The sequence below is a fragment of the Martinezella paranaensis genome (assembly GCF_014200235.1).
GTDB lineage: Bacteria > Pseudomonadota > Alphaproteobacteria > Rhizobiales > Rhizobiaceae > Rhizobium > Rhizobium paranaense.
The window spans coordinates 57672-114254 of sequence record NZ_JACHBI010000016.1 but is presented as its reverse complement, the minus strand read 5'-3'; the positions used below and the strand labels follow the sequence as shown (position 1 = coordinate 114254).

55 protein-coding genes and 1 pseudogene (1 of these 56 cut by a window edge) are annotated in these 56583 nt (G+C 61.0%); 33 read left to right on the top strand and 23 right to left on the bottom strand.

What is annotated here, in order from left to right:
• Positions 1-355 precede the first annotated feature (355 nt).
• Positions 356-1531 (bottom strand): FAD-dependent oxidoreductase, encoded by a 1176-nt coding sequence (locus GGD50_RS27820; protein WP_107107335.1) that lies wholly within the window; start codon positions 1529-1531, stop codon positions 356-358.
• A gap of 417 nt (positions 1532-1948) precedes the next feature.
• Here GGD50_RS27820 and GGD50_RS27815 point away from each other — a divergent pair, with 417 nt between their 5' ends.
• From GGD50_RS27815 to GGD50_RS27770, 10 genes are all read left to right on the top strand, one after another.
• Positions 1949-3295: an MFS transporter gene (locus GGD50_RS27815; protein WP_210203680.1), complete on the top strand. Its 1347-nt coding sequence runs from the start codon at positions 1949-1951 to the stop codon at positions 3293-3295.
• Positions 3296-3575: 280 nt separating this feature from the next.
• Positions 3576-4325, top strand: a complete 750-nt coding sequence (locus GGD50_RS27810) for an electron transfer flavoprotein subunit beta/FixA family protein (RefSeq protein ID WP_107107342.1) — start codon at positions 3576-3578, stop codon at positions 4323-4325.
• 25 nt (positions 4326-4350) lie between these two features.
• Positions 4351-5283, top strand: a complete 933-nt coding sequence (locus GGD50_RS27805) for an electron transfer flavoprotein subunit alpha/FixB family protein (RefSeq protein ID WP_107107336.1) — start codon at positions 4351-4353, stop codon at positions 5281-5283.
• Positions 5284-5990: 707 nt separating this feature from the next.
• Positions 5991-7655, top strand: a complete 1665-nt coding sequence (locus tag GGD50_RS27800; RefSeq protein WP_107107337.1) for an electron transfer flavoprotein-ubiquinone oxidoreductase — start codon at positions 5991-5993, stop codon at positions 7653-7655.
• A gap of 260 nt (positions 7656-7915) precedes the next feature.
• The gene (locus GGD50_RS27795) at positions 7916-9508 is read left to right on the top strand and encodes a Re/Si-specific NAD(P)(+) transhydrogenase subunit alpha (protein WP_107107338.1); all 1593 of its coding nucleotides are present in this window, start codon (positions 7916-7918) and stop codon (positions 9506-9508) included.
• Between the two features lie 17 nt (positions 9509-9525).
• Entirely contained in the window at positions 9526-10959 is a 1434-nt protein-coding gene (locus tag GGD50_RS27790) for an NAD(P)(+) transhydrogenase (Re/Si-specific) subunit beta (RefSeq protein WP_107107339.1), read from the top strand.
• Positions 10960-11765: 806 nt separating this feature from the next.
• On the top strand, positions 11766-11942 hold the full coding sequence (locus tag GGD50_RS27785) for a hypothetical protein (RefSeq protein WP_183940258.1): 177 nt from the start codon (positions 11766-11768) through the stop codon (positions 11940-11942).
• A gap of 204 nt (positions 11943-12146) precedes the next feature.
• On the top strand, positions 12147-13106 hold the full coding sequence (locus GGD50_RS27780; protein ID WP_183940255.1) for a DUF3991 and toprim domain-containing protein: 960 nt from the start codon (positions 12147-12149) through the stop codon (positions 13104-13106).
• A gap of 126 nt (positions 13107-13232) precedes the next feature.
• Positions 13233-13838 (top strand): DUF1419 domain-containing protein, encoded by a 606-nt coding sequence (locus GGD50_RS27775; RefSeq protein WP_183940253.1) that lies wholly within the window; start codon positions 13233-13235, stop codon positions 13836-13838.
• Between the two features lie 141 nt (positions 13839-13979).
• Complete coding sequence (locus tag GGD50_RS27770; RefSeq protein WP_183940251.1) at positions 13980-19076, top strand: helicase-related protein; 5097 nt, start codon at positions 13980-13982, stop codon at positions 19074-19076.
• A gap of 45 nt (positions 19077-19121) precedes the next feature.
• On the opposite strand, the gene GGD50_RS27765 is transcribed toward GGD50_RS27770, so the two are convergent.
• Both GGD50_RS27765 and GGD50_RS27760 read right to left on the bottom strand, forming a co-directional pair.
• Positions 19122-19418 (bottom strand): type II toxin-antitoxin system RelE/ParE family toxin, encoded by a 297-nt coding sequence (locus GGD50_RS27765; protein ID WP_183940249.1) that lies wholly within the window; start codon positions 19416-19418, stop codon positions 19122-19124.
• A complete protein-coding gene (locus GGD50_RS27760; protein ID WP_062284648.1) occupies positions 19415-19681 on the bottom strand; it encodes a type II toxin-antitoxin system ParD family antitoxin in 267 nt (88 codons plus the stop codon). Before GGD50_RS27760 ends, GGD50_RS27765 begins: the two co-directional genes overlap by 4 nt.
• 371 nt (positions 19682-20052) lie before the next feature.
• Here GGD50_RS27760 and GGD50_RS27755 point away from each other — a divergent pair, with 371 nt between their 5' ends.
• From GGD50_RS27755 to GGD50_RS27725, 7 genes are all read left to right on the top strand, one after another.
• Positions 20053-21804: a ParB N-terminal domain-containing protein gene (locus GGD50_RS27755; RefSeq protein WP_183940247.1), complete on the top strand. Its 1752-nt coding sequence runs from the start codon at positions 20053-20055 to the stop codon at positions 21802-21804.
• Positions 21805-21897: 93 nt separating this feature from the next.
• Positions 21898-22344, top strand: coding sequence for a hypothetical protein (locus GGD50_RS27750; RefSeq protein ID WP_183940245.1), 447 nt, complete (start codon positions 21898-21900; stop codon positions 22342-22344).
• Positions 22341-23216 (top strand): DUF7007 domain-containing protein, encoded by an 876-nt coding sequence (locus GGD50_RS27745; RefSeq protein WP_183940243.1) that lies wholly within the window; start codon positions 22341-22343, stop codon positions 23214-23216. Before GGD50_RS27750 ends, GGD50_RS27745 begins: the two co-directional genes overlap by 4 nt.
• On the top strand, positions 23216-23581 hold the full coding sequence (locus GGD50_RS27740; protein ID WP_183940241.1) for a hypothetical protein: 366 nt from the start codon (positions 23216-23218) through the stop codon (positions 23579-23581). The genes GGD50_RS27745 and GGD50_RS27740 overlap by 1 nt, the downstream gene beginning before the upstream one ends.
• On the top strand, positions 23578-24027 hold the full coding sequence (locus GGD50_RS27735; protein WP_183940239.1) for a hypothetical protein: 450 nt from the start codon (positions 23578-23580) through the stop codon (positions 24025-24027). Before GGD50_RS27740 ends, GGD50_RS27735 begins: the two co-directional genes overlap by 4 nt.
• A 485-nt stretch (positions 24028-24512) precedes the next feature.
• Positions 24513-25100, top strand: a complete 588-nt coding sequence (locus tag GGD50_RS27730; RefSeq protein WP_183940237.1) for a hypothetical protein — start codon at positions 24513-24515, stop codon at positions 25098-25100.
• 288 nt (positions 25101-25388) lie between these two features.
• On the top strand, positions 25389-26315 hold the full coding sequence (locus GGD50_RS27725) for an ArdC family protein (RefSeq protein WP_183940235.1): 927 nt from the start codon (positions 25389-25391) through the stop codon (positions 26313-26315).
• A 3-nt stretch (positions 26316-26318) separates the two neighbouring features.
• Here GGD50_RS27725 and GGD50_RS27720 read toward each other — a convergent pair whose 3' ends face one another.
• Entirely contained in the window at positions 26319-26495 is a 177-nt protein-coding gene (locus tag GGD50_RS27720) for a hypothetical protein (protein WP_183940233.1), read from the bottom strand.
• Positions 26496-26950: 455 nt separating this feature from the next.
• On the opposite strand from GGD50_RS27720, the gene GGD50_RS27715 reads away from it, so the two are divergent.
• From GGD50_RS27715 to GGD50_RS27680, 8 genes are all read left to right on the top strand, one after another.
• Entirely contained in the window at positions 26951-27259 is a 309-nt protein-coding gene (locus GGD50_RS27715; RefSeq protein WP_011427435.1) for a DUF736 domain-containing protein, read from the top strand.
• Positions 27260-27396: 137 nt separating this feature from the next.
• The gene (locus GGD50_RS27710) at positions 27397-28452 is read left to right on the top strand and encodes a Fic family protein (protein ID WP_210318982.1); all 1056 of its coding nucleotides are present in this window, start codon (positions 27397-27399) and stop codon (positions 28450-28452) included.
• Positions 28453-28863: 411 nt separating this feature from the next.
• Positions 28864-30018: an IS110 family RNA-guided transposase gene (locus GGD50_RS27705; RefSeq protein WP_183940231.1), complete on the top strand. Its 1155-nt coding sequence runs from the start codon at positions 28864-28866 to the stop codon at positions 30016-30018.
• 553 nt (positions 30019-30571) lie between these two features.
• Positions 30572-30895: a DUF736 domain-containing protein gene (locus GGD50_RS27700; protein ID WP_077470714.1), complete on the top strand. Its 324-nt coding sequence runs from the start codon at positions 30572-30574 to the stop codon at positions 30893-30895.
• Between the two features lie 136 nt (positions 30896-31031).
• Entirely contained in the window at positions 31032-31340 is a 309-nt protein-coding gene (locus GGD50_RS27695) for a DUF736 domain-containing protein (RefSeq protein WP_183940229.1), read from the top strand.
• 321 nt (positions 31341-31661) lie between these two features.
• Entirely contained in the window at positions 31662-31826 is a 165-nt protein-coding gene (locus GGD50_RS27690; protein WP_183940227.1) for a hypothetical protein, read from the top strand.
• 332 nt (positions 31827-32158) lie between these two features.
• On the top strand, positions 32159-32650 hold the full coding sequence (locus GGD50_RS27685) for a hypothetical protein (RefSeq protein WP_183940226.1): 492 nt from the start codon (positions 32159-32161) through the stop codon (positions 32648-32650).
• Between the two features lie 330 nt (positions 32651-32980).
• The gene (locus GGD50_RS27680) at positions 32981-33154 is read left to right on the top strand and encodes a hypothetical protein (RefSeq protein WP_183940224.1); all 174 of its coding nucleotides are present in this window, start codon (positions 32981-32983) and stop codon (positions 33152-33154) included.
• Between the two features lie 33 nt (positions 33155-33187).
• Here GGD50_RS27680 and GGD50_RS27675 read toward each other — a convergent pair whose 3' ends face one another.
• From GGD50_RS27675 to GGD50_RS27665, 3 genes are all read right to left on the bottom strand, one after another.
• Positions 33188-33445, bottom strand: a complete 258-nt coding sequence (locus GGD50_RS27675) for a WGR domain-containing protein (protein WP_183940222.1) — start codon at positions 33443-33445, stop codon at positions 33188-33190.
• Between the two features lie 202 nt (positions 33446-33647).
• A complete protein-coding gene (locus GGD50_RS27670) occupies positions 33648-34091 on the bottom strand; it encodes a thermonuclease family protein (RefSeq protein WP_343070023.1) in 444 nt (147 codons plus the stop codon).
• Between the two features lie 531 nt (positions 34092-34622).
• Positions 34623-35363, bottom strand: coding sequence for a carbonic anhydrase (locus GGD50_RS27665; RefSeq protein WP_246451557.1), 741 nt, complete (start codon positions 35361-35363; stop codon positions 34623-34625).
• A gap of 378 nt (positions 35364-35741) precedes the next feature.
• Between GGD50_RS27665 and GGD50_RS27660 the strand changes: the two are divergent.
• The 3 genes and pseudogenes from GGD50_RS27660 (at position 35742) to GGD50_RS27650 (ending at position 37727) form a co-directional block, all read left to right on the top strand.
• Positions 35742-36752 (top strand): annotated as a pseudogene (locus GGD50_RS27660) (TerC family protein).
• Positions 36753-36807: 55 nt separating this feature from the next.
• Positions 36808-37116, top strand: a complete 309-nt coding sequence (locus tag GGD50_RS27655; protein ID WP_183940218.1) for a hypothetical protein — start codon at positions 36808-36810, stop codon at positions 37114-37116.
• On the top strand, positions 37113-37727 hold the full coding sequence (locus tag GGD50_RS27650) for an exopolysaccharide biosynthesis protein (RefSeq protein WP_183940216.1): 615 nt from the start codon (positions 37113-37115) through the stop codon (positions 37725-37727). The genes GGD50_RS27655 and GGD50_RS27650 overlap by 4 nt, the downstream gene beginning before the upstream one ends.
• A 110-nt stretch (positions 37728-37837) precedes the next feature.
• Here the strand turns inward: GGD50_RS27650 and traG are convergent, their stop codons facing one another.
• From traG to traC, 3 genes are read right to left on the bottom strand one after another with little or no spacing between them, the layout of a single operon-like run.
• The gene (gene traG, locus GGD50_RS27645) at positions 37838-39757 is read right to left on the bottom strand and encodes a Ti-type conjugative transfer system protein TraG (RefSeq protein WP_183940214.1); all 1920 of its coding nucleotides are present in this window, start codon (positions 39755-39757) and stop codon (positions 37838-37840) included.
• Positions 39750-39965: a type IV conjugative transfer system coupling protein TraD gene (gene traD / locus GGD50_RS27640; RefSeq protein WP_183940212.1), complete on the bottom strand. Its 216-nt coding sequence runs from the start codon at positions 39963-39965 to the stop codon at positions 39750-39752. Before traD ends, traG begins: the two co-directional genes overlap by 8 nt.
• A 4-nt stretch (positions 39966-39969) precedes the next feature.
• A complete protein-coding gene (gene traC, locus GGD50_RS27635; RefSeq protein ID WP_183940211.1) occupies positions 39970-40266 on the bottom strand; it encodes a conjugal transfer protein TraC in 297 nt (98 codons plus the stop codon).
• Between the two features lie 255 nt (positions 40267-40521).
• Between traC and traA the strand changes: the two genes are divergently transcribed.
• The 4 genes from traA to GGD50_RS27615 are packed head-to-tail and all read left to right on the top strand — an operon-like array spanning position 40522 to position 46180.
• Complete coding sequence (gene traA / locus GGD50_RS27630) at positions 40522-43833, top strand: Ti-type conjugative transfer relaxase TraA (RefSeq protein WP_183940209.1); 3312 nt, start codon at positions 40522-40524, stop codon at positions 43831-43833.
• Complete coding sequence (gene traF / locus GGD50_RS27625; protein ID WP_183940207.1) at positions 43830-44396, top strand: conjugative transfer signal peptidase TraF; 567 nt, start codon at positions 43830-43832, stop codon at positions 44394-44396. The genes traA and traF overlap by 4 nt, the downstream gene beginning before the upstream one ends.
• On the top strand, positions 44386-45549 hold the full coding sequence (locus GGD50_RS27620; protein WP_183940205.1) for a conjugal transfer protein TraB: 1164 nt from the start codon (positions 44386-44388) through the stop codon (positions 45547-45549). The genes traF and GGD50_RS27620 overlap by 11 nt, the downstream gene beginning before the upstream one ends.
• A gap of 16 nt (positions 45550-45565) precedes the next feature.
• Positions 45566-46180, top strand: coding sequence for a TraH family protein (locus GGD50_RS27615; protein WP_183940203.1), 615 nt, complete (start codon positions 45566-45568; stop codon positions 46178-46180).
• A 17-nt stretch (positions 46181-46197) separates the two neighbouring features.
• Here the strand turns inward: GGD50_RS27615 and GGD50_RS27610 are convergent, their stop codons facing one another.
• The 3 genes from GGD50_RS27610 to GGD50_RS27600 all read right to left on the bottom strand — a co-directional run bounded on the left by GGD50_RS27610 (position 46198) and on the right by GGD50_RS27600 (position 47566).
• The gene (locus GGD50_RS27610) at positions 46198-46575 is read right to left on the bottom strand and encodes a DUF5615 family PIN-like protein (protein ID WP_097667865.1); all 378 of its coding nucleotides are present in this window, start codon (positions 46573-46575) and stop codon (positions 46198-46200) included.
• The gene (locus tag GGD50_RS27605; RefSeq protein WP_183940201.1) at positions 46572-47204 is read right to left on the bottom strand and encodes a DUF433 domain-containing protein; all 633 of its coding nucleotides are present in this window, start codon (positions 47202-47204) and stop codon (positions 46572-46574) included. The genes GGD50_RS27610 and GGD50_RS27605 overlap by 4 nt, the downstream gene beginning before the upstream one ends.
• Before the next feature lie 149 nt (positions 47205-47353).
• Positions 47354-47566 (bottom strand): helix-turn-helix domain-containing protein, encoded by a 213-nt coding sequence (locus tag GGD50_RS27600; RefSeq protein WP_037094533.1) that lies wholly within the window; start codon positions 47564-47566, stop codon positions 47354-47356.
• Between the two features lie 196 nt (positions 47567-47762).
• Here GGD50_RS27600 and GGD50_RS27595 point away from each other — a divergent pair, with 196 nt between their 5' ends.
• Positions 47763-48080 (top strand): transcriptional repressor TraM, encoded by a 318-nt coding sequence (locus GGD50_RS27595; protein WP_183940199.1) that lies wholly within the window; start codon positions 47763-47765, stop codon positions 48078-48080.
• On the opposite strand, the gene GGD50_RS27590 is transcribed toward GGD50_RS27595, so the two are convergent.
• The 10 genes from GGD50_RS27590 to GGD50_RS27545 form a co-directional block, all read right to left on the bottom strand.
• Positions 48073-48786, bottom strand: a complete 714-nt coding sequence (locus GGD50_RS27590) for an autoinducer binding domain-containing protein (protein WP_183940197.1) — start codon at positions 48784-48786, stop codon at positions 48073-48075. The two genes, GGD50_RS27595 and GGD50_RS27590, sit on opposite strands and share 8 nt — an antisense overlap.
• Positions 48787-49152: 366 nt before the next feature.
• Complete coding sequence (locus GGD50_RS27585; RefSeq protein ID WP_183940195.1) at positions 49153-49374, bottom strand: hypothetical protein; 222 nt, start codon at positions 49372-49374, stop codon at positions 49153-49155.
• 97 nt (positions 49375-49471) lie between these two features.
• Complete coding sequence (gene trbI, locus GGD50_RS27580) at positions 49472-50773, bottom strand: IncP-type conjugal transfer protein TrbI (protein ID WP_183940193.1); 1302 nt, start codon at positions 50771-50773, stop codon at positions 49472-49474.
• A gap of 12 nt (positions 50774-50785) precedes the next feature.
• Positions 50786-51223: a conjugal transfer protein TrbH gene (gene trbH, locus GGD50_RS27575; protein WP_183940191.1), complete on the bottom strand. Its 438-nt coding sequence runs from the start codon at positions 51221-51223 to the stop codon at positions 50786-50788.
• A gap of 3 nt (positions 51224-51226) precedes the next feature.
• Complete coding sequence (gene trbG / locus GGD50_RS27570) at positions 51227-52039, bottom strand: P-type conjugative transfer protein TrbG (RefSeq protein ID WP_183940189.1); 813 nt, start codon at positions 52037-52039, stop codon at positions 51227-51229.
• Positions 52040-52056: 17 nt separating this feature from the next.
• Positions 52057-52719, bottom strand: a complete 663-nt coding sequence (locus GGD50_RS27565; protein ID WP_183940187.1) for a conjugal transfer protein TrbF — start codon at positions 52717-52719, stop codon at positions 52057-52059.
• A gap of 24 nt (positions 52720-52743) precedes the next feature.
• Entirely contained in the window at positions 52744-53919 is a 1176-nt protein-coding gene (gene trbL / locus GGD50_RS27560) for a P-type conjugative transfer protein TrbL (RefSeq protein WP_183940185.1), read from the bottom strand.
• The gene (trbK, locus tag GGD50_RS27555) at positions 53913-54113 is read right to left on the bottom strand and encodes an entry exclusion protein TrbK (protein WP_183940183.1); all 201 of its coding nucleotides are present in this window, start codon (positions 54111-54113) and stop codon (positions 53913-53915) included. The genes trbL and trbK overlap by 7 nt, the downstream gene beginning before the upstream one ends.
• On the bottom strand, positions 54110-54913 hold the full coding sequence (trbJ, locus tag GGD50_RS27550; RefSeq protein ID WP_183940182.1) for a P-type conjugative transfer protein TrbJ: 804 nt from the start codon (positions 54911-54913) through the stop codon (positions 54110-54112). The genes trbK and trbJ overlap by 4 nt, the downstream gene beginning before the upstream one ends.
• Positions 54885-56583 carry the 3' portion of a conjugal transfer protein TrbE gene (locus GGD50_RS27545; protein ID WP_183940180.1) on the bottom strand. It continues 758 nt past the right edge of the window, so 1699 of the gene's 2457 nt are visible here — the last part of the coding sequence; its start codon lies beyond the right edge, outside the window; it ends in the stop codon at positions 54885-54887. The genes trbJ and GGD50_RS27545 overlap by 29 nt, the downstream gene beginning before the upstream one ends.

Below are 56583 nucleotides of genomic sequence, written 5' to 3'. Positions count from 1 at the left end.
ACTTCAAAAAAACGTGGACCCAGTTGCTCGTAACTTGGAGGTAGCGTCGCACTGCCAAGTACACGTCGATCCCAGCGGTTCCGCCCATGTCCTGGCCGGTCAAGCAGGTATACGGGATACCCCGCCCGCAGAAACGCGTGTGCCCAGCCGGGCCGGCCATCCGGAGTGCGCAGAAACTCCGAACTTTGTCCACCGCCGCCATGTACGAATGTTATCGATACGCTTTTCGGTTCGACGGGTACGAACCATTCGACATACGCGGTCGCACCGGGATATGTCTCGCCCGCGTATAGATTACGCGACGTTGTGAGAAATCTCCCTCCGAAGTCTGCGAGGGCCAAGGGTGTAAGGCTGCTCAATATACTGTTCGCATCTGTTCGTGAAATTTCATCATTACGCGCATTTTGTCTCTGTCAGCCGCGATTGCACGCGCCTGTTCGATCCACTGCTCTTTCTGCTGGCCAGGTAGCATGTGATACATGTTGCGTAGGTTTGAAGATGCGCGTGGCGAGACGATCTCAAGAAACTTGTAACGGCGGTCCCTATCGTAGGTTTCCAGTATGTCTTCGCTGCGGTTATCGTGAACAACTTGGGTAAGGGCTTCGACGAGCGCGAATGTGTCAAACATACCTCCCGTCAGCCCCAGACCCCCCGTGGGATTGGTAATATGCGCTGCATCGCCGACTAGCATGATGCGGCCCACTCGCATTCGATCAGCACAGCGTTGATGCATTCGGTAGGGCGAAAATGCCTCCACGTCGAACGGAACGTCGCCGGTGAGCAGGTCCGGCAACACCTTTGCAATTCTTTGCGGAAGGTCTTCGATTGGAAGGGCGGGGTCTTCCATAAATGTGACGCGCCAGAAGTCGCTGGTGTCGATTTTGCAAATGACGGAACCGTAGACATGATCAATCTGCATCGTCGTCTTCGAGTAGCCGCGCCGATCAAGGTCTACGCGCGTATTGGTTGCGACATAACGTTCTGGCCACGTGATACCGAAGAAATTGAGATTCAGAACCTCTCGCCGAACAAAGCTGGCTGCGCCGTCGGCGCCAATCAACCAGTCGGCGTCGATGGTCTCGGTAAGTCCATCTTTTAGAATCGTCGCCCGTACGCCACTGCCGTTCTGTTCGCATGCAGTCAAAGTGGTCGAAAAGTGAATTTCGACATTCGGCAACTTCTGCAGATGGGAAAGAATAATAAGGGACAGTTTATCTTGGCCCAAATGAAGCGCGTAAGGGAATTCGATCTCGCCTTCAAGACACCCGATGTCCCAGCGGATCATTTCACCGGTCTCGTGGATGCGCCAGGCGTGGTCCTGCCGAAGGAAACCGGCCGTCACGCAATCGTCAAGCACGCCCAAATCTCGGAGATGCGGGAGGACAGATGAATGGTAAACAAGCGCGCGAGGACTATTATTCGGCGTCGCCTCCGCCTCCAATACCGTCACATGCATACCGGAACGTGCTAAGCCTAACGTGGTAAGAAGCCCGGTTGGGCCGCCACCGACGACAACGACATGTGCGCTCATGTTAACTCTCACTTCTTCTGAAAATGGTTGTCGCTGACCCAACGGGCATTGAAGTCACCACATTTACTTCGACACTGCCATACCGGCCTAAAAATGGCAGGCTAGCTGCCGCCTCTCTTCGATCGAACGATACTTGCCCGCAGTGAATTAAAAACTTGATTAATTAAAATGCGTGCTGATGTCAAGATACCTGAATCGTGCTCAACGACCTGACGTCGTTCGGCCGGAGAGGCGTTACGGCGGCGTAACATGGGACAAAGAAGCCGGCCGGCTACGAGAAATTTTATTTTCGATACAAATTAATTATTCAATATTGTAATTTATCAACGCTGACGCTATCGTATGCTTCGCCGATTAAGTCGCGCCAAGATTCGAGGTGTGGCGGCATTTAATGGACGGAGCGCAGGGGAGGAAACCATGAGCGTGAAACTCGAGTCATCTAATCTAGGCATGCAAGCCCGAACCGCCGGTCACTCGCACGACCTAGGTAATGTGCTTCGACGGAAATCGTTAATCGCGACTGGCCTCGGCAATACTCTGGAGTGGTACGATTGGACGATCTATGCGGTTTTCGCTCCATATATCGCGAAGGCAATGTTTGACACACAAGACCCAGTCTCGGCTTTGTTGAGTACATTGGCGATTTTTGCGGTCGGCTTCATCTCTCGCCCGCTTGGAGGTATTGTCTTCGGTGCCCTTGCGGACCGCCTGGGGCGTAAAACCGTGTTGTTGATAAGCATGGTTCTTATGGGCTTCGGCAGTCTTTTAATCGCAGTCTCCCCAACATATGCAGCTGTTGGCGGATTTGCGTCTCTCATGGTCTTGGCTGCTAGGCTGTTGCAAGGTTTTGCTCACGGGGGGGAGGCTACCGCTTCCTATGCGTACCTTGCGGAGATCGCGCCAAAAGAACGGCGGGGCCTGTGGTCTAGCAGTATGTTCTTTAGTGTCGGCATCGGTAGCATTGTAGCTACCCTGCTTGGTGTCGTCTTGACCCGGCTAATTGATGTCGCGGACATGGACTTTTGGGGGTGGCGTATTCCGTTTCTCCTCGGCGCCCTGCTCTCCGTGCTCGTGTTGTTCTTACGAAAGAGCATGATGGAAAGCGACGTGCTGACGGATTTCGTAGGCTCGCCGCAGGGTTCTCCCAACCCAGTCGAGGCCCCCGATTGGCCGAAGAGCAAAATCATATCTCGAGCTGTCGGGATTTTCTTTTACCAAGCTGGCGTCGGCCTGCCATATTATCTCTGGACCGCCTACGCCGCCGTGTTCGCTATAACGCAGCGTGGCATGGATCCAAGCGGCGCCTTCACCGCGAGTCTGTTTGCACAAATTCCCTATATCATCGCTGTCCCTATATGGGGTTACGTTTCCGATCGAATCGGTAGGAAGCCCGTAACGATTTTTTATTTTCTGGCAGTAGCGGTGCTAACATTTCCCCTAATCGGCTTCATATCCAATGAACCTTGGACGCTATTTGTCGCGCAAGGCGTGATGCTCTCGGTTACTGGTTGTATTGGTGGAACGCTACCTGCAATCATTGCTGAACGTGTTCCAACACGGTACCGTTCGCGCATCATGGGTATTTCTCTCCCCCTTTCACTTGCTCTGTTCGGCGGCACAGCACCCTATTTGAGCAGCTGGTTCTCAAGCATGAACCTCTCCTGGGTGTTTAACCTGTATGTTGTGGTTGTAGTTCTAATAGCAGCGGGCGTGGTAGCAACGTGGAGAGAAACGAGTGGAATTGACTTGCGAGAAGTCAATTAGCATGCAGGTTCATCGGCGATGATGGCGGGCGGAGTGGTCATTCCCCTCCGTACGTGCGCCGGCTCTGCGCCATCAACCAGCAAGCTGATGTGCTGATGAACGGTTTCTGCAGCTCGTGGAAAAAGGCGCAAGGGCGTGACCGGAGGATTCGCCGGTTTTATCGGAAAGCTATGGGGTTGAGTGGGCATCTCAAGATGATGAAATCTAGTCAATGAGACCATCAGAAACTTTAACCTCGGGAACGTAATAAAGGCTTCCAAACATGCAACTAGATGCCAGCATTAAGATCATTGTCCCAGTCAAACGGGTCGTCGACTACAACGTCAAGATCCGGGTAAAGCCGGATGGCACGGGCGTCGAGCTTGCCAATGTGAAGATGTCGATGAACCCGTTCGACGAGATCTCGGTGGAAGAGGCGCTGCGGCTGAAGGAAGCCGGCAAGTGCGAGGAAGTGATCGTCGTCTCGATCGGTCCGGCCAAGGCCGAGGAGACGCTTCGGACCGCGCTTGCCATGGGTGCCGACCGGGCGATCCTGGTCGAGACCGACGATCAGGTCGAGCCGCTGGCCGTGGCCAAGATCCTCAAGGGCATCGCGGATGCCGAACAGCCCGGCCTGATCATCGTCGGCAAGCAGGCGATCGATGACGACAGTAACCAGACCGGCCAGATGCTGGCGGCGCTGCTGGGTTCGGCCCAGGCGACCTTCGCCTCGAAGATCGAGATCGGTGACGGAAAAGCCCAGGTGACCCGCGAGGTCGATGGCGGCCTGCAGACGATCGAGATCACGCTGCCGGCGGTCATCACCTCGGATCTGCGGCTGAACGAACCGCGTTACGCCTCGCTGCCGAACATCATGAAGGCGAAGAAGAAGCCGCTCGACAAGAAGAGCCCGGCCGATTTCGGTGTGTCCACGACGCCGCGGCTGAAGGTGCTGAAGACCGAGGAGCCGAGTGGCCGCAAGGCCGGCGTCAAGGTCAAGTCGGTCGCTGAGCTGGTCGACAAGCTCAAGAACGAAGCCGGCGTGCTGTAATCGGGCAGGAACAGGAGCAACTATCATGACCATTCTTCTTCTGGCCGACCACGACAACGTCAGCCTCACCGATCAGACCGCCAAGGCGCTGACGGCAGCAACGCAGATCGGCTCCGATATCCATGTGCTGGTTGCCGGCAAGGGCGCCAAGGCTGCGGCCGATGCTGCTGCCAGGCTCTCCGGCGTCTCCAAGGTGCTGCTGGCCGAAAGCGACGAGCATGCCAACAACCTCGCCGAACCGCTTGCCGACCTGATCGTCTCGCTGGCCGGTTCCTATGACACGATCATCTCGGCTGCAACCTCGACCGGCAAGGATGTGTTGCCGCGGGTGGCTGCCCTGCTCGACGTCGCCCAGGTCTCGGAAATCATCGAAGTGATCTCGGCCGATACCTTCAAGCGGCCGATCTATGCCGGCAATGCCATCCAGACGGTGCAGGCAAGCGACGCCAAGAAGGTCATCACCGTGCGCACCGCCTCGTTTTCCCCGGCCTCCCAAGGCCCAGCTGCTGCCGTCGAGGAGATCTCGACGGCAGCTTTTTCTTCGACGCTTTCGCGTTTCGTGAAGGATGCGCTGTCGGCCTCCGACCGTCCGGAACTGACCTCGGCGAAGATCATCCTCTCCGGCGGCCGGGCGCTCGGCTCGGCAGAAAAATTCAAGGAAGTCATCCTGCCGCTTGCCGACAAGCTCGGGGCTGCGGTCGGCGCATCCCGTGCCGCCGTCGATGCCGGATATGCGCCGAACGACTGGCAGGTCGGCCAGACCGGCAAGGTGGTAGCGCCCGATCTCTACATTGCAGCCGGCATCTCCGGGGCCATCCAGCATCTGGCCGGCATGAAGGACAGTAAGGTGATCGTCGCCATCAACAAGGACGAGGAGGCGCCGATCTTCCAGGTCGCCGACTACGGCCTTGTCGCCGATCTGTTCGAGGCCCTGCCGGAATTACAGAGGGCGCTATAAGGGATAGATATCGCCTCCCAAGCGAAAGGATGGCGCGGCCAAGGCTGTGTCATCCTTAAATTTCTTTGGCTCCAGAAGTCCGTTAGATGAAAAGCAATTTCTTGACAGCATCGCACCAATCGACCCTCAGAATCTTAGCTGCGGTCACCAGCTATCTCGCCGAAAGGGGTGTTACACCTCGGATCGTTAGCAGTTCGACGCTCGCACTCATCGCAGTTGTTCTGGCGATGGGCTGGAAACCGCGTATCCTTCTGACACGCCTCGATGAGACACTTGGGTCAGGTGGATGAAGAGGCGAGCCTTCTGTCATAGTCAGATCCAATCTAGTCAGCAAATCTATCTGGGCCCTGCTCGTTGCCTTGAACGAGACGGAGACGACAGCGTGTGCGCGCACGAAGTGGTTCGCGGGCGTTTGCAACTTTGCGGATATCCGGACGCGGCCGTCGGCCGGCCGGAAATGGCAAGGGCAAATTGGATAAAGCTTGGTACCTCGGTCATAGACCTTGGCTCCATCCGCGCTCAGACGACCGACGCGGGGTGCAAGTGCTGCCTCCTCAGCGACGCTACTTTTCAAGGGCTGCGCGACGGTCAGAAGCGAGGCCGCCAGCGGCGGTGTTCGTTCGAAATCATCCCTACGGTTGATCGCGAGCTCCGTGTTCACCACCTGCCGAAAACTCGCGCAGGTGCGCCAAGGTCTGGAGACTGAAATGAGCGGAAAATTTGCAGCCCCCGAACGCGAGAGCATGGAATTCGACGTGGTTATCGTCGGCGCAGGTCCGGCCGGTCTGTCCGCGGCGATCCGGCTGAAGCAGGTCAATCCGGAGCTTTCGGTCGTCGTGCTGGAGAAGGGCTCGGAAGTCGGCGCCCATATTCTCTCGGGCGCCGTCGTCGATCCGATCGGCATCGATCGGCTGCTGCCGGGCTGGCGCCAGGAAGCCGACCATCCCTTCAAGACCGAGGTCAATGCCGACCACTTCCTGCTGCTCGGTCCCGCCGGCTCGATCCGCCTGCCGAATTTTATGATGCCGCCGCTGATGAACAATCACGGCAACTACATCATCTCGCTCGGCCTCGTCTGTCGCTGGCTGGCTGGGAAGGCCGAAGAACTCGGCGTCGAGATCTATCCGGGCTTTGCCGCCACCGAAGTGCTCTACAATGATGAGGGCGCCGTCATTGGCGTTGCCACCGGCGACATGGGCATCGAGAAGAACGGCGAGCCCGGCCCCAACTATACCCGCGGCATGGAACTGCTTGGCAAATATGTGCTGATCGGCGAGGGCGTGCGCGGCTCGCTTGCCAAGCAGCTGATCGCCAAGTTCGACCTGCAGAAGGATCGCGAGCCGCAAAAGTTCGGCATCGGCATCAAGGAGCTCTGGCAGGTCAAGCCGGAGAACCACAAACAGGGTCTCGTCCAGCACTCCTTCGGCTGGCCGCTCGGCATGAAGACCGGCGGCGGCTCGTTCCTGTATCATCTGGAAGACAACCTCGTGGCCGTCGGCTTCGTGGTGCACCTGAACTACAAGAACCCCTATCTCTATCCCTTCGAGGAATTCCAGCGCTTCAAGACGCATCCGGCAATCCGCACCACCTTCGAGGGCGGCAAGCGTCTGTCCTATGGCGCGCGCGCCATCACCGAAGGCGGCTACCAGTCGGTGCCGAAGTTGACCTTCCCAGGTGGCGCCCTGATCGGCTGCTCCGCCGGCTTCGTCAACGTCCCCCGCATCAAGGGCAGCCACAACGCGGTACTGTCGGGCATGCTGGCGGCTGACAGGATCGCCGACGCGATCGCCGCAGGCCGCGCCAATGACGAGGTCACCGAGATCGAGAACGAATGGCGCAAGGGCGACATCGGCAAGGATCTGAAGCGAGTGCGCAACGTCAAGCCGCTCTGGTCGAGGTTCGGAACGGCTGCCGGCGTCGCGCTCGGCGGCCTCGACATGTGGACCAACACGCTGTTCGGCTTTTCCGTCTTCGGCACGCTGAAACACGGCAAGACCGACGCGCAGTCGCTAGAGCCGGCCGCGCAGCACAAGCCGATCGCCTATCCGAAACCGGATGGCGTCCTGACCTTCGACCGGCTGTCGTCGGTGTTTTTATCGAACACCAACCACGAGGAAGACCAGCCGGTGCATCTGCAGGTCAAGGACATCGGCCTGCAGAAGCGATCCGAACACGACATCTACGCCGGCCCGTCGACGCGCTACTGTCCGGCCGGGGTCTATGAATGGGTGGAGAAGGACGGGGAGGAGACCTTCGTCATCAACGCCCAGAACTGCGTCCACTGCAAGACCTGCGACATCAAGGATCCGAACCAGAACATCAACTGGGTTCCCCCGCAGGGCGGCGAGGGGCCGGTCTATCCGAATATGTGAAACAGCAGCTGGGCCGTATTGCACGGCATGGATGCTGCGCCTCATGCAGGATCGCACACTTCCCTCCGACAGACCGCAAGCGGCGGTGCGCAAGCTGGTCGTCTGAAAGTATCTGAAATTCGTGGCGTCGAAATTCATCTCACGCGTCATGTGTGAAATTTCCCAACGCCGACAACATTGTGGCTTGAATGGACTGCTAAATTTAACAAAGCGAATTCTTGCCACGCGATAACACGGTCACTTCAGCAGGAACAGTAATCATGTCAAACAAGGTTGGGGTACCCCGAGAAATCACTGCAGGCGAGTCACGTGTTGGGTTGACGCCAGAGAGTGCGTTGCAGTTGGTGAAGCTTGGGCATGACTGCCTGGTTGAGACGGGTGCGGGGCTTTCGGCGGGGTTTTCGGACGAGGCGTACCGGGCGGCGGGTGTGAGGGTGGTCGCGACGCGCGAGGCGGTCTATGCGGAAGGCGACGTGATCGCCAAGGTGCGGCCGCCGCAGGCCGATGAGGTGGCGCTTTTGTCTGCCGGCAAGACGCTGATCTCGTTTTTCTATCCGGCGCAGAACAAGGATCTGCTGGAGCAGGCGCGCGAGACGGGTGCGAGCGTGATCGCCATGGACATGGTGCCGCGCATTTCCCGCGCCCAGAAGATGGACGCACTGTCGTCGATGGCCAACGTTGCCGGTTACCGGGCGGTGATCGAGGCGGGCAGCAATTTCGGGCGGTTCTTCACGGGCCAGGTGACGGCGGCAGGCAAGGTGCCGCCGGCCAAGGTGCTGGTGATCGGCGCCGGCGTCGCCGGCCTGGCCGCGATCGGCACGGCGACGTCGCTCGGCGCGATCACCTATGCGTTCGACGTGCGGCCTGAGGTGGCCGAGCAGATCGAGAGCATGGGGGCTGAGTTCGTCTATCTCGATTTTGCCCACAGTCAGGGTGGCGGTCAGCAGGATGGTGCTGCGACCGGCGGTTATGCCGCCCCGTCCTCGCCGGAATTCCGCGAGAAGCAGTTGGCGAAGTTCCGTGAACTGGCGCCTGAGATCGACATCGTCATCACCACGGCGCTGATCCCCGGCCGCGATGCGCCCAAACTGTGGCTCGAAGACATGGTCGCGGCGATGAAGCCGGGCTCCGTCGTCGTCGACCTTGCGGCCGAACGCGGCGGCAATTGCGACCTGACGGTGCCCGACCAAAAGATCGTCTCGCCGAATGGTGTGACCATTGTCGGCTATACCGACTTCCCGAGCCGCATGGCCGCCCAGGCCTCGACGCTCTACGCCACCAATGTCCGTCACATGCTGAGCGACCTGACGCCGGGGAAGGACGGTGTCCTCGTCCACAACATGGACGACGACGTCATCCGGGGAGCGACGGTGACGAAGGCCGGCGAAATAACATTCCCCCCGCCGCCGCCGAAGATCCAGGCGATCGCCGCGCAAAAGCCGAAGGAAAAGGTCAGGGAACTGACGCTTGAGGAGAAGCGTGCTGCCGAGGTCAAGGCCTTCAAGGCGCAGACGAAGAGCCAAGGCATCCTGCTGTTCGTAGCGACCGCTCTGCTTCTGGTGGTCGGCGCCGTCGCGCCAGCCAGCTTCATGAGCCATTTCGTCGTCTTTGTACTTTCCTGTTTCGTCGGCTTCCAGGTGATCTGGAATGTCAGCCATTCCCTCCACACGCCGCTGATGGCAGTGACGAATGCGGTCTCCGGTATCGTCATCCTTGGCGCGCTTCTTCAGGTCGGCTCAAGCCATTGGCTTGTCGTGGCGCTGGCAGCGCTTTCGGTGCTGGTCGCCACGATCAACATTGTCGGCGGCTTCCTCGTAACACGCCGCATGCTCGCCATGTTCCAGAAGTCCTGAGTTAGAGGCTTTAATCCATGACCATCGGTATCGTTTCGGCTGCCTATATCTCCGCGGCTGTCCTCTTCATTCTGTCGCTCGGCGGGCTCTCCGGCCAGGAAAGCGCCAAGCGCGCCGTCTGGTACGGCATTGTCGGCATGGCGCTCGCCGTCGTCGCCACCGTCTTCGGACCCGGCGTCGGCAACTGGTTCATCATCCTCTTCATGATCGCTGGCGGCGCGGTGCTGGGATATTATGTCGCCTCGCGCGTCCAGATGACCGAGATGCCGCAGCTTGTCGCGGCCCTTCATTCCTTTGTCGGTCTTGCCGCCGTCTTCATTGGCTTCAACGCCCATATCGAGGCGGACAACATTGCCGGCATGGACGAGGCGGCGCGCTCGGCTCTGTCGGGCTTTGCCGGCATCCTCGCCCACAAGAGCCCGGTCGAGCTTGCCATCATGAAGGTCGAGGTCTTCCTCGGCGTGTTCATCGGCGCCGTAACCTTCACCGGTTCGGTCGTCGCCTTCGGAAAGCTCGCCGGCAAGGTCGACGGCAAGGCGAAGAAGCTGCCCGGCGGCCATTTCCTCAATGCCGCCGCCGCCATCCTGTCGCTGCTGCTGCTCTTGATGTATGCCAATGGCGCCGGCGCATGGACGCTGATCGCCATGACGCTTCTCGCCTTCTTTATCGGTTATCACCTGATCATGGGCATCGGCGGCGCCGACATGCCGGTGGTCGTGTCGATGCTGAACAGCTATTCCGGCTGGGCGGCCGCGGCGATCGGGTTTACGCTTGGCAACGACCTTCTGATCGTCACCGGCGCGCTGGTCGGCTCCTCGGGTGCGATCCTGTCCTACATCATGTGCAAGGCGATGAACCGCTCTTTCATCTCGGTCATCCTCGGCGGCTTCGGCGGTACGACCGGTCCGGCCATGGAGATCTCCGGCGAACAGATCGCCATCGACGCAGACGGTGTCGCCTCGGCGCTCAACGATGCCGACAGCGTCATCATCGTGCCGGGCTACGGCATGGCGGTGGCGCAGGCCCAGCAGTCTGTCTCGGAACTGACCCGCAAGCTCAGGGCCGCCGGCAAGACCGTGCGCTTTGCCATCCATCCCGTCGCCGGCCGTCTGCCGGGCCACATGAACGTGCTGCTCGCCGAAGCCAGGGTGCCCTATGATATCGTGCTGGAGATGGACGAGATCAACGAGGACTTCCCCTCGACTGACGTCGTCATCGTCATCGGCTCCAACGACATCGTCAACCCGGCCGCCCAGGAGGATCCGAACTCCCCGATCGCCGGCATGCCGGTGCTCGAGGTGTGGAAGGCCAAGCAGGTGTTCGTCTCCAAACGCGGCCAAGGCACCGGCTATTCCGGCATCGAGAACCCTTTGTTCTACAAGGACAACACCCGCATGTTCTACGGCGACGCAAAGAAAAGCATCGACCAGTTGCTGCCGGCGCTGGCTTGAGGCGGAAAAATCGCAATGGTGAGCGTAGGTTTTTTGAGAGGTTGGAGTTCGAATACGACTGCGTCGCGGTCGGGAAAGACCCGCGCAAAATTCTACATGCGCTGTGCCAGGGAGTACCTCCGACGATCGCTCCCGCCACCTCTCCCATCGATCCGAAGCCGCCGACCACAGCGGGGTCGAGTAAAGACAATAAGTGGAGTTGAGATGTTTCTAAGCAACCAACGATAGTTCCATAAACCTGATTATGCGATATGTTATAAAATAACACGGATTGTCCATGAAGACGAGAATGCTTTCGCCCTTGGAAAAGTCGTGCCTTCGGTGGGTGTCTCGGGGCAAAACTCACGCCGAAATCGCCGTGTTGGAAGGGAAAAGCGTCACTGAGATCGAACTTTGCCTGGAACGTGCGCTAATCTTGCTCGACGCGAAGTCGGTCGAGGAGGCCATTGTGAAGGCCGAGCGGTCTCACTCCGATTGACGTTGAGCGACCCGCTAAACGTCATCAGCAGGCAGTCGCCAACCCGTCCTGCAAATTCGAGACACCGAGCAATCGAACGCTGGCAAGGCGAGGACCGGGCAGCACGAACAATCGGGCGGCTAACGGTGGCTCAAACGGAAGCAAGCCAATCCCGCTCTCTTTTGATGGCGTCCTGGCCCGGATCCGGATCTTCCACGATCAACCCGCGAGGGGTCCGCTAGCAAGCTGCGGCCGCCGCCGCTTCGCGTCGCGGTGATCGCGCCCGGACCCCGTGCCTTTTGAGGAGCCATCGAGCGGGAATTGGCCCGCTCCCGTAGGAGCCTCTCAGATGTCGCACGATCTGTCTCTCGCCCAGTCCCACGCCTTCCAGCTCTCCCGTGACCTGATGGTCCCGGTCACCCTCTTCGAGGTCGACGGCGAATACGGCGTCCTTCCGTCCGACGAGATCGACGCCGACGACGACCTGGCGGTCGTGCATGAGTACATGCCCTGGCCGGCCCATTGAGCCGGCATTGCGCCCTTGGCGTGCCGCTTGCGAGCGGCAGGCCGCGAGGGAAGCTGCGCCGCGGCCAATTCAGCTTGCATGATCCGACAATTGCGCGTCCGCGCCCTTGCGGTCTTTGCTCTTCGCAGCCTGCCGAAAGGCGTCCGGGAACGGACGGGTAGGCAAGGATTATGGAGGCCGATCGCTGGGCGATCGGAAGAGAAAATGAAGAGAAGAGAGATTGAAGCGCTGCGCGAGCAGGTCAGTTGTGCCGCAGTGCTGGAGCATGCCGGGTTTGCAATCGACGCGAAGGAAAGCACGCGGCGGGCGGTCAAGTTCCGGCGCGGCGGCGAGATCATCATCGTCACTTACGAAGGGCGCGGATGGTTCGATCCTCTGTCCGAAGCGAAAGGCGATGTGTTTCGGCTCGTCGAACACCTCGATCGTGTCGGTTTTCTCGAAGGCGCCGAACGGGTCGCGGATCTCGTCGGGTTTCAGATCACAGAGCCGGAGTGGCAGCCCGCAAGGAATAGCGAGAGCGACCTCTCCTTTCCCGATCGTTGGCAGGCTCGCCGCAGTCCCTGGCTAGGTTCCGCGACATGGCGATACCTCAATGGCGAGCGCCGCCTGCCTTCCTTCTTGCTCAAGACGGCGATCCAAGGCGACCTGCTGCGGGAAGGCCCGCAAGGCAGCATGTGGGCGGCGCACAGAGACCAAGCCGGGGTTTTGACCGGCTGGGAGGCGCGCGGCCCGCAGTACCGGGGTTTTGCTTCCGGAGGAACGAAGGTTCTTTTCCGTCTCGGTCCGGATAGTGCGATGCGCCTGGCTGTCACGGAAGCCGCGATCGACGCCATGAGCCTCGCGGCGATCGAAGGTTTGCGGAAGGGCACGGTTTATCTCAGCACGGGTGGCGGCTGGTCGCCGACCACGGAGGCGGCGATGCGGGCGTTGGCTGCGAGATCTGGCGTCCAAGTGGTTGCGGCGACCGACGCCAATCCCCAGGGCGACATGTTTGCAGAACGATTGCGGGCGCTCGCCGACAATGCAGGCTGCGACTGGACGCGGCTTCGGCCGACCGAGGAGGATTGGAACGAAACCCTGAAAATCAGGGAGAGGGAAAAGAAGGATGGAGAAGGCGTGCCGCATGCGCGCCGCCCGCGTCAAGGGAGGCTTCGCCCGGCTTAAGCCGGCCCTTGACCCCGGCAGCTGCGATGCCGGCGGCCCGGAAGGGGTCATGAAGGACTGAAGAGGAAGGCAAGGTCGTAGGGACCGCGCCGCGCTTCGGTCCAGAACCTCTGAATGGAGCCGCAGATGAACCCCTCTCCCGCAATCCGAAAAGTCTTCCAGGGCATCGCAAATCGATCGCAAATGTTCCGCATGTTCGACCGTCATCTCCAACGACCCGACCGCTGGGACGGCGACGCGACGCCTCTCCACGCCGGCGAATGGTTCGAGATTGGCGAGGCCGAGCACGACTATATGTTCGAGATCCTGCCGCCGCTCTGGATCCGCGGTTCGATGTTCGCGATGCGCGAGTTCCTCACCGGCTCGGTCACGAGTGTCTTCTTGGCGCTCCGGATCGATGAGAAGATCCGGTATTTCCACGGCTACTGCGATCTATCCGACAAGGCGTCGGCCGAAACCATGCGTGTCGCCATCATCGAACGCGAAAGCCGGCCGGTGCGAGCCATGACGCGCGAGGAACGCCTCGAACATATCTGGAGCAGCACGGCCGACCAATACCGCGGCTATGCCGATGACAGCGCCGCGAAAGCTGCTCGGGGCAAGCGCACGATCGCCTTCTTCGGCGGTCAGGCCGGCAGCACGGTGAGGCTTCTGGAGGATCTCGCCGACCACGAGATCGCCGCCAAGCTGCCAGTGCATCTCCGCCACCTCCCCGCTCAAGCCGCCGCCTAATCTCGGCGCTGGACGCAAGCGCGCTCGGCTAATCGCGGTCGGTCCACGTGCCTGCAGGACAGACCCCCCCCGATCCTTCGCGCCCGCGAACTGCCTCGATCGGCAGGGCGATGACGTGTGCCTTCTCACAAGGAGTTTTCGATGAGCAATGATCCCTTCACCCTCGATATCTTCGGCAGCAGCGCGCTTTCCTCCGGGCTCGGGTTGGGCGTCACGGCGTTTGGCGCTTTCGCAGCCAATGACGACGAGCCGGATCCCACCCCGCCCTCTCCCGCGCCTGCGCGGGTTTCGCCGGCGGCCAACCGGCCGCTCCCGCGAAAGCAGGGTCAGCGCACCAACTTCTATCTCGACGACGGGGATCGCGAGCTCGCCGCGACCTGGAAGGAACGGGCGCGCATCAACGTTGCTGCGATCCTCACGGCACACGAACTCGAGAAGCTGGACTTGCCCGCAACTCCGGAAGCGCAAGCGAGGCTGATCCGGTTCACCGGCTTCGGCGCCGGTGAACTGGCAAACGGCATGTTCCGGCGACCGGGCGAAATCGACTTCCGTGACGGTTGGGACGACCTCGGCAGCTCGCTGGAATCCGCCGTCAACGATGCCGAATACGCGTCGCTCGCCCGTTGCACGCAATATGCCCACTTCACCCCCGAATTTGTCATTCGGGCGATTTGGATGGGCTTGCAGCGGCTCGGCTGGCGCGGCGGCCGTGTCCTGGAGCCGGGGATCGGCACGGGCCTGTTCCCGGCGCTTATGCCGAAACAGTACCGCGACATCAGCTATGTCACCGGCATCGAGCTCGATCCCGTCACCGCGCGGATCGCGAAACTGCTGCAGCCGAAGGCGCGCATCATCAACGCCGACTTCGCGCGCACCGACCTCAACGCGATCTACGATCTTGCCATCGGCAACCCGCCCTTCTCCGATCGGACGGTTCGCTCCGACCGGCAATATCGTTCGCTCGGCCTACGCCTGCACGACTACTTCATCGCCCGGTCGATCGATCTCCTAAAACCGGGTGCTTTGGCCGCCTTCGTCACCAGCGCCGGCACGATGGACAAGGTGGATAGCATCGCACGGGAGCACATCGCCAAGTCCGCTGACCTGATTGCCGCCATCCGGCTGCCTGAAGGCAGTTTTCGGCGTGACGCGGGCACTGATGTCGTGGTCGACATCCTCTTCTTCCGCAGGCGTAAGACTGGCGAACCCGAAGGTGACCTCTCCTGGCTCGACCTGGCGGAGGTCCGGCCAGCGATGGCGGACGAGGGAGCAATCCGGGTGAACTGCTGGCTCGCCGAGCATCCGGAGTTCGTGCTTGGCGATCACGCCCTGACCTCTGGTCCCTTCGGGGAGACTTATACGTGCCAGCCACGCGCAGGTGAGGCGCTCGACGCGGCGCTGACGGCAGCCATCGCACTTCTTCCGGAAGACCTCTATGACGGCGAGCCGACCGCCATCGACATCGACCTGGAGGATGAGCTCGGAGAGATCGTTGATCTTCGTCCCGATAACGCCAAGGTGCGCGAAGGCAGCTATTTCGTCGATGTCAGACATGGTCTCATGCAGGTCGTCGACGGCGAGCCGGTCGTGGTGCAGACACGCAAGGGCCGCGGCGGCGAGGGAATTTCGAAAAAGCACGTTCGCGTCGTCCGCAAGCTGATCCCGATCCGTGATGCGGTGCGCGAGATCCTTAAAGCCCAGGAGCTGGATCGCCCATGGCGCGATCTGCAGGTGCGATTGCGGATCGCCTGGTCGAGCTTCGTCCGTGACTTCGGGCCGATCAACCACACGACCGTTTCGGTGACCGAGGATCCGGAAACCGGAGAGGTGCGCGAAACCCATCGCCAGCCGAACCTCCAGCCCTTCCGCGATGATCCCGATTGCTGGCTGGTCGCCTCCATCGAGGATTATCACCTCGAAACCGATACCGCAAAACCTGGTCCCATCTTCTCGGAACGAGTGATCGCGCCCCCTGCTCCGCCGATCATCACCTCGGCAGCGGATGCCTTGGCGGTCGTGCTGAACGAGCGCGGACGCATCGACCTCGATCATATCGCCGAGCTTCTGCATTGCGACACGGATGCTGTTCTCGATGCGCTTGGTGACACGGTCTTCCGCGATCCAGCCGACGGCTCCTGGCAGAGTTCGGATGCCTATCTCTCCGGCGCCGTACGCACGAAGCTCGGTGTCGCGGAAGCTGCTGCCGAGCTCGATGCCGCCTACGAGCGCAACGTTCGTGCGCTCCAGGCGGTACAGCCCGTCGATCTCCGCCCGTCTGACATCACCGCTCGGTTGGGCACGCCCTGGATCCCAGCAGCCGATATCGTCGACTTCGTGCATGAGACGATGGGCGCCGAGATCAAAATCCACCACATGCCGGAACTCGGCTCGTGGACGGTTGAGGCTCGGCAGCTTGGTTGGACCGCCGCCGGCACATCGGAATGGGGAACCGACCGCCGGCACGCCGGCGAGCTGCTCGCCGATGCGCTGAACAGCCGCGTGCCGCAGATCTTTGACGTTTTCAAGGAGATGGACGGCGAGCGGCGGGTGCTGAACGTGGTCGACACGGAAGCCGCCCGCGACAAGCTGCAGAAAATCAAGACGGCGTTTCAGAACTGGGTCTGGACCGATCCGGATCGCACCGACCGCCTCGCCCGGGTCTACAACGACCGCTTCAACAATATCGCGCCGCGAAAGTTCGACGGTTCCCATCTCACACTTCCCGGCGCCTCTGGCGCCTTTGTTCTTTATGGGCATCAAAAGCGCGGCATCTGGCGGATCATCTCGTCGGGTTCCACCTACCTTGCGCACGCCGTCGGTGCTGGCAAGACGATGACGATGGCTGCCGCCATCATGGAACAGCGCCGCCTGGGACTCATTGCCAAGGCGATGCTGGTCGTGCCGGGCCATTGCCTCGCCCAGGCGGCGCGCGAGTTTCTGGCGCTCTATCCGAACGCCCGGATCCTCGTTGCCGACGAGACTAACTTCACCAAGGACAAACGGGCTCGCTTCCTCTCCCGCGCCGCCACCGCGACCTGGGATGCGATCATCATCACCCACTCGGCATTCCGGTTCATCGCCGTGCCATCGACATTTGAACAGCAGATGATCCAGGACGAGTTGCAGCTCTATGAGGACCTTCTGACCAAGGTCGATAGCGACGACCGGGTCTCACGCAAGCGTCTCGAGCGTCTGAAGGAGGGTCTGAAGGAACGACTGGAAGGGCTCTCCACCCGCAAGGACGACCTACTGACGATCTCTGAAATCGGCGTCGATCAGATCGTCGTCGACGAGGCGCAGGAGTTCCGCAAGCTCTCCTTTGCCACCAACATGTCGACGTTGAAGGGTATCGATCCGAATGGATCGCAGCGCGCCTGGGATCTCTGGGTTAAATCCCGCTTCATCGAGACCAAAAACCCGGGTCGCGCGTTGGTGCTGGCATCCGGCACGCCGATCACCAATACGCTCGGCGAGATGTTCTCGGTCCAGCGGCTGCTCGGATCCGACGCGTTGCGCGAGCGCGGGCTGCATGAGTTCGACGCCTGGGCCTCGACCTTCGGCGACACGACGACGGAACTCGAAATTCAGCCTTCGGGCAAATACAAGCCGGTCAGCCGTTTCGCGAGCTTCGTCAACGTGCCGGAGCTGATTGCAATGTTCCGGTCTTTCGCCGACGTGGTGATGCCGGGCGATCTCCGCGCATACGTGAAGGTGCCCAATATCTCGACGGGACGGCGGCAGATCCTGACGGCCAAGCCGACGCAGGCGTTCAAAAACTACCAGACCATCCTCGGTGCTCGCATCAAGGCGATCGAGATGCGCGAGGGGCCGGCACAGCCCGGTGACGACATCCTGCTTTCCGTCATCACCGATGGGCGCCATGCCGCAATCGATCTCCGCCTGGTCGATGCGGACAATGACAACGAGCCGGACAACAAGCTCAACCTGCTCGTCCAGAATGCCTTCCGTATCTGGCAGGAGACCGCGCAAAGCACCTATCTCCGTCCGGACGGCAAGGCTTTCGATCTGCCGGGTGCGGCGCAAATGATCTTTTCCGATCTCGGCACCATCAATGTCGAGACGACCCGTGGCTTCTCGGCCTACCGCTGGATCAGGGACGAGCTGGTCAGGATGGGCGTTCCCGCTTCGGAAATCGCCTTCATGCAGGACTACAAGAAGACCGAGGCCAAGCAGCGGCTATTCGGCGACGTGCGCTCGGGCAAGGTCCGCTTTCTGATCGGCTCGTCGGAGACGATGGGAACGGGCGTGAATGTGCAGCTTCGCCTCAAGGCGTTGCACCATCTCGATGTCCCATGGTTGCCGTCACAGATTGAACAGCGCGAGGGCCGGATCGTGCGGCAAGGCAATCAGCACGATGAAGTCGATATCTTCGCCTATGCCACGCAAGGCTCGCTCGATGCCAGCATGTGGCAGAACAACGAGCGCAAGGCCCGCTTCATTGCGGCAGCACTCTCCGGTGACACCTCGATCCGCCGGCTCGAGGATCTCGGCGAAGGGGCCGCCAATCAGTTTGCGATGGCTAAGGCCATTGCCTCCGGCGACGAGCGGTTAATGCGGAAGGCGGGTCTCGAGGCGGACATTGCCCGTCTTGAACGGCTGCGCGCCGCCCATGACGACGATCAGTATGCGGTGCGCCGGCAGATCCGTGACGCCGAACGCGATATAGAGATCTCGGAGCGACGGGTTGCGGAGATCGGCAAGGATATCGAGCGCCTTGCTCCGACCGCGGCTGACGCCTTTACCATGACCATCGGCGAGCCTTTCGACGAGCGGAGGGCCGCTGGTCGCGCCTTGATGAAGGAAATCCTCACGCTTGTTCAGCTCCAGCAGGAGGGCGAGATCGTCATCGCCGCGATTGGAGGCTTCGATCTCGTGTTCGAAGGCGAACGCTTCGGTAAGCGCGACGGATATCGCTATACGACGCTCCTCCAGCGCACCGGTGGGACCCACGAGATCGATCTGGCTGTGACCGTGACGCCGCTTGGCGCCATATCCCGCCTCGAGCATGCGCTTGACGATTTTGACGGCGAGCGGGAACGCTATCGCCAACGGTCGCAGGACGCCCGCAAGCGCCTCGCCTCCTATCACTCGCGCGAGGGAGCTGCGTTCGCGTTTGTGGAGGAACTGGCCGACAAACGTCGGCAACTACGGGAGGTCGATGAGGCGCTGGCGCAATACGCCCGCGATGATGACGAAACGCAGAAGGCAGCCGCCTAGAGCTGCTGTTCGAGCGGACGATCATCTTATATCGAACGGCTGAAATCAATCACCGAACAAAATGGCGCCGTAGTCGGTGGCGCCATGCAGGACATGGACGATGACCACCTTCGTGCTCTCGACGCGGTAAAAGATCAGATAATTGCCATGAACGCGCCGACGGATACCATAGTGCTCGTAGCGGGGGACGAGAGTGAAGCCGTTCGGACTATCGATGAGATCCTCGCATTTGCTCCGCAGCTCTCGGATAAATGACAGCGCGCGCCGGGGATTGTCCGCAGCGATATAGTCGGCGATTTGCTCGAGATCATTTTCCGCCTCGTTGGAAAACTCGAGGATCATGCCGATTTTTCGGCTTTGTCAGCCATCGCGCTGTATTTGGCCTCAAGTCGATCGAAGACATCGCTCGCCGGCTTCGTTCGGCCAGCGTCGGCATCAGCAATGCCACGCATGATGGACGCATCCAGCGCCGCAAGCCGCGTCTCGCGGTCCTGGACCAGTCGCACACCTTCCCGCAGGACTTCGCTTTTCGAACCATAGCGTCCTGTGTCGACGAGTTGCTGAATATAGCTTTCGAGCTGCTTTCCCAGATCGGCACTGATCATGCGGTCCTCCATCTGATGTGATGCAAGACAAGATAGGCACATTATCAACTATTATCAATCCGCGTCGCAATCACTCACATTCCAAATGTGCGCGGTGAAACCGGAAAGAGGAATGGAAGATGAAAAGGGAGGGAAACCCCGCTCGCAGATCGGTCCGCCGGTCGCCGCTTGCGCTCAACCGCCGTCTCCGCATCCCGGCCACTCGTCCTTCGCAGGGCTGCCAGCCCCGCTCGTCCTTCGCGGCAGCGATGCTCGACCGCAGTTGCCCCCGGCCGCCCGCTCCGCGGTCCGGAAGGTGTCTTCAGGAAGGAATGAAGACTGGAAGGACCGGCAGGAGCCGCGTCCCAAAACCCCCGGAAAAGGAGCATCCCATGTATCTCATGAAGGTCGATCCGCGTGCGCTGAAGGATAACCCCGACAGCACGCGCCAGTCGAAGTCGACGCCGCAGGCGGACGCCCTGCTGTTGGCGACGATCAGGGCCGTCGGCATCATCCAGCCGCCCGTCGTCTTTCCGGAACGCGACGGCGGTAATGGTTTAATCATCGAGGCGGGTCATCGCCGCCGCCGCCAGGCGGTTGCCGCTGGCTTCGACGAGATCGAGGTCCTGGTGGTCGAGGCCGCCAACGACAACGGCGCCATGCGATCGATGGTCGAGAACATCGCCCGCGAGCCGCTCAACCCGGTCGACCAATGGCGGGGTATCGAACGTCTCGTCGCGCTCGACTGGACCGAGGAAGCCATCGCGGTCGCCCTGACCCTTCCGGTGCGGCAGATCCGCAAGCTCCGGCTCCTCGCCAATGTCCTGCCCTCCATGCTGGACCACATGGCAAAAGGAGACATGCCGTCCGAGCAGCAACTCCGCACCATCGCAGCAGCCGCGCTCGATGAGCAGAAGGAAGTGTGGAAGGCGCACAAGCCGAAGAAGGGCGACACGGCGTCGTGGTGGTCGGTCGCCAACGCCCTTTCGAAGAAGCGGATGTATGCCAAGGATGCGAGCTTCGGCGACGATCTGCGGGAAGCCTACGGCATCGAGTGGGTCGAAGACCTCTTCGCCCCGGCCGACGAGGACAGCCGCTACACCACCAACGTCGAGGCCTTCCTCGGCGCGCAGCAGGAGTGGATGAGCAGCAATCTGCCGAAGAAGGGATCAATCGTCGAGGTCAACAATTATGGCCAGCCGGACCTGCCCAAGAAGGCAGAGCGCGTCTACGGCAAGCCCGGCAAGGGCGACAACACGGCCATGTATCTCGATCGCGAGGGCAAGGTTCAGTCGGTCCACTACCGGATGCCGGAAGCCCGGAAGCCGAACGGGCAGACCGGCTCGTCTGCCGACGGTTCGACTAGAGCCGATGATGAAGCAATCTCGGCCTTGAAGGCGCGACCCGACATCACGCAGAAGGGCCAGGACATGATCGGCGATTTCCGCACCGATGCGCTTCACGAGGCGCTCGGCCGCGCACCGATTGAGGACGACATGCTGATGGCCTTGCTCGTGCTCGCCTTCTCCGGCCAAAACGTCCGTGTCGACTCGGGCGCCAACGACCATGTGTTCGGGCCGAAGCGCCTGCAACGCCACGCCGCCCGGCTCTTCTCCGAAGATGGGAGGCTGTCGTTCGACATGGAGACGGTTCGCGTCGCCGCCCGCTCCATCCTGGTCGAGGTGCTGTCGTGCCGGCGCAATATCTCGAACAGTGGTGTGGTCTCGCGCATCGCCGGCGAGGCGATCGGCGCCGACGGCTTCCTGCCGAACATGGGCACCGAGGATTTTCTCCTGTGCCTCTCGCGTCAGGCGCTCGAGGCCGCGGCAAAGGAGGTGAATGTGCTTCCCCGTGCCCGGGTCCGCGAAACACGCGCAGCGCTCGTCGATCATTTCAAGCAAGTCCAGTTCGTGCATCCGGCCGCGTTTTTCTCACCTGATGCGAAGGACGTCGCCGACCTGATCAAGCATGCCGACACTCTCGACAATGATCGTGATGACGACCCGGCCGTGAGCTCGAATGCAGCTGGGGATCCTTCGGAGGCTACGGTTGCTGATCTGGATGCCGAGCAGTTCGAAGAGCCGGCAGAGGGATCCGAGAACACAGACGCGGACGAAACCGCCTACGGCATCGCGGCGGAATAGCCGCGTTTCCATCCATCTCCACCGATCCCGCCGCCGGTCATCACCGGCGGCGCTTTCGTTTTCACAATCCGCAAAACCTGAAGGAGAAAGCGCATGTCTGCGTCCTTGATTTATGACCTCGCCCCAATTGGCTCCATCGTCGCCTGGTCGGACGGCACGCCGCGCCCGCCGGAACGCCACAAGCTGGCGGTCTGGGAAGCCCGCAACAGCAAGGGTCGGCTGATCCGCAAGCAGGAAAAGCGTGGCGCCGTCACCCTTCATGAGGGCGATTTCGGTGGCGGCGGCGTAATCGCCATCCGCATCCACCGGACATTCTCGCTCGACAGCGAGCTGGCCTTCAAGGTCATCGAGCGGCCCGTGCTGGGATCCGTCCGTGTCTTCGACCGCGCCGGTGCAAATGCGGAGCTCGTCCATCTGGCGGCCAATCGGCAGGCAGCCGAGGAATGGCTGACCCGGCATGGCTATCCCAATGCCGTGCTCGAGGAGGTGACCGCCGACGAGGTTGCCGCCGATCACGTCGAAGGGAGGGTCGCGGCATGATCACGTCCGTCTCCCAAACCTCCTCCTCCGATAGTTCGGGGGTGGAGTTTGGCCGAAGCGCCGACGGCATGCCTGTGGCGCGTGTCAGCGATCTCGTCTTCGCCATGGTGCCGGCGCGTGACGGCCAGAGTTTTCTCGCCAGCGCCTGGCGCGTGTCGCGGCCTCTCTCCGACCTCAAGCGCGACGATTTCTATTCGTACCACGGCTCCGTTGCGGATGAAGCCGCCTTCCGGGAACGCATGGTCGAGCAGGCCGAGCATAGCGACGAGCTTCGGGCTCTCGCTCGCCAGTCTGTCCGAATGAATTGCAGCACGCCCTGGGGCTCTTCCCAGGGGGCCACCGTCTATGCGGATGGGATTGTCTCCCACACCACGGCTGGACATGGCGGCTTCAAGCTGTCCGCCGTCCGCAACGCCGCGGTCCACCCGATGCTGCAGGCCGGTGGCGGTTGGTACGAAGACGCCGCCGCCTGGGCGATCGTGGCGCTGACCTTTCCAGATCTGTTCACGCGCTATGAGCGGAAGTGCGCAGACAAGACGGTCCGGGACTCCTGGCCGGACGCCTGGGAAGCGATCCATTGTCGTTCGCTCCTGCCTGGCAAATCCCGCGAGAGAGACAGCCAGGCATTCGCACAGGTGCATGCCGGGGACTGGATCGTTATCGCAGCACTTCGTTCGGACCATCGTCCCGGCATGACCGAGGTGATTGCGACCATTGGCGGAAAGCGCGACGAAAAGGCGGAGGAGCGCCGCTTTCTGGTGCCGAGCAGTGACTATGCTGTCGGCCGCTTCGGTTTCGTCATCGATGAAACGAAGCATGCTGCTTATGACGGACCCTCCAGCTTCGCCAGCTGGCGTCGGAGGGCCGCGTGATGTCCGGCCCCGCAAAACACGCCGCACAGCTCACCCGCATGGACGCGGCGCGGCGGCAGACGCAACATCAACTGGATCTGGTCGATCGCCAGATCACGCGCCGAATGACTGCGCTCATTCCGCTGCTCGGCCGACGCCAGCCGGGCTGCCGTCGCGGCAAGGCTCCGGCGTGTGGCGCTTTCCTTGAGCGCTATCGGGCCAATCTCGCGGCGCTGACCGCCGAGCGCCAGTCGGAGGTCGATGCGCTTACGCGCAAACTTGCCCGACAGGACGCCGCCATCACGGCTCTCCGGGCACGCCACCGGCCGCCTCCGCGACCGGCAGAGGGCGGGGATGGTGGCTCAATGGCAGAGGGACGCTCATGAGCACGATAGGCGAACTCGAGCGACGGGCGGGCATTGGTCCCACGTCCCAGGAACGGACCGCGTTCTGGATCCAGTTCCATCATCTCGAGGGGGCTGAATGCTTGAAAGCAGGCGTAGCGGAGCTCCGCAGGCTGATCGCCGAAAAGGAGGCAACGCCGACCCCAGTAAGCAAGATCGCCACAACGCGGCCCAAGCGAGAAAAGCTGCCGCCGCTGACTGAAGACGAGGTGCAGGTGATCCAGGCTTATGCCGCCAAGCACGGCCGGCGATGGAAGAGCGTTCTCAACCATGTCTGGATGGGCGGCGCACCATATGACGACGGGGGCACGTTGCGGCGCCTGCGCAATTCGCACGGTCCGTCCTGGCTTCACACCTATCGTCTGCCGAAGCCGCGCCCGGACGAAAATGCCGTTTCGGAGTGCCAGCCGGACGTATTGGAAACCTGATCCACCCGTCAGTGTGCAGGGCTCCTGCGTCCAGCTCAGCCCCTGTAATACCCAATGCCGCGACCGCCTCTCTGGCGGTTGCGTGTGAGCCGGATCCGCGCAGCGGCACTCCACGAGCGGCCGCCTGCTTCAGGTGGGATCCGAGGGCTGCGGCTCGCTGAGGGCTTCCTGCTCAATGGCTTCCCCTGTCGGACCAGTTCCGGCCCTTGCCGGTCTCCCTTCGGTTTTGCTGCGGTCTGAACCGGCGGCCGTCCGTTTCAAGGCCGCTGTCGCGCCGCGTGGCGGCCGGACCGCGCCGTCCTCTCCAAAGCAGGGCTGCGCACCGCGTCAGGTCAGTTTGACCTGCTTGCGCGCATCCCGGCTTCGCTCGTCCTGGCGGCCCCGGACCCTGAAACGCCCGTCTTCCGCCGGCTCCTTTTGACCGCACCGAAGGGCAGACCGGCAAGGGCCGGAACCGCTTCGGAGGAACCTGAAAGGACAAGCCCATGGCAAAGCCCGCAACCCAATCCCGCCACTCCGCCCGCGTGGTGCAGCTTCGAAAGGGCGCCACACTCGAAATGGTCCGGCTCACCTGCCCGGACGCCGCCCAGGCGATGGCGATTACCGAAAGCTTCGGCACGGCCGTAATCGACGGCGACGGGATCCGCGACCTGCACGAGCGCCTGATCATCGAAACCGCCGAGAGCCTGTCCGAAGGCCTTGGCGAACGGGCGATGCAGATCCACCTCCAGCGCATCGTCGGCGCCTATGTCGGCTCTGCCCATGGCGCCGGACAGTTCTACTCCCGCGCCGTCAGTGAGGCACGCGATGCCACCGCCAAGGCCGCCAATGACGCACGCGACGAGGATCTCGACGGTCCGGTCGGCTACGACAGCGCCGCCCAGCGCAAGCGCGAATTTGCAGCCGACATGGGCATCCAGGCCCACTCGCTCAGGACGGCCGCAGAGGGTGCCGTCGCCGCCTACGAGCAGATCGTCGGCGAGGCTTGGAAGCCCTTCGATCGCCCGGTCGACAACCCCGGCGCATCGCTCGACCGCAAGGCCGCCGCCGCACAGTTGGCGGCCTTCGACTGACCGCAACGGCGGGGCTTTGGCCCCGCCTCTTCTTCTCTTTCAGATCGACGGCTGGCTCCCGGAGCCAGCTTTTCGCATGTCTAAGACAAAGAAGAAGATGATCAGCTTGCCCGCCATCGCGGACCCGTCCGGCTCTTGGTCCTGCCGGGGTCGGTATTGAGCGCAAGGGCTCTGCCCTCCTCCACATACGTTCCGGCGCGTTCGCGTGCGCCCGTCCCCTCCGCCCCGGCCCTAGGACCGCCGTAACGGGCTGCGATCGGCGCGGCTCGAAAATGGAGGTATGGAAAAATGAGCAGAAAACCGGAAACGCAACGCGCGGACATCTATAGCCGGATCACCGACCGGATCGTCGACGACCTGGCCCGTGGCGTCAAACCGTGGATGAAGCCGTGGCACGACCGCAACCTTCAGGGGCGGATCACCCGCCCGCTCCGGCACAACGGACAGCCCTACTCGGGTGTGAACGTTCTCCTGTTGTGGTCGGAAGGCATGGCGCGCGGCTTCTCGTCGCCGATCTGGATGACGTTCAAGCAATCGATCGAACTGGGCGCAGCTGTCCGCAAAGGCGAGACCGGGTCGACCGTCGTCTTCGCCAGCCGCTTCACCAAGACCGAAGCCGATGGCAGCGGCGGTGAGGTCGATCGCGAAATCCCCTTTTTGAAAGCGTACACTGTTTTCAATGTCGAACAGATCGATGGTCTGCCCGACCATTATCGCCATCGGCCGGCACCTGCTGCCGATCCTCTCCAACGGATCGAAGAGGCCGACCGATTCTTCCGCAACACGGGTGCCGTTATCCGCCACGGCGGCACACAGGCATATTATTCACCGGTTACGGATCACATCCAGATGCCGCCATTCGAGAGCTTTCGGGACGCGGCATCATACGTTGCCACGGTCAGCCACGAAAGTTGCCACTGGACTGCGCACCCGCATCGTGTCGGCCGCGATCTCAGCCGTTATGCCAAGGACAAAACGGAGCGTGCCCGAGAGGAACTGATCGCCGAGCTTGGCAGCTGCTTCCTATGTGCCGACCTCGGCATCGCACCGGAACTCGAACCACGGCCCGATCACGCGTCCTACCTGGCCTCGTGGCTCGCCGTGCTTTCTGAAGACAAGCGAGCGATCTTTCAGGCGGCCGCTCATGCGCAGCGGGCAGTCAACTTCCTGCACGATCTGCAGCCTGATGCAGCTGAGGAGAAGGTCGCGGCCTAGAAATCAGAGTCGGTCGTTGTCGCCGCCAACGGCCGACGCCTCTCTGGGCTCTCTCTCCGTGAGCGTGCTCTGATCAAGTGTGAGGTCCAGCTTGCCCCAGATCGAGGTTTTGCGGTCGGTCGATTTGAGCTTTCGCGATTGCTTGATTTCGACGGTAAACGGCTTTGTCTGCTGACGCATGTATCCTCCAGGCGACGAATCGCGCGCGCACGATACCGGGTTGATTATTGGAGGCAACTCCCAGGCCGACCGATCCGTCGTCGCCGAACTAACGGCCCGGACATTGGAAGAGAGCAACGGTTCGACACAGCAACGTTTCGCTTGGGTGAGGCGGTGGCACGTTGCCATCGCGGCGTTCCTCGCATCCATTGGCATAGGCCACGTCCTCCGCGGGCTCGATGAGGCATGTCTGATCGGAGAGCGGCTTCGCCTCGATCGTTCTACCGCAACGGCCATCCAAAACTTTCTTCCCCTGAACGCTCACGCGCTCATTCCTCGCGAAACAACAAAGTTTCTCCCCGGCCGCCCTCCATTCCATTCCGTCCCTGCGGGTGCGGTCCGATCGTCCCCGATCCTTGCGACAGCCATCGAGGCCGCGAAGGGCGCGGCCCGAAACCAACGAAAGGAACACCACAATGGCAACCATCGGCACCTTCACCTCCACCGAAACCGGCTTCAACGGCTCGATCCGCACGCTCGCTCTCAACGTCAAGGCCCGCATCGCCCGCATCGAAAACCCCTCCGACAAGGGCCCGCACTACCGCATTTACGCCGGTAACGTCGAGCTCGGTGCGGCCTGGCAGAAGCGCTCCGAGCAGGACCGCGACTACCTCTCGGTCAAGCTGGACGACCCGAGCTTCCCCGCTCCGATTTACGCAACCCTCACCGAAGTCGAAGGCGAGGACGGCTACCAGCTGATCTGGTCCCGCCCCAACCGGGACTAGGACCTCGAGGCCCCGCCCATCGGGCGGGGCCTTCTCGGACTCTTCAGCTCATCCACATCCGCTATCGGATGAAAATGGATGGAACAATGGATACCGCTGTGTCATACCGTTTCGGATGGAAACGGATGGGACATTGCATGACGGTTCTCGATCTCTCGACACTGCGGATAACGCCCGAGATCCTCTCGCTGATCGCTGAGATCGACGAGTTCAAAGGCGCTTGGCGCGCACTTGGCCGCATTGCGCCCGATCGCCTGTCCAGCCTGCGCCGGGTTGCGACGATCGAGAGTATTGGATCGTCGACCCGTATCGAGGGCGCAAAGCTAAGCGACCGCGAGGTCGAAAGGCTGCTCGTAAACCTCCGGATCGGCTCTTTCTCCAGCCGCGACGAACAGGAGGTCGCAGGATATGCCAAGGTGATGGAGACGATCTTCTCAGCCTTCGACGCGATCCCCCTCAACGAAAATCACATACGCCAACTCCATCGGGATCTGCTCGCGCACTCGACGAAGGATGAGCGACACCGGGGGGATTGGAAGACCCTTTCCAACAATGTCGAGGCTTTCGACGAGAACGGTCTGAGCCTTGGTGTCGTTTTTGCGACGGCCTCGCCGTTCGATACGCCCGGTCGAATGGCGGAACTGGTTGCCTGGCAACAGGCCCAGGAGGCAGATGGCACGTTTCACCCTTTGCTGATCGTTGCTGTGTTCGTCGTGGTTTTTCTGGAAATCCATCCGTTCCAGGATGGCAATGGCCGACTGTCGCGGGCTTTGACTACCCTGCTGCTGCTTCGCGCCGGCTATGCCTACGTGCCCTACAGTTCGCTCGAAAGCATCGTCGAGCAGAACAAGGAAGCCTATTACCTCGCGCTTCGCCGCACGCAAGGCACGATCCGCACGGATCGGCAGGACTGGAATCCCTGGGTCGAATTCTTCCTGCGAAGCCTGCAGCGACAAAAGCAACGTCTCGAGCGGAAGATGGAGCGTGAGCGCATCCTTCTGGGCGATCTGCCGGAGTTGTCGGTCTCTATCCTCGAGCTGGCACGCGAGCGTGGTAGAGTTACCGTGATGGACGCGGCCAAAGCCACGGGCGCAAGCCGGAATACCGTCAAGGATCATCTGCGCGCGTTGACCGATGAGGGACACCTGACCCTGCACGGAGCGGGTCGCGGAACCTGGTATGGCCTGAGCTGAAACCAGTGTGAAGGGCCGGCCGGCGCACCAGTATCGAAGCCGTCCTCCACCCGTACAAGACAGCCACAGCCATGTCCTTTCCACTTGTTTCCGGCGCTCCATCTGCGGGCTCGATGGGGGCATGTCTGACCGGAGAGCGGCTGCGCCTCGATCGTCTTCCCGCAACGGCGTTCGCAGATTTCTTACCCCGGCCGGCTGCGCCCTCCTTCTCTCCGACTAACAAATCTTCGCCTTGCCGCCCTCCATTGCATTGCGGCCTGTGCCACCCCATCGCGTGAGGCGACGGGGACCCCGGCGGGTGCGGTCCGATCGTCCCCGGTCGTTGCGACTGCCATCGAGATCCTATGAGTAGTGGCGGCGATCTGTTCTGATCCGGTTGACGTCAACGCCGTTGCGGAAAGGAGCAGGACGATGTCGCAAGATAATGCTCGTGCAGCAGGTACTCCTCAAGAGAAACTCGGGGCAATCTTCGCCTCGATCGAATTGAGCAAAAAGACGTGGCTGCTAACCACGATGTCACCGGGCGCCGGGGACAAGATGTCCCGCCACATTATCCCCGGAGGCGATATTGGCGCTCTCTTTGCCCAGCTCGCGGCCTTGAAGCGGAAAGCTCACGACCGAACCGGCCGTCACTATCCATTTGTGATCATCCAGGAGGCCGGCCTCGACGGCTTCTGGGTCCACCGAGCGCTGACAGCCGAGGGTTACGAGAGCCATGTCGTTGATGCAGCCTCGATTGCCACGTCACGCCGCAAACGGCGGGTGAAGACCGACAGGTTAGACGGGGAGAGTTTGATCCGGGCTTTGCTTGCGTTCAAGCGCGGAGAGCCGCGGGTCTGCTCGATGTTGAGAGTTCCGAATCCGGATGAAGAAGATCGTCGGCGCATTGTGCGGGAGCGGAAAGTTCTGATGGAAGAGCGTATCCGACACAGCAACCGTATCAAAGGTCTTCTCTTCTCGCAGGGCATCACCGGTTACGATCCTTTGCGTCGCGATCGACGGGAACAGTTGGAGATGCTCCGTACGGGCGACGGGCGACCTTTGCCCCTAAACATGAAGCGGCAGGTCCTGCGAGAGTTTGCCCGCATGGAGCTGCTGATTGATCAGATCAAGGAGGTCGAAGCAGAGCGTGACGACATGCTCATCGAAGAACGACAATCTGCGCGAGAGGTGGCTTTGCTGTCTAAGGTCGTCGGCATCGGGCCCGAATTCGCCGCCGTGCTATGGGGCGAGGGTCTGTTCCGGCACTTCGACAACCGGCGGCAGGTTGCTGCGTATGCGGGGTTAGCACCGACGCCTTGGCAGAGTGGTTCGATCGATCGGGAACAGGGCATCGGCAAGTCTGGGAATCCTCGGCTCCGATCAACGTTGCTTGAGATGGCCTGGCTTTGGCTGAGGCACCAGCCATCATCAACGCTCAGTCGCTGGTTCAATGAGCGAGTCGCGCAAAACGGCGGCCGCTTCAAGAAAGTGATGATCACGGCGCTGGCACGTAAGCTGGTGGTGGCACTTTGGAAGTACACCAGCGCGGGCGTCTTGATTGAGGGCGCGGTAATCAGGCCGTGACCACGTAAGCGCATACCAGTTCGGTACAGGCCTGATCAGCCTCGCCGGAACCAGGTGGACGACCGAATTGCGGCCTGGCTTCAAACGCCGTCATCGAGAATGGTCTCGTCCTCCTGAGCCCTCGCCGCCGCAGGCGGGATTATGGTGCAGCCGTTGGAACGGCGACCGGATATGAGGTTGATACGTGCGTGGCGCGGATCAGAAACGGGCTCAGACCAAGGTTCACCGGGCGAAATCAGATCTGCCAGCTATGCCGGCTCATGATTGAAAGTCCGTTGCCAGCATCGTTCTCGCGAGACCGGTGGCGGAGAAGCCATCCCTTGCGACCTCTCTTCAGGCGGGTCTGACGCCAATCTGTCCTGATCCTGCAACGGCTTCACCGAACTTCTTCCCCTGCAGCTCTGCTGCATTCCTCGCGGGACAACAAGTCCGGCTTTCGCCGTCCTGCGCTAGCGCTGCGGTCCCGTTGGGATGCAGTCGGCCAGATCGGCGCCTCTCGACCGCTATCGAGGCCGCAAGGGGCGGCTTCGGCAACTCAGTCAGGAGAACGACAATGGCTACCATCGGAACCTTCCAGCAGTCCGGCAATGACTTCAGCGGCGAGATCGTCACCCTTTCCCTCCAGACCAAAAACGTCCGCATCGTTTCCGATACGCGCTCCAGCGGCGACAACGCTCCCAGCCACCGCGTCTTCGTCGGCCGCATCGAAATCGGAGCCGCCTGGTCCAAGCAGTCCAACGAAGGCCGTAACTACCTCGGTCTCAAGCTCGACGACCCGAGCTTCACCGCTCCGCTCTACGCCAATCTGGTCGAAGACGAGGACGGCAAGGCCTTCAGCCTCATCTGGTCGCGGCCGAACCGCCGCTCCGGTGACTGACCTCTTCCGGTGTGACGCCCTGTAGTTGGGGCGTCACAAGAAGCTCCAACACGCCGCTCGAACAGCAGCTTGACGAGTGGCTCCTCATATGAGGCCGCAATGGCGCGGCCCGAGAGACAGGACAAGGAACATCACCATGGCGACCATCGGCACCTTCACCTCCACCGAAACCGGCTTCACAGGCTCGATCCGCACTCTCGCCCTCAACGTCAAGGCCCGTATCGCCCGCGTCGAAAACCCTTCCGACAAAGGTCCGCACTACCGCATCTACGCCGGTAACGTCGAGCTCGGTGCGGCCTGGCAGAAGCGCTCCGAGCAGGACCGCGACTACCTCTCGGTCAAGCTGGACGACCCGAGCTTCCCCGCTCCGATCTACGCAACCCTCACCGAAGTCGAAGGCGAGGACGGCTACCAGCTGATCTGGTCCCGCCCCAACCGGGACTGAGATCCGGACGGGCCCCGCCGCAAGGTGGGGCCAATCGGCCGAATTGAGAAACCGGAAGCGGGCATCGAACCCGCTTCCGGCTTTTCTGGTGCCATACGGGACCGGAAATGTCTGCTCAGATCGCTTCAGTGTGCCGTGCCGGCATGGCGGCCTCAAGGACGGGTGGTCAACCCCCAATTTTGCCTCCGCTCCGGTTCCCGCCGCTCCAACAAAATCGGTTCCCCCACCCGCCGCCGCTGGCGGTCGCGTTCGCGATCCCTGACCCCGCCATCCCGTCCCGCCCCGCGTCGTCGTCTTTCACGAACTCAAGGAGATGAGACAATGACGATCGAACAACACATCGAAGAACTGCGGCTGGAATTGAAGAGCGCATGGGACGTGGCCGAGCGGCGCCAGATCGAGACGGAGCTTCAACTCGCCGAGGCTGATCTCGCCGTCATGCTTGCGGAACAGGAGGGTGCAGTCGATGCCGAGCCGCCATTCTGAGGCGGCTCATTTGTCCTCTTATCTGAGCCGGTCCGGCGGATCGACCGGCATCCCGGCTGTCAAGGGTTTCATCCCTCGACACTCCCGCCGGCTCGCGCCGGGCACGGTCACGTCCCCTCCGGGGCCGTGGGTCTCTTCTCTCTATGACTTCCTATTTTACTCCAGCAAATCCGGCGTCAAGGACGGCGCGGTCTCCCCGATTTTTCCGCCGCTGCGTTTCGACTTCGCTCTGGAAAAATCGGTTCCCCCGCTTGCGAGCCGCGTTCCGCGGTCCTGGACCCCTCTTTGCAACAGAGTGGCCGATCTCCGTCATCAACGAAGGAGATCACATCATGACAACAGATCAGAACCTCATGCTCTACACCAAGCTTGCCGGTTTCCGGCTCGTCGTCCTCGCAAACCGGTTCGGCTGCGACAGCGAATTTCGGCGGGACCTTCATGACCGCCTGGTTGAAGGGCTGGAGGCAGCAATTGGCCGCGTGCGGATCATCATGTCGTTGGAGCGGAGCGTTTTCGCCGGAGAGGACGAGTTCGCCGAGCATCAGCTGGAAGGGGAGACCGAAATATTCGGGCGCATTACCATTAACCTCCGGGACGATCTCGAAATCGATTTCGACACGCACGAATATCGCATCAACGGCGACGATTGGGCGATCGCTTTGACGGCGGACAATACCGGCGTCGACATCGACTATCCGGAGTTGATCGCGCTCACCGACGACGAACTCGGCTCACTTGCGCCGATCATCAAGGAGATCACGTCGGAAACGGGGATCGCGGTAAATGCGTCCCGTGCCTGCTACATCAGGTGCGGGGGTTCCTGATCGGTCCTGCGGTGCGGTCTCGATAGTCCGAGGGGCGGCGAGAGCAGCCTCTCAGTTGAGATCTACGAAACCATCGCAATGGTGACGATAGCGACCAGTTGAGCCTCTCCTTTCGACTCGGCTGTCATCTCTCATCGGGGATGTTGCAGCCCGTTCTTCACGACGCAACCTGCCGCCGACGGAATTTTCCCCGCCCCGCTGCGGCTCCTCGCGAAGCAAAATTCAGTCGGCCCCAGGTCCTCCACCTTCGTTTCGGCCCGTTGGGTGCGCCCTTCCTTTCCGGTCTGCCGCTGATCCCCGCGATGACCGCAATCGACAAGGAGATCCATCATGCAACAACTCGCTCAATTCCTCGCCGCCACCGGCCGCCGGCTCCGCACCCTTGGCAAGGTGATCCGCCACTTCTTCCGCAAGGGCAAGCTCGGCCTGAAGCTTGCGATCAAGATCCCGTTCTTCGTCGAGATTGAAATATCGTTCGAGACCGACTGGAACCGGCGCCGATGAGGCGCTTTCACGGCCCGCTACGGCGGGCTTCTCTCATTTCGGCATCGAAGCGCGCGGACGATAGCCGCGTTTGCGTTTCTGGCGGAGCAGATCGAGGAACAGTCGGACCGCTTCTTCTTCCCGACCGAAATGATGGACCATGATCTGCCCTTTGCTTCCGATGCGGCCCCATTTGCGGAGCAGGCAGATATCGCCGAACAGGTTCGGTTCGATCGACATGGCATAATAGCGGGCCATGTTCTTCGAGGCATCCGAGCGTTCGACATAGAGATGGTAGGGCTGCGAGATCATGAGACCAGAATCTCCGATCTCGGGAATCGCGTCCAACGACACTTATGAATCGGTCGGCATGGATTGATTCACGTCGGTGATGATATCGGAAAACCCGTGACAGGCTTGGGCGAGACGCCTTCGGCGCACGGCTCTACTCGCTCTCGCTCCCCGAACCCGCCGGGCGGTTTCGGCCATCCGCTGACGATCCTCTCGCGGTTCCTCAGCCGCACCATCCGTGTCTGGCACCATCCCAGCGCCTGGCGAGGCCCTCGTCAATCAAGGCACTCCCGAGCGAGCGCCCTGCCCGCGTGACTGTTCGAAGCTTGCGGCCATACTTATCTTCGTCACGCAGGCCGGCCGAAAGTGAGAACTTGCCGCCATTGAGCAGCGAGAGCAGGCGTGCTTTCGCGGCCTCGCCCTTGATCCTTTCCGCCTCGCAGCGCGGCGGGCTGAGCTCCGGTGTGTCGATATCCGCGATGCGGATTTTCTCGCCCTGGATCCAGAACGTATCGCCGTCGACGACGCAGTTCACATGGTGATCGCCGCCGCAGAACGAAAACGCGCCAGATAGGGAATCTGATGTCGGTGTCTTGGCAACAGCAAAGACACCCGACAGGTCGCCGGACCCTCCATAGGCAAGCCATCCTGCGCCGGCGATGAGTATTGCAGAGAGGATTGCTGCCAGTGGTTTGCGCAGGCGGCGCGGTCCCGGTCGGGGTGACTTTTGTTGCCGGCGTTCTCGATCGTTCCTTCTGTCGGGCTTGCCCGGCTTTCTGAACCATATCACATTCGATTTCGCCACCCTCGGTCCTCTCCTGTTCGCCTCAATCTATCTCGCCATCTGTTTCATCTGCGTTTACGTGCAAGGGCGCTTCAGACAGTGTGGAGGAGCGGGGAGCAGTCGGTCCCGCCTCCCCTTCGGGCCACTATGTTGAGGCTCCTGCGGCTGCGCTTTCTCCCGCTCCTCGCACGACGAGAATTCCCGAAATCCGGCCCTGTCGGTCGTCGCTATGCTGATTTCTCCGATACTCTTCATTGTCCTGGATCAGCCTTGCTCGTTGCACTGCGCGTCGGCTCGATCCGATCGGCTTCCGGCCCGTCGTGAGCCTGTGAAAACCTGTTCGTTCCGACGCAGGCTTTCCCAGATGAGGCACAATCAGCGAGCCGCGTGGACGACCACGCGGCTCCTTTGCATTTATGCCTGATCGAAGAATTCGACGGCGCCGGTGTCGAGATGATAGTAGGCACCGACGATCTTGATGCGCCCTTCCGCCAGCGGCTTGAGCAGGAGAGGATCGCTCTCCTCCCGCAGATTGCGTACCACCCGGCGAACATTCTGCTTCACAGCGTTTTCAAGCGGATCTCCCTGCTGCCCTCGTGCTTCAAGGACTGCAGGAATGATCGGCTCGATCATGTTGTCGATCTGGCCGGGGAAGCGCGCATTCTTTTCGACCACCGACATGGCGGCCTTTACTGCTCCGCAGCTTTCATGCCCCATGACGACGATCAACGGTACACCGAGTTCCGCGACGGCATACTCGATCGACCCCATCGCCACCGTATCAACGGTGTTGCCCGCATTGCGGATGATGAACAATTCACCGAGGCCACGCCCGAACAGAAGTTCCGGCGGGACCCGGCTGTCCGAGCAGGAGACGTAGGCGCAAAATGGCGCCTGGCCCTTGGCCAGTTCAAGGCGGCGCGCCTCGCTTCTATCGGGCAGGACGATCTCGTCACGCAGGAAGGCTTCGTTGCCACGCTTGAGGAGGTCGAGTGCTCCATCAGGCGTCAAGGCTGACTTGCCGTCCTTGACGGGCGCGGGTTCAAGGGGCGTTGTTTTGCCACTCGTCGTTTGAGCGTGCGCGGCGGCAGGCAGCACAGCGACGGCGGAAGCGGCAGTCGCTGTCATAAACAGGCGGCGGGAAACATTACACATCGATAGATACTCTCCGTTAGACGGCGCATTCGCCGTCAGGGTTGAAAAATCAACGAGCATGTTCGGAGAGACGGAAGTTTAACCCCAAGACTGCACCGAGCACGCTCGATGCGGTCCGACATCAAAAAGGCAAGCCTTGATCAGAGGGGCCCGGTCCGCAACCACGATGTAGGGAGTGGGAATAGCGTTTCAATACCCGCCAGTCGAAATCGAGCTTCTGAAAGGCCAACGCCATGCGGCGCGCAAAAGAGATAAAATTTTGGATGCAAGGCTCTTGAAGGGGCAGGGCGGCGTTCCCAATTGTCGGTCAACCCGCTGGTCCGGGCCCCTCTGGTGGGAGCCGTCGGCGCTCTCGCGATGTCGGACCCTTCCGACATCATGCGCCGACAGAGGTTCTGTTTCTTGGATACATCGTTGTTCTTCGTGGAGTGGCTGGGCACGCCGCTCTGGATGTGGGCTGGCTTTCTCGGCCTCGTAATTGCAATTCTGTCGTTCGACCTCGGCGTGCTCCATAAGGAAAACAAGGAAATCGGCGTCGGCGAAAGCATCAAGCTTTCCGTCCTTTACATATCGCTCGGCCTCGCCTTCGGCGGCTGGGTGTGGTGGTATCTCGGAGCCGAATCCGGTCTTGCCTACATGACGGGCTTCGTCGTCGAAAAGACGCTGGCCCTCGACAACGTCTTCGTCATTGCTCTGATCTTCTCCTTCTTCGCCGTTCCGCGCCTTTATTAGCACCGGGTGCTCTTCTGGGGCATTCTGGGTGTCATCCTCTTGCGCGCTGTCATGATCGGCGTCGGCGCAACGCTGGTCGCCGAGTTCTCCTGGCTGCTTTACGTCTTTGCCGCGTTCCTGATCGCGACCGGTATCAAAATGCTTGTCGTAAAAGATGCCGAGCCCGATGTGTCGAAGAACCCGCTCATCCGCTTCATGCGCAGTCGCTTCAACGTCACCGACAGCCACCACGGCGAACGGTTTTTCGTGAAGCAGGCGCATCCGCAGACCGGCAAGATGGTCTGGTTCATTACGCCGCTCTTCATGGCCCTGGTGCTGATCGAAGTCGCCGACGTCATCTTCGCGGTCGACTCGGTTCCGGCGATCTTTGCGATCACGACAGATCCGTTCATCGTCTACACGTCGAACATTTTCGCGATCCTCGGCTTGCGCGCCCTCTACTTCGCGTTGGCAGCGATGATCCATCGTTTCAAATATCTGAAGCCGGCTCTTGCGATAGTCCTCGTCTTCATCGGCTCGAAAATCTTCGTCGCCGACATGCTGGGCCTGGAAAAATTCCCCGCAGCCCTGTCGCTCGGCATCACCTTTGCGATCATTGCAAGCGGTGTCGCCTGGAGCCTGCTCAAGACACGCGCCAAGCCGCAGCCTTCCAGTTAATCCGCCGGCACAACGCTTGCCGTCATACGAATTCACCAACTGAAGGAACGTATCCATGTTCTCAGAAATCATCGCTTCAATTTTCTCAATGCTCATCATCGAACCGCTGCAGGCCGGCATAGCGGAGCGCGTGGCGGCGGCCAAGGCGCCCACCGAGATCGTGCGCGCCTCGCAAGATTGCCTGGCGGCAGAGGCGCCCCGTCTTCTCGATCGAGCAACGAACGACATGGGGTGGGCGGTTTCCAACGCTGTCAGCGTTTCGTTCGGCTGGAGCTCCCCACTCGATCTCCTGGACACGAGCGCGCCGGGTTGCGCGGCGTTGGTGAATGTTCTGAAACAGAACGGGGACGATAGCGCAGTATGACGGGGGGCGAACAACAGCCGCAGGGCGAAGGGATCGCATCGACCCGCCTCCGTGAATTGGCTGCTCTTGGCCAAGCTCACGGCAGCATTGAAATAGGGAAGGCATTGTCCATCATGGGGCAGGCCGGCACTGCCCTCGTCATCCTGCTGCTGACGTTACCGGCGCTTTCGCCGATCCCGGGACCGTTCGGAATGGTTTTTGGAACGGCGCTGGCGTTGGTCGCGCTCCAGATTGCTTTCGGATGCGAGACCATCTGGCTGCCGGCAAGCCTTAAAAGACGCCGTCTGTCATCAAACGCGATCGATGTCACCCTTCGGTACGCGGGTCCTCTGATCGCTTGGGCGGAAAAAATCATGCGCCGCGACCGACTTGCTGTTCTGACCGGAAAGCCGGTTCAAATGTTGCTGGGCTTGCCCATTTTCCTGCTGGCAGTCGCCATCGCCCTGCCAATACCCTTCGGAAATCTCTTGGCGGCCTTCGCCTTGATCGTCATAGCCGTGGCTCTCTTGGAACGAGATGGCGTGGTCACACTGATCGGACTATTCTTATCGATAGCAGCACTGGCTGTGACGGCGGCTTTGGCATATGGCACCGTTGCTACACTTGTATGAAGCGATATTGAAACGCAGGGACTTGTCGATCAAGCCACAGGACGAACACTCGTCAGGCGTTTTGCGGCGACATGACCGCAACGATAAGATGAAGGTCACTCGGATCAGGTTTACGGTCGTTCTCCGTGCTTCTGAAACCTGCTCGTTCCGACGCAGGCTTTCATATCCTCACGTCGAAACCAGATCGCACGCCCGCATCTGAGTGGAGCGTTCCCGGCCGTGAATACGATCTGCTCGTCCGCTGGCATCCGAAGCACCTCGTGTGGCTGGATCAGCGGTCGTGCGGCCAATTGCTTCGATCGCGTCCGCGACGATCCTTTCATTTGCGAACTACGGCTGACCTGGTCGATCTCTACCGTCGTCATGCCGCAGCGGCGTGAGATGTAGTCGGCGGTTTCCGGGTCGTTGATCGCTGCAAACGAGATCCAACTCGCGCTTTCGAACCACTTGCTCGATGCGTCCCGCCCCCCATAGGTTTCGCGCAGCTGGCCGATCGACTGATAGATCATGACAAGGGTGATGCCATACTTGCGGCCGGCGTCGCGCGCAGTTTCCAGGATCCGCATGTAGCCAAGCCTCGCGACCTCGTCGAGAAGGAACAGCGCTCGGCCGGGCATCGCCCCATCGCGATTGTAGATCCCATTGAGAAATGAGCCGATGATGACGCGTGCAAGGCCCGCATGCGTCTCCAACGTCTTGAGATCGATGTTGATGAAGACGTCGGTGTTGCCGCCGGCAATGTCATCGGTCGAAAACGTCTTGCCGGAAACCAGCGCGGCATAGTTCGGATAAGACAGCCAATGGGTTTCCTTGATCGCATTGGCGTAGACGCCGGAGAAAGTTTCCGGCGTCATGTTCACGAAAGCCGCGACGTTTTCCTTGACGAAATCGGAGTTCGAATTGTCGTAGATTTCCTGCAGGCGTTGGCGCAACTGCGGTTCCGGCTCGGAGAGATTGGCGCGGACCTGGCGAAGCGTCTGGTTCTCTTTCTCCGTATGACCGGAGAGGCAAACGTCAGCGATCATTGCGGTCAGCAATTGCAAGGCCGAGGCGCGGAAGAAGTCGTCGCGCACACCGCGCGTGCCGCCGCTATCGCTCATGATCCATGAAGCGACGGAGGCGATATCCTCTTCCTTGGTGCCGCCGAATTGTCCGATCCAGTCGAGCGCATTGAAGCCGGTTTCCGGCTTCTTCGGGTCGAGGACGAACAGATCCCGGTTCGCACTGCCTCGGTGCACGAACACCATCGGCGCCACCTCGTTCGACGGGTCGAGGACGATCAGCGAGCCGCCCCATTTGAGCGCCGTCGGGATCGTCACCGACGTCGTCTTGAAGCCGCCGGAACCGGCGAACACGATGCCATGTGATGAGCCGAACGAGCCATCGAAGCACAGGAGCGGCGACTTGCCGCCCATGCCCCATGTGTCGGGATCGTCAGCGCGAAACGCGGGCGTTCCTCCGCTGTCCTTGTCGACCCGATATCGTTCGCCGATGACGATGCCGCCGGCGTCAGAAAACAGGTTCGCCGCTTCCTGCATCTTCATCCAGTCGGCCTCGCCGTGCAGCGCCCGCTTGCCGCGTATGCGTTTGGGCTCGGCGCTGGCGAAGGCCGCGTTGCCGACGAGCGCGACACGTAAGGCGAAGCAGGCACAAAGCACTGCCGCGGCCGCTCCGATCAGCGTCGCGGGATCGACATAGGACAGGATCGACTTGCCGGCCGGAATCTGCTCCGAGAATGCCGACAGCCTGATTGCCTCGCGAGCGATGGCGACAACGATCGTCGCTACACCGCCGGCAACGACTCCCCATCCTGCCGTCTTGATCCTGATCGCGCCGGCGCTCGCGAACAGGAAGACGATGCCGATGGCGGCCGCTGCGACATAAGGCAGGGCAATGCCCGCTTGGCCGAGCGTCTGCCGAGCAGCTTCCGTCTTTCCAAAGCCGGACAGCCAGTGTTCGACCCCGGTCAATCCGATCGTGACCAGGAACATCAGCGCGACAGGCGCGATGAAAAGAATGATCCTATTCATCGCTGTTGCCAAAGGCCTCCGCGCCGATCGCCATCAGTCGCGAGCGTTCGGGGTCGTTGCTTTTCAAGCGCTGGCTCAAATCGATGAGCGCACCCAGCAGAAGCGCTCGCTTCTCGTAGCGAAGACCGGCTTTGACGATCAAACCGCCGAGCTCGATCTTTTCCCGCGTGTCCTTCTTCCGGGCATCGGATGTTGTCGTGCGCGCCATCCGCTCAAGCTTCAGCAGTCCCGCCCGCAGCCGCGCCAGCCGCGTTCTGCGTGGACGGTGCGCTGGTTTCGCCGACGCCTGCTCCCCTCTTCCCTCCGGTCGTACGAACCTCGCCTCCGCGAAACCGCTTCGCCAGATCCTCGAAGGCCACCTGCAGCTCGGCCTCGTCGATTTCGATCTCGCCGAGACCTGCCTTCAGCGCGATCCGGCCGATCCGTTCGGCCTCACGCGTCTCTGCTGCCTTGAGCTGCTCCTGGAGTTTGGCGATTTCGTCGCGGATCTTCGAGGATGGTTTCTTCATTCCGTCTGTCTCCCTTGGGTGAGAAAGCGTGTCTTTCGAACCCAGTTTCAGGGAACTGATTGCGGAACGCACTACTGTGAATCCTACAATCGCCAAAGCGCGAGCTTTGGTGAATGATCCCGGCCGTTCCGAAGGAGCGGATCCGAAGGGCGCAATTATACGTCGCTGATGCGACGCTCTGCTTTGGCCTTGGGCCGAGGCCTTCCGCTTCTGACGAACCTGTTGATTTTGTTCGCAACCGGGAGAGAATTCGCCGTGGCCGTCCCTCATTTCTCCGTCAGCGTCGTCGCTCGTGGCTCCGGCCGCAGCGCCGTCCTGTCGGCGGCCTACCGGCATTGCGCCAAGATGGACTACGAGCGGGAAGCTCGGACCATCGACTACACTCGCAAGCAGGGATTGCTGCACGAAGAGTTCGTCATTCCCGCCGACGCGCCGGAATGGCTGCGCTCGATGATTGCAGATCGTTCGGTCTCAGGCGCTTCCGAAGCCTTCTGGAATAACGTCGAGGCGTTCGAAAAGCGCTCGGATGCCCAACTCGCCAAGGACGTCACCATTGCACTGCCGATCGAACTGAGCGCTCAGCAGAACCTTGCGCTCGTACGGGATTTTGTCGAGCGCCACATTACATCGAAGGGCATGGTGGCCGATTGGGTCTATCATGACGCCCCTGGCAATCCGCACGTTCATTTGATGACGACGTTGCGGCCGCTGGCCGAAGACGGTTTCGGCGCCAAGAAGGTTGCCGTGCTCGGGCCGGACGGCAATCCGATCCGCAACGATGCAGGCAAGATCGTCTATGAACTCTGGGCTGGAGGTATCGACGATTTCAACGCGTTTCGCGACGGATGGTTTGCCTGCCAGAACAGGCATCTGGCGCTGGCCGGTCTCGACCTTCGCGTCGACGGCCGCTCCTTCGAAAAGCAGGGGATCGATCTCGAACCGACCATCCACCTTGGCGTCGGGACCAAAGCGATCGAGCGGAAAGCCGATGTTGCTACGAAGCCGGTCGAGCTCGAGCGCATCGAACTGCAGGATGCGCGCAGAGCCGAAAACGCGAGACGGATCGACCGGAGCCCAAAACTCGTCCTCGACCTGATCACGCGTGAGAAAAGCGTGTTCGACGAGCGTGATGTCGCCAAGATCCTGCATCGTTACATCGACGATCCCGCCCTGTTCCAAAGCCTCATGGTGCGGATCATCCTGCATCCCGACACGTTCCGCTTTGAGCGCGAGCGGGTCGACCTTGCCACCGGTGCCAGATTGCCCGCCAAATACACGACGCGGGAAACAATCCGGCTGGAAGCGCAGATGGCCAATCGCGCCATCTGGCTCTCTCAGCGTTCGTCACATAGCGTGCGAAACGCGGTGCTCGAAGCGACCTTTGCCCGTCATGACCGCCTGTCGGAAGAGCAGAGAACCGCGATCGGGCACGTGGCGGGATCCGAGCAGATCGCTGCCGTCATCGGCCGGGCCGGCGCCGGCAAGACGACGATGATGAAGGCGGCGCGCGAGGCGTGGGAAGCGGCCGGCTATCGTGTTGTCGGCGGCGCGCTCGCCGGCAAGGCGGCCGAAGGGCTGGAGAAAGAAGCGGGGATCCTTTCCCGGACACTTTCCTCGTGGGAGCTTCGCTGGAACGAGGGACGAAACCAGATCGACAGCAAGACGGTCTTCGTACTGGACGAAGCCGGCATGGTGTCGTCGCGGCAGATGGCGCTGTTCGTCGAAGCGGTAACGAAGGCCGGCGCCAAGCTCGTTCTCATCGGCGATCCCGAACAGCTCCAACCGATCGAAGCCGGCGCCGCGTTTCGCGCGATTGCCGATCGCATCGGCTATGCCGAACTCGAAACCATCTACCGCCAACGCCAGCAATGGATGCGCGATGCCTCGCTTGATTTGGCGCGTGGCAACGTCGGCAAGGCGATCGATGCCTACCGTACCAATGGCAAGGTGATCGGATGGGATCTGAAGGCCGACGCCGTCGACAACCTCATCGCCGCCTGGGACCGCGATTACGATCCGGCGAAGACGTCGTTGATCCTTGCCCATCTGCGCAGGGACGTGCGCATGCTGAACCAGATGGCCCGCATCAGGCTGTTCGAGCGCGGGGTTCTCGACAAGGGAGCCATGTTCAAGACGGCGGACGGCGATCGCAATTTTGCCGTGGGCGACCAGATCGTGTTCCTCAAGAACGAAGGATCGCTCGGCGTCAAGAACGGCATGCTGGCCAAGGTGGTCGAGGCGGAACCGGGACGCATCACGGCGCTGATCGGCGATGGGGAGAATGTCCGCCAGGTGCTCGTCGAACAGCGCTTCTACAACAACCTCGATCACGGCTATGCCACGACCATCCACAAGAGCCAGGGCGCCACGGTCGATCGGGTCAAGGTGCTGGGTTCGCTTTCGCTCGATCGCCATCTCACCTATGTCGCCATGACTCGTCATCGTGAGGACCTGGCCGTCTATTACGGCCGAAGATCCTTCGCCAAGGCCGGCGGCTTGATCCAAGTCCTCTCGCGCAGGAACGCGAAGGAAACGACCCTCGATTATGCTGGTGGTCCCTTCTACCGCCAGGCCCTTCGCTTCGCCGAGGCTCGCGGCCTCAATCTCGTCAACGTGGCCCGCACGCTCCTTCGCGATCGGCTGGAATGGACGGTCGGGCAAAAGCAAAAGCTCGTCGATCTTGGTGCGCGCCTGGCCGCGGTTGCCAGCAAGCTCGGGCTCATCATCGGCTCTGCGAAATCCCCAATTCATGACACTGTCAGGAAGGCAAAACCCATGGTTTCCGGCATCACCACCTTCGCAAAATCAGTCGACCAGGCGATCGAGGACAAGGTCGCAGCCGATCCCGGCTTGAAGAAGCAATGGGAGGAGGTTTCGACCCGTTTCCACCTCGTCTATGCACAGCCGGAAAGCGCGTTCAAGGCGATCAATGTCGACGCGCTGCTGAAGGACGAGGGCGCTGCGAAATCCACTGTGACGAAGATCGGATCGAACCCCGAGCAGTTCGGCGCGCTGAAAGGCAAGACCGGGATCCTCGCCAGCCGCGCCGAGAAGCAAGAGCGAGAGAAGGCTGAGACCAACGCGCCGGCGTTGGCCCGCAATCTCGAGCGCTATCTGCGTCAGCGTGCAGAGGCCGAGCGCAAGTTCGAGGTCGAGGAACGGGCGATCCGCCTCAAGATCTCGATCGATATTCCGGCGCTCTCGGCAAACGCAAAGCAGACCCTCGAACGTGTGCGCGATGCGATCGACCGGAACGACCTGCCGGCCGGTCTCGAATATGCGCTTGCCGACAAGATGGTGAAGGCCGAGCTAGAAGGTTTCGCCAAGGCTGTAGCGGAGCGGTTCGGCGAACGTACCTTCCTGCCTCTGGCTGCCAAGGACTCCAACGGACAGACCTTCAATGCGGTTACGTCAGGGATGACGGCCGGGCAAAAAGCCGAAGTGCAATCGGCATGGAATTCGATGCGGACGGTGCAGCAACTGGCCGCGCATGAGCGCACGACCGAGGCGTTGAAGCAGGCCGAAACCCTGCGCCAGACGAAGAGCCAGGGGCTTTCCCTGAAATGACGGCGCAAGTCTCTGCTCGTGCGAGGGGAAGGGCTCAACGAGCGAATGCCATCGTGCTCTTGGTAGTGGCGGCGTCCATCGTTGCGGGCAGTGTTGCTGCGGCCATGACCGGCGGCTACCGCATCAACCTGACACCGAGCGAACCCCTCGGGCTCTGGCGCATCGCCGCGCTCGATCGAGCGGTGTCGGCAGGCGACCTCGTCTTCATTTGCCCGCCGCAAGCGCCTGTCATGCACGAGGCGAGACGGCGTGGCTATCTCCGTTCCGGAACCTGCCCGGGTGGGGTCGCGCCGCTCATCAAGACGGTCATCGCGGTTCCCGGACAGCATGTGGATATCGGTGCGGGCGTAACGATCGACGGGCATGCGATCCCTTTCTCCGATCTCGTTCGGCGCGACGGCAAGGGTCGGCCGATGGTGCCTTATTCTGGCGGTGTCGTGCCGGCACAAAGCGTCTTTCTCCATTCACCGTTCAGGAGCTCCTATGACTCCCGCTACTTCGGACCCCTGCCCGTCTCGGGCATCCTCGGCCTGGCGCAACCGGTGCTCACCTATGCACCGTGAGCACGTTCGGCCGGTCCTGTTGATTACCGCTTCAATCATTGCCGGGACGGTTGCGTGGAGCGGTCACGTCCTTCTCCTTCCGCTCGCATGCACGTTTCCAATCCTCTGGGGGTTTGCGCGAACGAGACTGACGGCTGCGCTTGTCTCGGCCGGTTATTTCCTCGCTGCATCACGCGGTCTGCCGCAGGGCGTTGCCACCTTCTATTCCTCCGACCTCTGGCCGGGACTGCTGCTCTGGCTCAGCGCATCGCTGGGCTTTGTCAGTGTTCACGCAATGCTCTGGACGAGATGCGAACCGGCGCGACCGTTTCGCTATTTCGCGGCAGCCTTGCTCATGGCCATTCCGCCAATCGGTATCACCGGCTGGGCGCATCCGATCACGGCCGCGGGCGTGCTGTTTCCGGGATGGGGATGGTGGGGGCTGGCTGCCGCGACAGCCGGCCTCATGGGCCTCGTAACCCGCATGTGGCCAGCTGTCGCGATTGTCCTGGCAGGGTTTTGGATCTGGTCCGCCGCAACCTGGGACGAGCCGAAGCTAACGGAAGCGTGGCGGGGCGTCGATCTCGAATTCGGCGCTTCTCTCGGTCGCGACGTCAGCATTGGGCACCACCGTGATCTGATTGCCACGGTGAAGGATCGAGCATCCGACGGCGCCCGCACTATTGTTCTTCCCGAGAGCGCGCTGGGGTTCTGGACGCCAACCGTCGAACGGCTCTGGGTAAAAGCACTGCAGGGAACTAACGCCACCGTCGTCGCCGGTGCTGCGGTCGTCGATGCAGGCGGATACGACAATGTGCTGGTCGCCATCTCGGCCGCCGGCGCCCAAATCCTCTATCGCGAACGAATGCCGGTCCCGGGCTCGATGTGGCAGCCGTGGCGGTCCTTGCTGGGTCAGAGCGGCGGCGCGCGGGCGCACTTCTTCGAAAGCCCGGTCGTGACGGTTGCCGACAGTCGGATAGCCCCGCTGATCTGCTACGAGCAGCTCATCATCTGGCCCGTCCTGCAGTCCATGCTGCAGGAGCCGGACATCGTCGTCGCCGTCGGCAACGGCTGGTGGACCAAGGGGACTTCCATCGTCGCCATCCAGCGCGCCAGCACTCAAGCCTGGGCGCGCCTGTTCGCCAAACCCCTCGTTGTTTCCTTCAACACCTGAATGCCAAGGAGCCCCTATGCTCGACGCTGCCCTGATTCAACAATGCGCCCACCCCTCGTTGAAGCCACCGATCGTTGAGCAGTTCGTGAGCGCCGCGGGCGCAAATGATCCACTTGCCGTCACCGTGAAATCTGGCGGCCGACTGATTCTCGTTCCGAAGGCGACGACGCCGGACGAAGCCATGGCGACCGTCCGGCAGTATGTCGGCCAGGCAGTGGTGCGTGTCGGCCTGACACAGTTTCCGGCGGGCGTCGGCGTCAAGGATGCTTCCGATCTGAAGCCCGATCTGATCGACGCCTGCGAGAACCTTCGCAAGGGGACGGCGATGTTCTCAAAAGTCCTGAGGATCGTTGCCAAGTGGTACGGCAATCCGAAGGGCGACGATGTCTTCCCGCAGATATTCGAGGATGCCATCTATGCCTGGAAGACCGGCGAGTTCGAGGGCGTGAGCGTATTCCAGGCGGAGGATCCGGGGAAAAGCGTGACGATAGACAATGTATTGGCTCCAGAGGAGGCCGAGGAGGGCAGCGACATACCTCCTGCGGATACAAGCACTGAAAGCGCCGAGAAAAGCGAGAACGTTGGATCAGCTGAGATGCGGATCGACCTGTCGACGATCGGAGGAAAATGATCTCCTTGGGAAGGCGACTATGCTTCCGGAAGCGAATAGCGCGTGAGAACCGCGTCCTCTCCGTCGAGGGTCACTTCGATGACTGCGTTGACCATATCCTGCGCGCCTGCCAGATCCTGCAGTATGAGGGCAAACAATTCTCGTTGCAGCACAGGCAGTACCTGCGGGACGATAATCACCAGACCTGCGTGCAATTCCTCTTTCGCGTACAGCTTCCGGAAGTCGCGGGCATTGTTCGTCACGAACGTAAAGTCTTCCTCGATGATCCGAGGCATCAGGTCCCAATCGGTCTCGCCGCTCAGTCCCAGCCAATTCACATGGAAACAATCGTGGCCGCGCTCTTGAGCCACGGCCACGAGAGACGTGTGAAGGCATTCATCGATAAGAAATTTCACGAGGTCGAGCCAGACGTTTTGGGGACGTTCTCGTTGCGAAGGATCAGGCGCTTCACGGATTTCACCTTCAGGCCCTGCTCCGAAAGCTTCCTCGGACGTCCTCTGGCGGGATGGGCCGCAACCCAGATCTCGGCAAGTTCCACCATGCGCTCGGTGAGCGAAGGATAGCCCTCGACAATTTCCGCTGTACTTGCGCCCTGGGTCTTCATCGCGGCAATCGTTCGCACAGGAACACGGGTTCGCTTGAAAACCGGCTCGCCGCCCACGACGCCTTTCACGCTTTCAATCATTCGTTCGGCTTCTCGAAGCGCCTCGGCCCGCGCAGCCAGTTGTTCTCGTGCCCGCGCAACGTCGATAATGAGATAATCGTCTGCCCTAACAGTTTCGGCATCGGGGTTCTGGTCGATCGTATCGAATAGGCGCTTGCGGCGCTCGGCAGACAAGATCGATCCGACGCCGTACCAGAGCTTCAACCGAAGCAGATCCTCATCGGTGAGTGCTCGACCGCTGCTACCAACGAGATGAGTCTCGATGATGCGCTTGTCGATCGCATTGTGCACCGACTTCACAGCGATCTCGCTGACAGCCGCCGCCTCGGCGGGTGTGTAGGCGTGTGATGTGCTGGCCATAATCATTCTCCTTGTGGAGAATATATAATACGGCCCGCCACTAGTGTAAAGCCTTGACCCATGCTCGATCTCATGGCCGAGCTGTCCCAATCGATGCACATCGCCTCCGAAGCCCGAAAATCTGGTCGACCACGGGCGCGATTTGCAGATCAGTTCGATTTGGTCACAAGTTCGGCGGGTTCGACGCCCAGCGCTTCTGAAATCTGGCCAAGAACCGTGAGGGTTGCCGACATTTCGGCGCGTTCGATGGCACCGATATGGCGTGCGCTCAGGCCCGTGCGGTGCGCCAGTTCCTCCTGCGTCAGTTTCTTGCCATGACGTATTCGACGCAAATTGACCGCCATGACCTCGTTGAGATCCATGACGTCAGCGGAACCTGAATCGGAATTATTGTTCTAGGAACTATAGTTCCGATTCGACATGTCCTGTGATATTGGGGGCAATCGATCTTCGACGGACTTTCAATGTTGGTCGTATGATAGTCTGTAGCGCGGCCGCACAGTGCGGGACCAAATCATCGTTTCGAGTGGTGAAGGAATGAGTTTCGAGGAAAAACGAATGAACGATGCGGAGTCCTCTGAGACCGACAAGAGCGAGCGGGATCCGCGGTTCTGTTCGATGCCGAAGGAAGCGTTGGAGGAATTGGCGGTGTCGGCAATACAGGAACACCGCCGGCTGCTCGCCGCGGATGAGGCTGTCTACGAGGAATGGACTCGCGCGAGCGGCGACCCCTCGGTTTCCAGCGACGTCCTGGCGAACCTGCAGGATGAATATATTGCCCGTCAGAAGAAATCCGAAGCGCAGCAGGAAGAGCTGTCGCAGATCATCGACGCGCTTGGCTACATTCCCGATGTCCCCTTGGACGACGCTAATTAGAGCTTAGCAACCCGCGATCTTTCGCGATTCCCACAAGCTGCGGCACCGATTCAGCGCCCAGCTTGGCACGGGCTTTATCAAGGTAATGCTGTACGGTCCTCGAATTGATGCCAGTCACAGCGGCAGTTTCGAGTGTGTTTTTTCCTTTCATCGCCCATGTCAGGCACAGCATCTCGCGTGGCGACAGCACCTGCTTTGGATTGATGGCAGTTTTGGCGGCAATCATCTTCAATCGATAATGGATCATCATCACCAATTGGACTGCTCTCTTCGAGTCGAATACGGCCGGGACGTCCACGTCCCTTTCGGAGGATGCAAAGGTCAGCATCATCGACGCGCCATAACCCCCTTCCACAGGGATTGTCATGCCGCAACGGATTCCGTGGTCTATCGCCTCGTCGCGAAATTTTCTGAGAGGTGAGGACCCGCGGGCCGGCCAATCCTCCGCGGTCCAGAAGAAAACGTCCCGTTTGCGCTTCGCTTCCGTCACCACGGGATCGATGCTGGAATAGTCCGCCGAGAGGTAAAGTCCCTCCCATGGTTTGGGATAGGAGTTGAATGTCCTGATCTGGGCGCCTTCTTTTTCGAGATAGGCAAACCGTTCGTATCCGCAGGAACGCGTGAACTGCCTGAGGGCTCCCTTGACCATGGCCTCGTCTTGCGCGACTTCCAGCATATCAACGAGCGAGCGAAATTCTCCGTCCACGAACTCTTCTCCTTGTTCTTGACCCGTAACACGGTCCTTTATTTGCCAGCCGAGACGCTGGATGATGGGCATCGTTTGGCAACAGGCGGATCTGTTGCCAACTGACGATAGCTTCGCAACCGGCGGTGTTGGGCTGATGCAAAACAGTCCCTCTTGCCGTGTGCGTTAGCACTACCTATAAAGGGAAAGCTTTCAAGGCTCCCCGCCTCAAAAAGATGACAAATCAAGAAAAGTTTTTGCGGGCGAATGGAAACCGTGTTCTGACGCGAGTGCTATTTACTGAAGAGAGCGTGATATAAGGCCCGGCCCGTTTGCCCACGCAAGGCCCCAAATCCAAAAACCGCCAGCGCTTTTCAAGCAGCAAAATCACTTGGCGTCGATACGCGCCCGCTCGGATCTGACGGCTTTGATGATACGCCAGCTAATTCCCGGCTCGCGTAGCATCTGGATATCGTCCATGTTGTCGAAATCCGAAAGCCGGGTGTAAAACGCACGTCGAAGGCGCGAGATAAACTGCTTCGGCAAAGCGGTGTTTTCGAGAAGGTCCGGGTCGTCATCCGGCAAATCGCCAAAATCCATTTCTGTCATCGCCTATCCTTTCCTGCGTTGAGCAGGACCATCCGGCACCATTTCTTCAGCCAGCGCAACTCGCAGATTTGCACCTCTTGCAGACTTGGCGTTTCCTTTAGTTTATGCGGTAAGCCGACGGAAAAATGATGTCCTGGTCGACGAGGACGTTGAACTTATAGCCGGGACGAATCTGGATCGTCGGCTGTACATTCAGGTTCTTCGAGATTGTCTGCTCGGCGACGCGACCGAAGCTTTCCGCAAAATTCCGTCTGGCGGCATCGGAAGCCGTATCCTGAGTCGCAAGCGTCGAACTCTCCGGCATGGACATGTCAATCCCGGTTCCGATCAGCGCGACGAGTGCTGCCGAACCCCAGGTGCGCCAGAGATGCCGATCGACCTTGTCCTTGAAGCCGCCATAACCTTCGGCGTCCGTACCGGCCATGCCACCGATCTGCAAAGTCGATCCATTCGGAAAGATGAGGTCGGTCCAGACCACGAGGACGCGCTCCTGGCCAAACGACACCTTGGAATCGTAGCGACCGAACAGCTTTGCGCCTTGCGGGATCAGCAAGCGGTAGCCGGTGGCACTGTCATAGACGTTCTGGCTGACTTGCGCGGTGATCCGCCCCGGAAGGTCGGAATTGAGGCCGGTGATCAACGTGGCCGGAATGACCGAGCCGCGCTTCAGCTCATAGGGCGAAAATTGCGGTACGACCCGGTTCGGCAGGTAGCCGAGATCCTTGATGTCCTGGTTGAAGAAATCCTCCTTCGAACCCTGGGCGTTTGGATCGACGTTCTGGCCCATGAGGCCTGATTTCATGGCGGCGGCGTAGAGGTCCGAGGCATTGTTGGCTGTCGCAGTCGTGGTTTGCCGGCCCGTGTCCGTGGAATTGTTGGCGGCCTTCTCGACATCGGAAATATCCACTTTCAACGGCGAGTCCAAAGCCGTTGCCCGCGCCTGCAGCCGGGCCATGCGCTGGCGCTGGGCCTCGCGGATATACTGCTCATCCTGCTCACGCTTCAGGCGGGCTTTCCATTCCTCTTCGGATTCGAGCCTCGGCCGCCGTTCTTCCCTTTCGGTCGGCCGACGGTCGACAACAGTCGTTTCCTTCTCGACCTTCTGCTCGACGGCAGGCGTTGGCTGAAACGCTTCGCGCTCAACCGGCTCGCCGATAATGCCGTCGGTGACGCCGCGTTTGAGCTGGTCACCGAAGTTGGTTGCAGGTGTACTCGAAGCACTGTCGATGTCATTGCCGCGATTGAACGGCAGACCGCGCCACGACAGTCCGATCACGACCACGCCGGCGAACAGCGCGATGATGACGATGGCGATGGTGATCGGCAGCCGATTGAGACGGCGCATGCCCTTCTGATCGTCGGCCTGGTTGGAGGCGCCGAGCTGGAGAGATTGGACCATACCCGCTTCCCCTCAGTTGCGCTGCATGATCGAGAGCGGGCTTGCCGGCGTGGCGCCCGCCGCCGATGTCGAATAGGCCCGCCCAAGCGCGACGGAGGGCGTCGAGACTCTCGCAAGCACCTGACCGTCAGCGCCATCGATCGAATAGGCGAGCTCGACCGGTTTGACATCCTTGCCGACCTTGCCGTCTGTGATGACAGTGTAGCCCCATCCTTTCAGCGCCGCCTCGAGCGCCGACGCGAAGTCGGAGGCGTCCTTATCCATCTTGAGCGTCGTCGTGCCGGCCGGGCCGATCTGCTCGGCGAGCCGGCTCGCCATGTCGCCGGCAATTGCGCTTGCGGCGGGGCCGGTGACGGCGAGGGGGGTGGAACTCGTTGTCAGTCCGTCCTCGGCCGTCTGGCAGCCTGAGAGCAGGGTGGCGGTGATGATGATGACGAGAAGCTTGCGCATGGTTCAACCTCCCCGCCGAATGGTGATTTTCTGCTGGCGCCAGCCGACGCCGGAGACGAGGATCGCCTTGTCGACCGCATAGTCGACGATCATCATGTCGTTCTTCATCCGGTAGTTGACGATGCGGTTCTGGCCGCCAGAGACGACGAAGAGCACCGGTGCATCCTGGCTCGAAACTGATTTCGAGAATTGAATGTAGGTTTTGACACCATCCGAATAGACCCCCTTCGGTTTCCAGGACGCGCTTCCGCTGACGGAGTATGAGAAGTTCAGTTTGTCGGGTGCCGTGCCAGGAATGCCGCCGGTCTCTAGCCGGGAATTGATGTCGGCGAGCTTGGTCGAGACATCCTCCGGATATTCGAAGCCGACGCGCGCCATGTACTGGCTTGGATGGGACTTGAGTTGGATGTGATAGGTGCGCCGCGACGTGGTGACCACCATCGAGGTGACGAGTCCCGGTTCCGACGGCTTGACGATCAAATGGATCGCCTGCCCGCCGGTGGCGCCGGAAGTCGCCGGTTCGACCTTCCAACGAACCGTGTCACCGACAAGCACATCGCGGACGATCTCGCCGCCTTGCAATTCGATATCGCAGACTTGAAGCGGTGAGCAGACGACCGACGGCTGGGTTTCGCCGAACAGGAAGATGACCTTGCCGTCCGGACCGGTCGTCACCAGCCCTGACGTCCCGCGCCATTTCCTGGATATGTTGGTGCCCTTCACCTCGTTGTTTGTCATGCTCTGCGCCTCGGCGCCGCTCGCGAGGACGAGCGTGGCCAGGCAGCCGGCGGCTGCGATCAATCCTGTTCTGTGCATTGAGAAATCCCCTGCCCTTAAAGCTGCGCTGTCCAGTCGAAATCCCGGACATAGAGACCGATTGGATTGAGGCGGATGGTCGCCTCATCCTGCGGTGCGGTGAGCGTGACCGTCGCGATACCGCGGAACCGGCGCGTGCCGATTTCCTTGCCCTTGCGGTCGCGTTCGTATTCGGTCCAGTCGATCTGATAGGTCTGGTTCGAGAGCGCCACGATATTGTTGACCTCAATGGCAACGGTCGACGACTTCGCTTTCTCGAACGGCGAGTTGCTGCGGAACCAGTCATTGATCTTCTGCGTCGACGGATCTGAGGTCCGCAGCAGCGCGTAGGTCCGATCGATATATTGCTTCTGCACCACGGCGTCCGGCGTAATCGAGCGGAAGGTGGTCACGAAGTTGCCGAGCGTAGCGCGCACCACCCGGACATCGGCATATTCGATCTGTTCGGGGAAGCCTGCGGTCACTGCTGTGCCCAGTTTGTCGACCTGAACGATATAGGGCACCAGCTTGACCTGGGTGCTCAGATACATCGAATAGCCAAAGCCGATGACGGCCATGGTGAGACCCAGAATCCCGACGATGCGCCATGCGGCGGCTGCCCGGACATAGGAGCCGTATCGCTCGCTCCATTCCTGGCGCGCAGCGAGATAGGGGTTTTCGGGGGCGCGGTTCGCTGCCATCGATCGATCACTTTCTGATTGCTGTTAGTCTCTGCGTTCGGGAGATGGCGTTGGTCCGCTGTGCCCGCTGCGCGCCTGATCCAGCTTTGCGTTCGCAAGCCCGAGGATGGAACCGGCGTATGCTCCTGGCGAGCCGATGGCCTTTTCCTTGGCCGCAGAGCCTGCGGCCATCCCGGCGGATCCGATCCCAGCGCCGAAACCTCGAAGAGCCGCACCAGCAACGGATGAACCTGCAGCTCGGGCAGCCTGTCCCGCCGCAAATCCCGCACCGGCAGCGCCAGCCGCTAGGAACCCTGCGCCCGTCGCAAAGGAGGCTGCCTGACCACCGTGCCGGATCGCCTCCATTCCGCCCGAGACGGACGCGCCCTGAACAACGCCCTGAATGATGTTCGGGACGTACATTGCGATAATGAAGACCACGACCGAGATCCCGGCGATGGCGAGCGTCGTGACGAACTGGTCTGAGGAAGCCGTTGGCGCGTTCGCCAACCCCATAAGGACCTCGGACCCGATCTTCGCGATCATCACCAACGCCATCAGTTTCATGCCGACGCCGAAGGCGTACACGAGATAACGGACAGCAAAGTCCTTGGTGAAGGAGGATCCGCCAAGCCCGAGCATGATCATGCCGGCAAGCAGGCCGACATACATCTCGACCATGACCGAGACGAAAATTGCTGCGACCAGCGAGAAGCAGATGACGACGACACCCATCGCCAACACGGCAGCAATCGCCAGTGCATTGTCCTCAAATACGCCGAATTGTGCTTGCTGCGACATTTGCGAGGCAACCCGAATTCCGGCGTCGAAGACTTCAGCAGGCGACGCCGATCCGCCGCCGGCGCCAATCTGGAAGAGGCTGTCGACGACCGCTCGCGCAAAGGTCGGCCCTTGAGTGAGAACGAAGGCGAAGAAGCCAATGAACATGATCCGCCGAACAAGCTCCGCGAACCAGCTATCGAGCGATGCAGCCTGAAGCGCCAGCCAGACGGCGGCAATGCCCACCTCAATGGTCGCCAGGATCCAGAAAAGAGATTTTGCAGCATCCATGATGGTGGTTTCCCACCCCTTCGCGGCGGTCGAGACCTGATTTTCCAGTTCGGTCAGGACTTGTCCCTGTTGGGCGAAGGCTGGCGCTGCAAAGACGAGGCAAAGGAAGCCTGCGATCAGGAGTGACCGTTCAAGATTAGATCTCACCATCTTGGACGCATCTCCTGGCCATCCTTGATCCGCGGCAGTTCTTTGTTCGAGCCGAAGAATTTCTCCCTGACGGCGCGTCGTTCTTCAGTGAGCGGGGGCTTCGTGGTGTCTCTGGATTTGACGATCAGCACCGTCGCCGCAGATGAAACAGCGGCAACAACCACAAGGAGGGCGATGACGACGGCGCGGTTCACCAGCGGGGCTCCATCTTCTGACCTGCCGGGATGGTCTTGACTTCGGCATTGAAGAACTTTTCTCGCCGGGCCTGCGCGAGGTCCTTGTCGGTCTGCTCGGTCTGAAGCCAAGTACCCATCATGGTCATCTGCTGAGAGACGAGACCGCGAAGTTTCTGCATCTGCGCCACCTGTTGCGCCGCGATCTCGTGCCCGACCTGCAGGGCCTTCATCTGCCCATCGGCCGTCTCGGACATCGACCGAAGCGAGGACATCGTGCCTTCCTCGCTGTCGAACTGGTCGGCCGTCAGGCTCGCGGCCTTCAGTGTGCTGGCGATCGTGTCCCGATTGGTATCCGACCACGTCTGGTAGCTCGAGGAGAAGCTCTCGGCGTTCGGGAGGTTGGTCCGGAGGCTTGAATAGCTCTGGAAGCGCCGCTGCAGCACGTCGTCTGCATTGCCCATCGAAAACGAAATGCTCTGGCCCTGGTCGACGATGCTGCGCAACTGATTGAGATCGCTTTCGACCTGCCCCCACATATGCGACGGAAGGGTCGCCGTGTTCTGCAGCAGGTTCTGGTAGATGTTGAGCTGCGTTTCGATCTGTTGCGCGAGCTGGCTGATCTGGGTGAGCTGGTTCTGGATTTGCTCGCCGGATTTCCCAACCAACCCGACCAGTTCGCCATTGTTAAGGACCTGCGTCCACTCGGTCGCAGCACCCGTGGCAGTGCCGGCGTCCGCGGGCATGGCAGCGCCGATCGTCACGACGATCGACGCCAAGCTGGCGAGCAGCCTATTCGAAGTTGGGCAGCGATGCGGCATCGTGAACTCCTCTCATTTGTAGCCAGTGGATCGGCCAGTCGCGGCCGTGTTCGGAGCTGAGCGTGCGAATGCGCTTCAGGTCTTCCTTGCCCGATGCGCCGACGAAGCTCAGCGCCACGGGGCCGAGCGCCATATCGAACAGTCGTCGGCCTTCGGGAGTGACAACGTAATATTCGCGCTTGGGGATCGCGTTCGAAACGATCTCGATCTGTCGCTCGTTGAAGCCGATCCGTTCGTAGAATTCGCGCGTTCCGGGCTCGCGCGCGGCGCCGTTCGGAAGGCAGATCTTGGTCGGGCAAGATTCTTTGAGGACATCGATGATGCCGGATCGCTCGGCGTCTGAGATGGATTGCGTCGCCAGTACGACGGCGCAATTGGCCTTGCGCAGCACCTTGAGCCACTCGCGGATCTTACTGCGGAAGACCGTATGGCCGAGCATCAGCCAGGCTTCGTCCAGCAAGATCAGGCTCGGCGAGCCGTCGAGACGCTTCTCGATCCGCCGGAACAGGTAGGTGAGCACAGGAACCAGATTCCGCTCACCTATGTTCATCAGGTGCTCGATCTCGAAGGTCTGGAAGGCACCGAGCGAAAGGCCGTCCTGTTCCGCGTCGAGAAGCTGGCCCATCGGGCCGTCGACCGTGTAGTGATGAAGCGCCTCCTTGATTTCTCGCATCTGGACGCCGCTGACGAAGTCCGACAGGGACCGTCCGGCAGCGCTCGCCATCAGTCCGATCTGGCGCGAGATCGCGTTGCGATGATCAGGGGTGATGGCAACGCCCTGCAGGGCGACCAGCATTTCGATCCATTCAGTTGCCCAGGCACGATCAGCATCGCTCGCGAGATCCGATAGCGGGCAGAAGGCAAGCGCCTTTGCCTCTTCTTGGGCCTCGCCACCGATCTCATAGTGATCGCCGCCTGCGGCGAGCGTCAGCGGCAGCAGGGAGTTCCCCTTATCGAAGGCGAAGATCTGGGCACGTTCGTAGCGCCGGAACTGCGCTGCGATCAGTGCCAGCAGCGTCGATTTGCCCGAACCGGTCGGCCCGAAAATCAGGGTGTGACCGACATCGTCGACATGGAGGTTCAGCCGGAACGGCGTCGAGCCGCTCGCCACCTGCATCAGCGGCGGCGAATTCGGCGGGTAGAACGGGCAAGGCGCCACCGGGCTGCCGGACCAGACAGAGTTCAGTGGAACCAGATCGGCGAGATTGCTGGTGTTGATCAGCGGCTCGCGGATATTGCAGTACCAGTTGCCGGGCAGGCTGCCGAGAAATGCGTCGGTCGCGTTGAGCGTCTCAATCCTTGCGCCAAATCCTTCCGCCTGGATCAGCCGGCGGATGGCCTCCGCTTTCTCCTGCAGCGCTTCGCGATCGCTGTCGAACAGAATGATCACTGGCGTGTAATAGCCGTAGGCGACAAGCTGCGACGACGCTTGCGCGATGGCATCCTCGGTCTCGGCCACCATCGTCATGGCATCCTGATCAACCGAACGGCTTTGCGTCTGGAAGAGCTGATCAAAGAACGGCCGTACCTTCTGCTGCCACTTCTTGCGGGTGCGTTCCAGTTTCTGTCGTGCCTCTTCCGCATCGAGGAAGATGAAGCGCGACGACCAGCGATAGGTGAGCGGCATCAAGTCCAGACTGGTGAGAATCCCCGGCCAGCTCTCGGCCGGC

Excerpts from the sequence above, each read along its gene's own strand:
- GGD50_RS27820 (WP_107107335.1), bottom strand. The coding sequence starts at position 1,531 with ATGAGCGCACATGTCGTTGTCGTCGGTGGCGGCCCAACCGGGCTTCTT.
- GGD50_RS27815 (WP_210203680.1), top strand. The coding sequence starts at position 1,949 with ATGAGCGTGAAACTCGAGTCATCTAATCTAGGCATGCAAGCCCGAACC.
- GGD50_RS27805 (WP_107107336.1), top strand. The coding sequence starts at position 4,351 with ATGACCATTCTTCTTCTGGCCGACCACGACAACGTCAGCCTCACCGAT.
- GGD50_RS27800 (WP_107107337.1), top strand. The coding sequence starts at position 5,991 with ATGAGCGGAAAATTTGCAGCCCCCGAACGCGAGAGCATGGAATTCGAC.
- GGD50_RS27795 (WP_107107338.1), top strand. The coding sequence starts at position 7,916 with ATGTCAAACAAGGTTGGGGTACCCCGAGAAATCACTGCAGGCGAGTCA.
- GGD50_RS27790 (WP_107107339.1), top strand. The coding sequence starts at position 9,526 with ATGACCATCGGTATCGTTTCGGCTGCCTATATCTCCGCGGCTGTCCTC.
- GGD50_RS27785 (WP_183940258.1), top strand. The coding sequence starts at position 11,766 with ATGTCGCACGATCTGTCTCTCGCCCAGTCCCACGCCTTCCAGCTCTCC.
- GGD50_RS27780 (WP_183940255.1), top strand. The coding sequence starts at position 12,147 with ATGAAGAGAAGAGAGATTGAAGCGCTGCGCGAGCAGGTCAGTTGTGCC.
- GGD50_RS27775 (WP_183940253.1), top strand. The coding sequence starts at position 13,233 with ATGAACCCCTCTCCCGCAATCCGAAAAGTCTTCCAGGGCATCGCAAAT.
- GGD50_RS27770 (WP_183940251.1), top strand. The coding sequence starts at position 13,980 with ATGAGCAATGATCCCTTCACCCTCGATATCTTCGGCAGCAGCGCGCTT.
- GGD50_RS27765 (WP_183940249.1), bottom strand. The coding sequence starts at position 19,418 with ATGATCCTCGAGTTTTCCAACGAGGCGGAAAATGATCTCGAGCAAATC.
- GGD50_RS27760 (WP_062284648.1), bottom strand. The coding sequence starts at position 19,681 with ATGATCAGTGCCGATCTGGGAAAGCAGCTCGAAAGCTATATTCAGCAA.
- GGD50_RS27755 (WP_183940247.1), top strand. The coding sequence starts at position 20,053 with ATGTATCTCATGAAGGTCGATCCGCGTGCGCTGAAGGATAACCCCGAC.
- GGD50_RS27750 (WP_183940245.1), top strand. The coding sequence starts at position 21,898 with ATGTCTGCGTCCTTGATTTATGACCTCGCCCCAATTGGCTCCATCGTC.
- GGD50_RS27745 (WP_183940243.1), top strand. The coding sequence starts at position 22,341 with ATGATCACGTCCGTCTCCCAAACCTCCTCCTCCGATAGTTCGGGGGTG.
- GGD50_RS27740 (WP_183940241.1), top strand. The coding sequence starts at position 23,216 with ATGTCCGGCCCCGCAAAACACGCCGCACAGCTCACCCGCATGGACGCG.
- GGD50_RS27735 (WP_183940239.1), top strand. The coding sequence starts at position 23,578 with ATGAGCACGATAGGCGAACTCGAGCGACGGGCGGGCATTGGTCCCACG.
- GGD50_RS27730 (WP_183940237.1), top strand. The coding sequence starts at position 24,513 with ATGGCAAAGCCCGCAACCCAATCCCGCCACTCCGCCCGCGTGGTGCAG.
- GGD50_RS27725 (WP_183940235.1), top strand. The coding sequence starts at position 25,389 with ATGAGCAGAAAACCGGAAACGCAACGCGCGGACATCTATAGCCGGATC.
- GGD50_RS27720 (WP_183940233.1), bottom strand. The coding sequence starts at position 26,495 with ATGCGTCAGCAGACAAAGCCGTTTACCGTCGAAATCAAGCAATCGCGA.
- GGD50_RS27715 (WP_011427435.1), top strand. The coding sequence starts at position 26,951 with ATGGCAACCATCGGCACCTTCACCTCCACCGAAACCGGCTTCAACGGC.
- GGD50_RS27710 (WP_210318982.1), top strand. The coding sequence starts at position 27,397 with ATGACGGTTCTCGATCTCTCGACACTGCGGATAACGCCCGAGATCCTC.
- GGD50_RS27705 (WP_183940231.1), top strand. The coding sequence starts at position 28,864 with ATGTCGCAAGATAATGCTCGTGCAGCAGGTACTCCTCAAGAGAAACTC.
- GGD50_RS27700 (WP_077470714.1), top strand. The coding sequence starts at position 30,572 with ATGGCTACCATCGGAACCTTCCAGCAGTCCGGCAATGACTTCAGCGGC.
- GGD50_RS27695 (WP_183940229.1), top strand. The coding sequence starts at position 31,032 with ATGGCGACCATCGGCACCTTCACCTCCACCGAAACCGGCTTCACAGGC.
- GGD50_RS27690 (WP_183940227.1), top strand. The coding sequence starts at position 31,662 with ATGACGATCGAACAACACATCGAAGAACTGCGGCTGGAATTGAAGAGC.
- GGD50_RS27685 (WP_183940226.1), top strand. The coding sequence starts at position 32,159 with ATGACAACAGATCAGAACCTCATGCTCTACACCAAGCTTGCCGGTTTC.
- GGD50_RS27680 (WP_183940224.1), top strand. The coding sequence starts at position 32,981 with ATGCAACAACTCGCTCAATTCCTCGCCGCCACCGGCCGCCGGCTCCGC.
- GGD50_RS27675 (WP_183940222.1), bottom strand. The coding sequence starts at position 33,445 with ATGATCTCGCAGCCCTACCATCTCTATGTCGAACGCTCGGATGCCTCG.
- GGD50_RS27665 (WP_246451557.1), bottom strand. The coding sequence starts at position 35,363 with ATGTGTAATGTTTCCCGCCGCCTGTTTATGACAGCGACTGCCGCTTCC.
- GGD50_RS27655 (WP_183940218.1), top strand. The coding sequence starts at position 36,808 with ATGTTCTCAGAAATCATCGCTTCAATTTTCTCAATGCTCATCATCGAA.
- GGD50_RS27650 (WP_183940216.1), top strand. The coding sequence starts at position 37,113 with ATGACGGGGGGCGAACAACAGCCGCAGGGCGAAGGGATCGCATCGACC.
- traG (WP_183940214.1), bottom strand. The coding sequence starts at position 39,757 with ATGAATAGGATCATTCTTTTCATCGCGCCTGTCGCGCTGATGTTCCTG.
- traD (WP_183940212.1), bottom strand. The coding sequence starts at position 39,965 with ATGGCGCGCACGACAACATCCGATGCCCGGAAGAAGGACACGCGGGAA.
- traC (WP_183940211.1), bottom strand. The coding sequence starts at position 40,266 with ATGAAGAAACCATCCTCGAAGATCCGCGACGAAATCGCCAAACTCCAG.
- traF (WP_183940207.1), top strand. The coding sequence starts at position 43,830 with ATGACGGCGCAAGTCTCTGCTCGTGCGAGGGGAAGGGCTCAACGAGCG.
- GGD50_RS27620 (WP_183940205.1), top strand. The coding sequence starts at position 44,386 with ATGCACCGTGAGCACGTTCGGCCGGTCCTGTTGATTACCGCTTCAATC.
- GGD50_RS27615 (WP_183940203.1), top strand. The coding sequence starts at position 45,566 with ATGCTCGACGCTGCCCTGATTCAACAATGCGCCCACCCCTCGTTGAAG.
- GGD50_RS27605 (WP_183940201.1), bottom strand. The coding sequence starts at position 47,204 with ATGGCCAGCACATCACACGCCTACACACCCGCCGAGGCGGCGGCTGTC.
- GGD50_RS27600 (WP_037094533.1), bottom strand. The coding sequence starts at position 47,566 with ATGGATCTCAACGAGGTCATGGCGGTCAATTTGCGTCGAATACGTCAT.
- GGD50_RS27595 (WP_183940199.1), top strand. The coding sequence starts at position 47,763 with ATGAACGATGCGGAGTCCTCTGAGACCGACAAGAGCGAGCGGGATCCG.
- GGD50_RS27585 (WP_183940195.1), bottom strand. The coding sequence starts at position 49,374 with ATGACAGAAATGGATTTTGGCGATTTGCCGGATGACGACCCGGACCTT.
- trbI (WP_183940193.1), bottom strand. The coding sequence starts at position 50,773 with ATGGTCCAATCTCTCCAGCTCGGCGCCTCCAACCAGGCCGACGATCAG.
- trbH (WP_183940191.1), bottom strand. The coding sequence starts at position 51,223 with ATGCGCAAGCTTCTCGTCATCATCATCACCGCCACCCTGCTCTCAGGC.
- trbG (WP_183940189.1), bottom strand. The coding sequence starts at position 52,039 with ATGCACAGAACAGGATTGATCGCAGCCGCCGGCTGCCTGGCCACGCTC.
- GGD50_RS27565 (WP_183940187.1), bottom strand. The coding sequence starts at position 52,719 with ATGGCAGCGAACCGCGCCCCCGAAAACCCCTATCTCGCTGCGCGCCAG.
- trbL (WP_183940185.1), bottom strand. The coding sequence starts at position 53,919 with ATGGTGAGATCTAATCTTGAACGGTCACTCCTGATCGCAGGCTTCCTT.
- trbJ (WP_183940182.1), bottom strand. The coding sequence starts at position 54,913 with ATGCCGCATCGCTGCCCAACTTCGAATAGGCTGCTCGCCAGCTTGGCG.